Source organism: Leisingera sp. S132 (assembly GCF_025144465.1).
Lineage (GTDB): Bacteria > Pseudomonadota > Alphaproteobacteria > Rhodobacterales > Rhodobacteraceae > Leisingera.
Genome location: NZ_CP083553.1, coordinates 3376431 through 3431091, shown reverse-complemented (window position 1 = coordinate 3431091; position 54661 = coordinate 3376431). Strand labels below are relative to the sequence as shown.

54 protein-coding genes (2 of these 54 only partly in view) are annotated in these 54661 nt (G+C 64.2%); 26 read left to right on the top strand and 28 right to left on the bottom strand.

All coding sequences use genetic code 11. From position 1 onward, the window contains the following. Positions 1 to 2492 carry the 5' portion of a [protein-PII] uridylyltransferase gene (locus tag K3725_RS16955; RefSeq protein WP_260016441.1) on the bottom strand. Its footprint begins 346 nt before the window's first position, so only the first 2492 of its 2838 coding nucleotides appear in the window; the start codon lies at positions 2490 to 2492; the stop codon falls past the left edge of the window. Further along, positions 2452 to 3618: a penicillin-binding protein activator gene (locus K3725_RS16950; RefSeq protein WP_260016440.1), complete on the bottom strand. Its 1167-nt coding sequence runs from the start codon at positions 3616 to 3618 to the stop codon at positions 2452 to 2454. Before K3725_RS16950 ends, K3725_RS16955 begins: the two co-directional genes overlap by 41 nt. 87 nt (positions 3619 to 3705) lie before the next feature. On the opposite strand from K3725_RS16950, the gene rsmI reads away from it, so the two are divergent. From rsmI to gshB, 3 genes are all read left to right on the top strand, one after another. Continuing rightward, positions 3706 to 4563 (top strand): 16S rRNA (cytidine(1402)-2'-O)-methyltransferase, encoded by an 858-nt coding sequence (gene rsmI, locus K3725_RS16945; RefSeq protein WP_260016439.1) that lies wholly within the window; start codon positions 3706 to 3708, stop codon positions 4561 to 4563. A gap of 3 nt (positions 4564 to 4566) precedes the next feature. Beyond that, positions 4567 to 4941, top strand: a complete 375-nt coding sequence (locus K3725_RS16940) for a YraN family protein (RefSeq protein WP_260016438.1) — start codon at positions 4567 to 4569, stop codon at positions 4939 to 4941. Between the two features lie 71 nt (positions 4942 to 5012). Continuing rightward, positions 5013 to 5945, top strand: coding sequence for a glutathione synthase (gene gshB, locus K3725_RS16935; RefSeq protein ID WP_260016437.1), 933 nt, complete (start codon positions 5013 to 5015; stop codon positions 5943 to 5945). A 19-nt stretch (positions 5946 to 5964) separates the two neighbouring features. On the opposite strand, the gene K3725_RS16930 is transcribed toward gshB, so the two are convergent. From K3725_RS16930 to cobU, 4 genes are all read right to left on the bottom strand, one after another. Next, a complete protein-coding gene (locus tag K3725_RS16930) occupies positions 5965 to 7467 on the bottom strand; it encodes a YifB family Mg chelatase-like AAA ATPase (RefSeq protein ID WP_260016436.1) in 1503 nt (500 codons plus the stop codon). 115 nt (positions 7468 to 7582) lie between these two features. Next, positions 7583 to 8266: a glutathione S-transferase gene (locus K3725_RS16925; protein ID WP_260016435.1), complete on the bottom strand. Its 684-nt coding sequence runs from the start codon at positions 8264 to 8266 to the stop codon at positions 7583 to 7585. Positions 8267 to 8324: 58 nt separating this feature from the next. Beyond that, on the bottom strand, positions 8325 to 8906 hold the full coding sequence (locus tag K3725_RS16920) for a histidine phosphatase family protein (protein ID WP_260016434.1): 582 nt from the start codon (positions 8904 to 8906) through the stop codon (positions 8325 to 8327). Next, on the bottom strand, positions 8903 to 9421 hold the full coding sequence (cobU, locus tag K3725_RS16915; protein ID WP_260016433.1) for a bifunctional adenosylcobinamide kinase/adenosylcobinamide-phosphate guanylyltransferase: 519 nt from the start codon (positions 9419 to 9421) through the stop codon (positions 8903 to 8905). Before cobU ends, K3725_RS16920 begins: the two co-directional genes overlap by 4 nt. Before the next feature lie 276 nt (positions 9422 to 9697). Between cobU and K3725_RS16910 the strand changes: the two genes are divergently transcribed. The 7 genes from K3725_RS16910 to K3725_RS16880 all read left to right on the top strand — a co-directional run bounded on the left by K3725_RS16910 (position 9698) and on the right by K3725_RS16880 (position 16665). After that, a complete protein-coding gene (locus K3725_RS16910) occupies positions 9698 to 10576 on the top strand; it encodes an RNA polymerase factor sigma-32 (protein ID WP_260016432.1) in 879 nt (292 codons plus the stop codon). Next, positions 10573 to 11409 carry a ChaN family lipoprotein gene (locus K3725_RS16905; protein ID WP_260016431.1) on the top strand — a complete coding sequence of 279 codons (837 nt, stop codon included), beginning with the start codon at positions 10573 to 10575 and terminating at the stop codon, positions 11407 to 11409. Before K3725_RS16910 ends, K3725_RS16905 begins: the two co-directional genes overlap by 4 nt. 60 nt (positions 11410 to 11469) lie before the next feature. Beyond that, positions 11470 to 12666, top strand: coding sequence for a bifunctional phosphopantothenoylcysteine decarboxylase/phosphopantothenate--cysteine ligase CoaBC (gene coaBC / locus K3725_RS16900; protein WP_260016430.1), 1197 nt, complete (start codon positions 11470 to 11472; stop codon positions 12664 to 12666). Between the two features lie 37 nt (positions 12667 to 12703). Then, positions 12704 to 13159 carry a dUTP diphosphatase gene (gene dut / locus K3725_RS16895; protein ID WP_260016429.1) on the top strand — a complete coding sequence of 152 codons (456 nt, stop codon included), beginning with the start codon at positions 12704 to 12706 and terminating at the stop codon, positions 13157 to 13159. After that, a complete protein-coding gene (locus K3725_RS16890) occupies positions 13159 to 14208 on the top strand; it encodes a molybdopterin-synthase adenylyltransferase MoeB (RefSeq protein WP_260016428.1) in 1050 nt (349 codons plus the stop codon). Before dut ends, K3725_RS16890 begins: the two co-directional genes overlap by 1 nt. Positions 14209 to 14217: 9 nt before the next feature. After that, positions 14218 to 14568 carry a hypothetical protein gene (locus K3725_RS16885; protein ID WP_260016427.1) on the top strand — a complete coding sequence of 117 codons (351 nt, stop codon included), beginning with the start codon at positions 14218 to 14220 and terminating at the stop codon, positions 14566 to 14568. 81 nt (positions 14569 to 14649) lie between these two features. Beyond that, positions 14650 to 16665, top strand: coding sequence for a M3 family metallopeptidase (locus K3725_RS16880; RefSeq protein ID WP_260016426.1), 2016 nt, complete (start codon positions 14650 to 14652; stop codon positions 16663 to 16665). 83 nt (positions 16666 to 16748) lie between these two features. Here K3725_RS16880 and K3725_RS16875 read toward each other — a convergent pair whose 3' ends face one another. Together K3725_RS16875 and K3725_RS16870 are read right to left on the bottom strand one after the other, a co-directional pair. Beyond that, positions 16749 to 17678 carry a glyoxylate/hydroxypyruvate reductase A gene (locus K3725_RS16875; protein WP_260016425.1) on the bottom strand — a complete coding sequence of 310 codons (930 nt, stop codon included), beginning with the start codon at positions 17676 to 17678 and terminating at the stop codon, positions 16749 to 16751. Beyond that, positions 17675 to 18085, bottom strand: a complete 411-nt coding sequence (locus tag K3725_RS16870; protein ID WP_260016424.1) for a VOC family protein — start codon at positions 18083 to 18085, stop codon at positions 17675 to 17677. Before K3725_RS16870 ends, K3725_RS16875 begins: the two co-directional genes overlap by 4 nt. 112 nt (positions 18086 to 18197) lie before the next feature. Between K3725_RS16870 and K3725_RS16865 the strand changes: the two genes are divergently transcribed. After that, a complete protein-coding gene (locus tag K3725_RS16865) occupies positions 18198 to 19040 on the top strand; it encodes a LysR family transcriptional regulator (protein ID WP_260016423.1) in 843 nt (280 codons plus the stop codon). A gap of 50 nt (positions 19041 to 19090) precedes the next feature. Here the strand turns inward: K3725_RS16865 and rodA are convergent, their stop codons facing one another. The 6 genes from rodA to K3725_RS16835 form a co-directional block, all read right to left on the bottom strand. Next, complete coding sequence (gene rodA / locus K3725_RS16860) at positions 19091 to 20242, bottom strand: rod shape-determining protein RodA (RefSeq protein WP_260016422.1); 1152 nt, start codon at positions 20240 to 20242, stop codon at positions 19091 to 19093. Further along, a complete protein-coding gene (gene mrdA, locus K3725_RS16855) occupies positions 20239 to 22185 on the bottom strand; it encodes a penicillin-binding protein 2 (protein ID WP_260016421.1) in 1947 nt (648 codons plus the stop codon). Before mrdA ends, rodA begins: the two co-directional genes overlap by 4 nt. Next, entirely contained in the window at positions 22185 to 22721 is a 537-nt protein-coding gene (locus tag K3725_RS16850) for a rod shape-determining protein MreD (protein ID WP_260016420.1), read from the bottom strand. Before K3725_RS16850 ends, mrdA begins: the two co-directional genes overlap by 1 nt. Further along, on the bottom strand, positions 22714 to 23655 hold the full coding sequence (gene mreC / locus K3725_RS16845; RefSeq protein ID WP_260016419.1) for a rod shape-determining protein MreC: 942 nt from the start codon (positions 23653 to 23655) through the stop codon (positions 22714 to 22716). Before mreC ends, K3725_RS16850 begins: the two co-directional genes overlap by 8 nt. Before the next feature lie 63 nt (positions 23656 to 23718). After that, the gene (locus K3725_RS16840) at positions 23719 to 24765 is read right to left on the bottom strand and encodes a rod shape-determining protein (RefSeq protein WP_019297721.1); all 1047 of its coding nucleotides are present in this window, start codon (positions 24763 to 24765) and stop codon (positions 23719 to 23721) included. Between the two features lie 231 nt (positions 24766 to 24996). After that, positions 24997 to 25773 carry a hypothetical protein gene (locus K3725_RS16835; RefSeq protein WP_260016418.1) on the bottom strand — a complete coding sequence of 259 codons (777 nt, stop codon included), beginning with the start codon at positions 25771 to 25773 and terminating at the stop codon, positions 24997 to 24999. 132 nt (positions 25774 to 25905) lie between these two features. On the opposite strand from K3725_RS16835, the gene K3725_RS16830 reads away from it, so the two are divergent. Then, positions 25906 to 26700 carry a 23S rRNA (adenine(2030)-N(6))-methyltransferase RlmJ gene (locus K3725_RS16830; protein WP_260016417.1) on the top strand — a complete coding sequence of 265 codons (795 nt, stop codon included), beginning with the start codon at positions 25906 to 25908 and terminating at the stop codon, positions 26698 to 26700. Here K3725_RS16830 and K3725_RS16825 read toward each other — a convergent pair. Further along, entirely contained in the window at positions 26637 to 27269 is a 633-nt protein-coding gene (locus K3725_RS16825; protein WP_260016416.1) for a TetR/AcrR family transcriptional regulator, read from the bottom strand. The genes K3725_RS16830 and K3725_RS16825 overlap by 64 nt on opposite strands. Positions 27270 to 27360: 91 nt before the next feature. Between K3725_RS16825 and K3725_RS16820 the strand changes: the two genes are divergently transcribed. The 3 genes from K3725_RS16820 (at position 27361) to K3725_RS16810 (ending at position 30207) form a co-directional block, all read left to right on the top strand. Next, a complete protein-coding gene (locus K3725_RS16820) occupies positions 27361 to 27684 on the top strand; it encodes a darcynin family protein (RefSeq protein WP_260016415.1) in 324 nt (107 codons plus the stop codon). Then, complete coding sequence (locus tag K3725_RS16815; protein WP_260016414.1) at positions 27674 to 28396, top strand: SDR family NAD(P)-dependent oxidoreductase; 723 nt, start codon at positions 27674 to 27676, stop codon at positions 28394 to 28396. Before K3725_RS16820 ends, K3725_RS16815 begins: the two co-directional genes overlap by 11 nt. Before the next feature lie 65 nt (positions 28397 to 28461). Continuing rightward, positions 28462 to 30207, top strand: a complete 1746-nt coding sequence (locus K3725_RS16810) for an adenylate/guanylate cyclase domain-containing protein (protein WP_260016413.1) — start codon at positions 28462 to 28464, stop codon at positions 30205 to 30207. 54 nt (positions 30208 to 30261) lie between these two features. Here the strand turns inward: K3725_RS16810 and K3725_RS16805 are convergent, their stop codons facing one another. Next, positions 30262 to 31848 carry a 2-isopropylmalate synthase gene (locus tag K3725_RS16805; protein WP_260016412.1) on the bottom strand — a complete coding sequence of 529 codons (1587 nt, stop codon included), beginning with the start codon at positions 31846 to 31848 and terminating at the stop codon, positions 30262 to 30264. Between the two features lie 504 nt (positions 31849 to 32352). On the opposite strand from K3725_RS16805, the gene K3725_RS16800 reads away from it, so the two are divergent. Next, a complete protein-coding gene (locus K3725_RS16800; RefSeq protein ID WP_260016411.1) occupies positions 32353 to 32787 on the top strand; it encodes a universal stress protein in 435 nt (144 codons plus the stop codon). Positions 32788 to 32808: 21 nt separating this feature from the next. Then, a complete protein-coding gene (locus K3725_RS16795; protein WP_260016410.1) occupies positions 32809 to 34353 on the top strand; it encodes a sodium:alanine symporter family protein in 1545 nt (514 codons plus the stop codon). Between the two features lie 76 nt (positions 34354 to 34429). On the opposite strand, the gene K3725_RS16790 is transcribed toward K3725_RS16795, so the two are convergent. Continuing rightward, positions 34430 to 35806, bottom strand: a complete 1377-nt coding sequence (locus K3725_RS16790) for a PLP-dependent aminotransferase family protein (protein WP_260016409.1) — start codon at positions 35804 to 35806, stop codon at positions 34430 to 34432. A 95-nt stretch (positions 35807 to 35901) separates the two neighbouring features. Here K3725_RS16790 and K3725_RS16785 point away from each other — a divergent pair, with 95 nt between their 5' ends. Continuing rightward, positions 35902 to 36567, top strand: coding sequence for a pyridoxamine 5'-phosphate oxidase family protein (locus K3725_RS16785; protein ID WP_260016408.1), 666 nt, complete (start codon positions 35902 to 35904; stop codon positions 36565 to 36567). Between the two features lie 46 nt (positions 36568 to 36613). Here K3725_RS16785 and K3725_RS16780 read toward each other — a convergent pair whose 3' ends face one another. Further along, entirely contained in the window at positions 36614 to 38050 is a 1437-nt protein-coding gene (locus tag K3725_RS16780) for an MORN repeat-containing protein (protein ID WP_260016407.1), read from the bottom strand. Between the two features lie 181 nt (positions 38051 to 38231). Between K3725_RS16780 and K3725_RS16775 the strand changes: the two genes are divergently transcribed. The 4 genes from K3725_RS16775 to gltX all read left to right on the top strand — a co-directional run bounded on the left by K3725_RS16775 (position 38232) and on the right by gltX (position 43358). Then, positions 38232 to 39890, top strand: a complete 1659-nt coding sequence (locus tag K3725_RS16775) for an NAD+ synthase (protein WP_260016406.1) — start codon at positions 38232 to 38234, stop codon at positions 39888 to 39890. A gap of 178 nt (positions 39891 to 40068) precedes the next feature. Beyond that, positions 40069 to 41400: an FAD-binding oxidoreductase gene (locus tag K3725_RS16770; protein ID WP_260016405.1), complete on the top strand. Its 1332-nt coding sequence runs from the start codon at positions 40069 to 40071 to the stop codon at positions 41398 to 41400. A gap of 75 nt (positions 41401 to 41475) precedes the next feature. After that, positions 41476 to 41904 (top strand): DUF1801 domain-containing protein, encoded by a 429-nt coding sequence (locus K3725_RS16765; RefSeq protein ID WP_260016404.1) that lies wholly within the window; start codon positions 41476 to 41478, stop codon positions 41902 to 41904. Positions 41905 to 42032: 128 nt separating this feature from the next. Next, the gene (gltX, locus tag K3725_RS16760; RefSeq protein ID WP_260016403.1) at positions 42033 to 43358 is read left to right on the top strand and encodes a glutamate--tRNA ligase; all 1326 of its coding nucleotides are present in this window, start codon (positions 42033 to 42035) and stop codon (positions 43356 to 43358) included. 199 nt (positions 43359 to 43557) lie between these two features. Here gltX and K3725_RS16755 read toward each other — a convergent pair whose 3' ends face one another. Together K3725_RS16755 and K3725_RS16750 are read right to left on the bottom strand one after the other, a co-directional pair. Then, positions 43558 to 44751 (bottom strand): DUF2254 domain-containing protein, encoded by a 1194-nt coding sequence (locus K3725_RS16755; protein WP_260016402.1) that lies wholly within the window; start codon positions 44749 to 44751, stop codon positions 43558 to 43560. Beyond that, positions 44748 to 45320 (bottom strand): gamma-glutamylcyclotransferase family protein, encoded by a 573-nt coding sequence (locus K3725_RS16750; protein WP_260016401.1) that lies wholly within the window; start codon positions 45318 to 45320, stop codon positions 44748 to 44750. Before K3725_RS16750 ends, K3725_RS16755 begins: the two co-directional genes overlap by 4 nt. Before the next feature lie 100 nt (positions 45321 to 45420). On the opposite strand from K3725_RS16750, the gene K3725_RS16745 reads away from it, so the two are divergent. After that, positions 45421 to 45870 carry an Rrf2 family transcriptional regulator gene (locus tag K3725_RS16745; protein ID WP_260016400.1) on the top strand — a complete coding sequence of 150 codons (450 nt, stop codon included), beginning with the start codon at positions 45421 to 45423 and terminating at the stop codon, positions 45868 to 45870. 22 nt (positions 45871 to 45892) lie between these two features. On the opposite strand, the gene K3725_RS16740 is transcribed toward K3725_RS16745, so the two are convergent. Next, the gene (locus K3725_RS16740) at positions 45893 to 48418 is read right to left on the bottom strand and encodes an ABC transporter permease (protein ID WP_260016399.1); all 2526 of its coding nucleotides are present in this window, start codon (positions 48416 to 48418) and stop codon (positions 45893 to 45895) included. Continuing rightward, positions 48415 to 49119, bottom strand: coding sequence for an ABC transporter ATP-binding protein (locus tag K3725_RS16735; RefSeq protein ID WP_260016398.1), 705 nt, complete (start codon positions 49117 to 49119; stop codon positions 48415 to 48417). Before K3725_RS16735 ends, K3725_RS16740 begins: the two co-directional genes overlap by 4 nt. A gap of 48 nt (positions 49120 to 49167) precedes the next feature. Here K3725_RS16735 and K3725_RS16730 point away from each other — a divergent pair, with 48 nt between their 5' ends. Continuing rightward, a complete protein-coding gene (locus K3725_RS16730) occupies positions 49168 to 49809 on the top strand; it encodes an arylesterase (RefSeq protein ID WP_260016397.1) in 642 nt (213 codons plus the stop codon). A 52-nt stretch (positions 49810 to 49861) separates the two neighbouring features. Here K3725_RS16730 and K3725_RS16725 read toward each other — a convergent pair whose 3' ends face one another. Both K3725_RS16725 and K3725_RS16720 read right to left on the bottom strand, forming a co-directional pair. Continuing rightward, positions 49862 to 50071 carry a cold-shock protein gene (locus tag K3725_RS16725; RefSeq protein WP_008557431.1) on the bottom strand — a complete coding sequence of 70 codons (210 nt, stop codon included), beginning with the start codon at positions 50069 to 50071 and terminating at the stop codon, positions 49862 to 49864. Between the two features lie 230 nt (positions 50072 to 50301). Beyond that, a complete protein-coding gene (locus K3725_RS16720) occupies positions 50302 to 50862 on the bottom strand; it encodes a L,D-transpeptidase (RefSeq protein ID WP_260016396.1) in 561 nt (186 codons plus the stop codon). A gap of 190 nt (positions 50863 to 51052) precedes the next feature. Here K3725_RS16720 and K3725_RS16715 point away from each other — a divergent pair, with 190 nt between their 5' ends. Beyond that, complete coding sequence (locus tag K3725_RS16715) at positions 51053 to 52285, top strand: hypothetical protein (RefSeq protein ID WP_260016395.1); 1233 nt, start codon at positions 51053 to 51055, stop codon at positions 52283 to 52285. Positions 52286 to 52365: 80 nt separating this feature from the next. After that, positions 52366 to 52791 carry a thioredoxin domain-containing protein gene (locus K3725_RS16710; protein WP_260016394.1) on the top strand — a complete coding sequence of 142 codons (426 nt, stop codon included), beginning with the start codon at positions 52366 to 52368 and terminating at the stop codon, positions 52789 to 52791. A 72-nt stretch (positions 52792 to 52863) separates the two neighbouring features. Here the strand turns inward: K3725_RS16710 and K3725_RS16705 are convergent, their stop codons facing one another. The 4 genes from K3725_RS16705 to K3725_RS16690 form a co-directional block, all read right to left on the bottom strand. Then, positions 52864 to 53109, bottom strand: a complete 246-nt coding sequence (locus K3725_RS16705) for a hypothetical protein (RefSeq protein WP_260016393.1) — start codon at positions 53107 to 53109, stop codon at positions 52864 to 52866. 152 nt (positions 53110 to 53261) lie between these two features. Then, positions 53262 to 53480: a hypothetical protein gene (locus tag K3725_RS16700; RefSeq protein ID WP_260016392.1), complete on the bottom strand. Its 219-nt coding sequence runs from the start codon at positions 53478 to 53480 to the stop codon at positions 53262 to 53264. Between the two features lie 137 nt (positions 53481 to 53617). Continuing rightward, positions 53618 to 53992 (bottom strand): DUF4157 domain-containing protein, encoded by a 375-nt coding sequence (locus K3725_RS16695; protein ID WP_260016391.1) that lies wholly within the window; start codon positions 53990 to 53992, stop codon positions 53618 to 53620. 321 nt (positions 53993 to 54313) lie between these two features. Further along, positions 54314 to 54661: the 3' portion of a hypothetical protein gene (locus K3725_RS16690; RefSeq protein ID WP_260016390.1), read on the bottom strand. 279 nt of this gene lie beyond the right edge of the window; 348 of the gene's 627 nt are visible here — the last part of the coding sequence; its start codon lies off the right edge, out of view; its stop codon occupies positions 54314 to 54316.

Sequence of the window (54661 nt, the reverse complement as noted above, 5' to 3'; positions counted from 1 at the left end):
ATCACCTCGCCCTTCAGGGTCTTTTCGATCATTTGCTTCAGCCGGTGCAGGCGGATCGGATCGAAGGGGTGGCCTTCGCTGTCCTGGATCCAGAAGGCATCGGTCACGTAGCCGTCCTTGGTTGTGTAGGAGCGCGCATCAACCACATTTGCCCCGACAAGGGCCAGGGCGCCGGCGATACGGGCAAAGATGCCCGGGTGGTCCTCCATCACGAAACAGGCGCGGGTGGCGTCGCGGTCCTCATCCGGATAGAGCCGGATCATGACCTCCCCTGCATCGCCCTTGGCGGTGAAGTCGCGCAGCATTTCGGCGAAATCCACATGTGCCGTCACATGCAGACCGTGCCAGTAGGGCGGATAGTGGCGGGCGGTCTCGGTTTTGAGGTCGGCCTTGGACCAGTCCGGCAATGCCTCGCGCAGGGCTTTCTTGGCGGAGACGCCGCGGTGCTCGCGGTTCAAGGCCTCCATGCCGCCCTCAAGCGCTGCGCGGGTCTGGCCGTAGAGCGCACGCAGCAGCGCGGCTTTCCAGTTGTTCCAGGTGTCCGGGCCGACGCCGCGGATATCGCAGACGGTCAGCAAGAGGAGCAGGTCGAGCCGTTTCACGGTCTGCACCGCCTTGGCGAAATCGCGCACCGTGCGCGGGTCGGCGATGTCGCGCTTCTGTGCCATGTCAGACATCAGGAGGTGATAGCGCACCAGCCATTCCACGGTTTCGCACTCCGAGGGCTTCAGGCCCAGCCGCGGCGCCACCTTGCGGGCGATCTGCGCACCCAGGATCGAATGGTCCTGCTCGCGGCCCTTGCCGATGTCGTGCAGCAGCATCGCCACCATCATCACCTTGCGGTTGAGGCCCTTGCGCAGAATTTCCGATGAAAGCGGCAGCTCGTCTTCCAGTTCGCCGCGTTCAATGGCGGCAAAGTTGGCGATCACCTGAATGGTGTGCTCATCCACCGTGTAGGAGTGATACATGTTGAACTGCATCATCGCCACGATGGGTTCGAATTCCGGCAGGAAGGCCGACAGCACGCCCAGTTCGTTCATCCGCCGGAGCGCACGCTCGGAGTTGCCGTGTTTCAGCAGCAGGTCGAGGAAAAGCTTCCGCGCCTCCTTGTCGTTGCGCATGTCCTCGTCGATCAGATGCAGGTTGGCCGTCACAAGCCGCATCGCGTCCGGGTGAATCAGCATGCCGGTGCGCAGGGCTTCCTCGAACAGCCGCAGCAGATTGAGCCGGTCCTCCAGGAAGGCCTTGGGGTCGATCACATCCAGCCGGTTGTGCACCACTTTGTAGCCGGGCTTGATCCGCGGCCGGCGGCGGAAGATCCGTTCCAGAAGCGGCGCAGTCTTCTGCTGGCTGGCCTCCAGCTTGGTCAGGAAGATGCGGGTCAGGTCGCCGACGCGGGTGGCGTGGCGGAAATACTCCTGCATGAACACTTCAACGCCACGGCGTCCGGCCTTGTCCTCATAGCCCATGCGGCTGGCGACCTCGACCTGAAGGTCAAAGGTCAGCTGCTCGGTGGCACGCCCGGTTGCCAGGTGCAGATGCGCCCGGACCGCCCACAGGAAATTGGCGGCCCTGGCAAACAGATCCATCTCCTCGGCGCGGAACAGGCCCAGCGGCACCAGGTCTTCGGCGTCCTGCACCTGGTAGAGGTACTTGGCGATCCAGAACAGCGACTGCAGGTCGCGCAGGCCGCCCTTGCCCTCCTTCACGTTCGGCTCGACCATATAGCGCTGGCCTTGTTTCAGGTGGCGGGCATCGCGCTCGGCCAGCTTTGCCTCGACGAATTCCTGTGCATCCTGGGAGAACAGCTCCTTCTTCAGGCGCTTGTCCAGCTCTTGGGCCAAGGGGGCGTGGCCGGCCAGAAACCGGTGTTCCAGCATTGCGGTCCGGATGGTGTAATCCTCGCCGCCCAGCCGGATGCAATCCTTGATGGTGCGGCTGGCATGGCCGACCTTCAGCCGCAGGTCCCACAGGATGTAGAGCATGGATTCGATCACGCTCTCGGCCCAGGCCGTGATTTTGTACGGGGTCAGGAACAGCAGATCGACGTCTGAGGCCGGTGCCATTTCACCGCGCCCGTAACCGCCAACGGCCATGACAGCGATCCTTTCTCCCCGGGTCGGGGTTGCCAGCGGGTGCAGCAGCTCGCTGGCCACGTACAGGGCGGTGGTCACCAGCCCGTCGGTCAGAAAGGTGTAGGACCGGGTCAGCTCCCGCGCGGCAAAGGGTTTGCCCGTGAAGGCTTCGGCAATGGCTGCCCGGCCGGACTTGTTCGCGGCTTTGAGGATCTTCACGGTTTCCGCGCGCAGGGCCGCAGGTGCAGTGTCTTCTGCCAGTGCTTTGATCTGCGTGCGGATGCCACCCGCGTCAAAAATCTCCGCCGGGCCGCAGATCAGCGGGCCCAGCGGTTCAGGATGGCCATTAACTGAGGGGGACGCCGGGGCGGCGGGCTCAGAAGCCTGCGCCGCCGAAGCTGCTTGGGGCTGGGTCAATGATCACGACCTTCTGTTCCTGAATGGTGGCAACGGCCAGCCCGCGCTCATTGGTGCCGTCGGGCCGCAGACGGAAAATGCCGCCAGCCCCCTGGAAACCCGCGCCCTGGGTCAGGGCGCCTGCGGTCAGCGCGTCGGACTTGCCGGCCGCAACCAGCGCGCCGATGGCGGCAATGCCGTCATAGGCGAGGCTGCCGATGGAATGCGGCGCCGCGCCGTAGCTGGCCTGGTAGCGGGCGCTGAACTGCTGGACCTTGCCTTGGTCAGGCAGTGCAAACCAGCCGCCTTGAACGCCGGGCAGGGCCAGAGTCTGGGGCGGGATGTCCCAGCGGGTCAGGCCGATGTACTGTTTATTTGCCGGGTCAACGCCTGCTTCGGGCAGCAGCTGCGCCAGCAGCGGCAGCGCGCCGGCGGTGGTCGAGGTCAGGAAAACCGCATCCGCGCCGCTTGCCTGGGACCGGATGCTGGGAATGGCGTTGATCACACCCTGCTGCGACAGCTCGTAACCGACGCTGCCGGCGATGTTCACGCCGCTCTGGCCGGCGGCGCGCTGGATCGCGCTGCGCCCGGCGCTGCCTGCGGCGTCATTGCCGCCGACAACCAGAATGTTGCGTTTGCCGTTGCGGGCGGCAAAGCTGGTCAGCCGGCGGGCGGTATTGTCAAAGGTTGGTCCAAGGATAAAGACATTGCCGCCTGCAATCGCCGGGTTGTTCGAAAACGCCAGCACGTTCACGCCGCGCTGGCGTGCCGCGATTCCGGCCGCATTGGCAGCCTCGGCGTAGACCGGGCCGAGGATCACGCGGGCCCCGTCTTTCAGCGCTTGCTGCGCGGCGCCAGAGGCCACTTCGGGACTGCCTGCGGTGTCATAGACCCGCAGGTCGATCTGCACGCCGTCCAGATCGGCGATGGCCATGCGGGCGGCGTTTTCCAGGCTCTTTGCCAGCACGCTGTCACCCTGCTGGGCAGAGCCGCGCGGCACCAGCAGCGCCACCGGAACCGGCTTGGAGGTGTTGATGGTCGGGCCGGTGCCAACGGCAATCGGGTCACAGGCGGTAAGGGCAATGGCGGAAATGGTTGCGGCGGCAGTCAGAGCTGCCTTGCGGGCGCGTTTGAAAACAGCAAACATAATGGCTTGAAACTCCGTTCTCCCGGCGCTGCGGCGCCGTGTGGGTTTAAGGGCGGATCATAAACGACCAAAAAGGCGGGTCCAGCGTTGAATCACCAGAATGTCATATTGTCCCCCGGGCTTTACTTTGTTGCCACGCCGATCGGCACCGCCCGCGACATTACTCTGCGGGCGCTGGATGTGCTGGCCTCGGCCGATGTTCTTGCGGCCGAGGATACACGCTCACTGCGCAAGCTGATGGAGATTCACGGGGTGCCGCTGGGCGGACGGCGGATCATCGCCTACCATGACCACAGCGGAACCGGTGCGCGGGCCAAACTGCTGGAGGCGATAGGCGAGGGCAAATCGGTTGCCTATGCGTCTGAGGCCGGGATGCCGCTGATTGCCGACCCGGGCTATCACCTGAGCCGTGAAGCGGCAGAGGCGGGACATGCAGTGACCTGTGCGCCCGGGGCCTCTGCTGCGGCCACGGCGCTGACGCTGGCGGGGCTGCCGACGGACGCGTTTTTCTTTGCGGGTTTCCTGCCCAATGCCTCTGGCGCCCGGCGCAAGCGGCTGGAAGAGCTGCGGGAAATTCCCGGCACGCTGATTTTCTATGAATCCCCGAAGCGGGTGGCGGCTTCGGTCTCCGATATGGCGGCGGTGCTCGGCGACCGTCCTGCCGCGCTGTGCCGCGAGCTGACCAAGAAGTTCGAAGAGGTGCGCCGCGCACCGCTTTCGGACCTCGCTGCCGGCCTGGAGGAGAACCCGGTCAAGGGAGAGATCGTGCTGCTGGTCGACCGCGCCCATGAGGCGGAGATCAGCGAGGGCGACCTGGAAAGCGACCTGCAGGCCGCATTGCAGGGCAATTCGGTCAAGGATGCCGCCGGGATTGTCGCCGAAATGCACGGGCTGCCCCGGCGCAAGGTTTATCAGCTGGCGCTGCAACTGGCGAAGGGTGCGTGAGCCATGAGCCGAACCCGCCAGCACCGCGGCACCCGCGCGCATCTGGCGGGAGAGGCGGCGGAGGAGATCGTTGCCCGCCACTATGAAAACCGCGGCTACACTGTGGCTGAGCGCCGCTGGCGGGGCCCGGGAGGCGAGATCGATCTGATCCTGCGCGGTCCCGAAGAACTGGTGTTTGTCGAGGTGAAGCACAGCGCCACCAGCGCCGGTGCGGCGCTGAGGATCACGCCTCGGCAGGCAGAGCGGATTTATGCCAGTGCAGGGCAGTACCTGGACAACGAGCCGCAAGGCCAGCTGACGCCGGTCCGGTTTGACGCGGCGCTGGTCGATGGCACCGGCGCGGTCGAGATCATCGAAAACGCCATCGGCTTTGACTGAACCGCAGCTGCCCCATTGAACCCCGGCGCGCGGTGGGCCATGTATTCAGCCAGCTTACGAGGGATACTGCCATGAAAATCGCCTTCCAGATGGACCCGGTCATGGGCGTGAACATCAACGCCGACAGCAGCTTCCGCCTGGCCGAAGAAGCCCAGGCACGCGGTCATGAGTTGTTCTACTATGGCCCTGATCAGCTGGCCTATCAGGAGGGCCGGATTACCGCCCGCGGCCACGATATGACCGTGCAGCGGGTGGAAGGCACCCCGGCAGTGCTGGGGCCGGAACGCGAGGTTGATCTGGCGGATTTCGACGTGGTCTGGCTGCGCCAGGATCCGCCGTTTGACATGCACTACATCACCTCGACTCACCTGCTGGACATGCTGAAGGGCAAGGCGCTGGTGGTGAACGACCCGTTTTGGGTACGCAACTACCCGGAGAAACTGCTGGTGCTGAATTTCCCGGAGCTGACCCCGCCCACAACCATCGCCCGCGACCTGCAGACCATCAAGGCGTTCAAGGAAAAGCACGGCGATGTGATCCTGAAGCCGCTCTACGGCAACGGCGGCGCAGGTGTGTTCCGGCTGGACGCAAACGACCGCAACCTCACCTCCCTGCATGAGCTGTTCACCGGCTTCAGCCGCGAGCCTCTGATCGTGCAGAAATTCCTGCCCGATGTCAGCAATGGCGACAAGCGGGTGATCCTGGTTGACGGCGAGCCGGTGGGGGCGATCAACCGGGTGCCTGCGGCGGGTGAGACCCGGTCGAACATGCATGTGGGCGGCCGGCCCGAGAAGATCGGCCTGAGCGAGCGCGACTTGGAGATCTGCGCCGCAATCGGACCGCTCTTGCGCGAGAAAGGCCAGATCTTTGTCGGCATTGATGTGATCGGCGACTACCTGACCGAGATCAACGTGACCTCGCCCACCGGCATTCAGGAGCTGGAGCGGTTCGATGGCGTGAATATCGCAGAGAAGGTCTGGCAGGCGATCGAAGCGAAGGTCTGACGTGTGCTCCGGCTCCGGGTCAACCCGGCAGCCGGAAACTCAGCGCTTCGGCGAAATGCTTGCGCTGCACCTTTTTCTCGCAGGCCAGATCCGCAATGGTGCGGGCGACCCGCAGCACCCGGTGATAGCCGCGTGCGCTGAGGCCGAAGCGCTCAGCCGCGCGCACCAGCAGGTCGCGGCTTTCGGCGTCGGGGGCGGCGATTTCCTCAAGCAGCGCGCCTTCGGCATCGGCGTTCTGCCGCAGGCCGGGACGGCCGCTGAACCGGGCGGTTTGCATTTCCCGTGCAACCGCCACCCGCTGGGAAACTTCGGCAGAGCCTTCGGCACTGGGCGGCAGCTCCAGGTCGGCCACATCCACCGGCGGCACGTCCAGATGCAGGTCGAACCGGTCCAGCAGCGGGCCGGAAATCCTGCCCAGGTAGTTTGCGCCGCATATGGGCGCCTGGGAACAGGCGCGGTTGGCATCCGCCAGATGGCCGCATTTGCAGGGGTTGGCGGCAGCCACCAGCATGAAGCGGCTGGGATATTTGACATGGGCATTGGCGCGCGCCACCATCACCTCTCCGGTTTCCAGCGGCTGGCGCAGGGTTTCCAGCACCGGGCGGCCGAACTCAGGCAGCTCATCCAGGAATAGAACGCCATTGTGGGCCAGGCTGATCTCGCCCGGCTGCGCCCGCCGCCCGCCGCCTGCAATTGCGGCCATGGAGGCCGTGTGGTGCGGTTCGCGGAAGGGGCGGGCGCGGCTGATGCCGCCCTCGTCGATCAGGCCGCAGAGGGAATGGATCATCGAGGTTTCCAGCGCCTCTGCCGGTGTGAGCCGCGGCAGGATCGAGGGCAGCCGCGCCGCCAGCATCGACTTGCCCGACCCTGGCGGGCCGACCATCAGCATATGGTGGCGGCCAGCGGCGGCGATTTCCAGCGCCCGCTTGGCGATCTCCTGTCCTTTCACATCGCGCAAGTCCTTGCCGCCCAGACCGGTAATGGCCTCACCCGGCGTGGCAGGTTCGATGCGCCGCTGGCCAGTGAAATGCTGCACCACCTCTGTCAGGGTTGCGGCGCCGATCACTTGTGCGGCGTCGACCCAGGCGGCCTCCGGCCCTGAGGGCTTCGGGCACAGCAGCATCCTGCCTTCCTCAGCGGCCGTGACCGCCGCGGGCAGGGCCCCGGTCACCGGCATCAGCTGGCCGTCCAGCGACAGCTCGCCAAGGGCAATGGTTTCCTCAGCCTTTTCTGCCGGAACGATGCCGATGGCGGCCAGAAGCGCCAGCGCAATCGGCAGGTCGAAATGGCTGCCTTCCTTGGGCAGGCCGGCGGGCGACAGATTAATTGTGATCCGGCGCGACGGCAGGGCGATGGACATTGCCGCAAAGGCAGCCCTGACCCGTTCACGGGCTTCCTGAACCGCCTTGTCCGGCAATCCGACCACCGAGAAGGCCGGCAACCCGGGCGCGACGGCACATTGCACCTCGACCTGGCGGGCCTCGACGCCTTGAAAAGCAACTGTGTAGGACCGTGCTGTCATCTCTCCCAGCCTCCCGAAAGGTCAGGGAGAGATGCTTGGCAATCGTGGTTTCCGATTGGTTAACGGGAGTGGCGGTGTGCCGCGAATTCACGCAGATTTCGCGGAGGCCTGAGTTTCAGTCCAGCGACCAGGGCCGCTTCGGCAGGTCCATCGCATAGGGTTCCGGGTCGTAGCTGACCTCATGGGCCAGCGTCTGCCAGTGCAGGACGGCCGGGTCGGACAGCAGGAGCTTGCAATAGGCGCGGGTTTCTGCGGAAACCGGCAGGCCATATCCGGCGATACGGGCCGCAACCGGGGTGTAGAACACATCTGCCAGCGAATAATCCCCGAACAGATAGCCGCTGCTTTGGCCGGAAACCTTGCGGGCATGGGCAAACAGCGCCTCAATCCGCTCCAGGTCGGCTTTTACCCCGTGCGACACCTCAAAGCCTTCATAGATATGGGCCAGCTGCATCGGGCATTCGCCGCGCAAGGCCGAGAAGCCGCCAACCATTTCCGCGGCCAGCCAGCGCGCCGTTGCGCGCTGCGCCGGATCCGCAGGCCAAAGGCCGGCGTCCGGGTGGCGTTCGGCCAGGGTTTCGGCAATGGCCAGGCTTTCGCCCACCACCAAACCCTCCGGCGTGCGCAGCGCGGGCACCAGCCGGGCTGGGGCCAGATGCGCCATTTCCTGCGCCATGGTTCCGGAGTAAAGCCCCACCATATGCACCGTATGGGGCAGGGAGAACTTTTCGAGCATGAGCCAGCCGCGCAATGACCAGCTGGAATACATGCGGTCGCCAATATAGATTTCGTAAGCCATGACAGGACGCTAGCGCGGGTTCGCGCATTTCAAAATGGAATGTTTGTGATGGCGCCCGTCACGGCAGGTGATTGATCTTCCCGGCCTTCCAGCCATCCGGCCCAAAGGAGACTTCGCTGACCGACAGATTGTCGATCCGGTGGGCAAAGGCCTCTTCTGCCGTCAGCATTTCAGCCCGCTGTATCTGGGTCAGGATCTGGCCGAAGTGGCCGACCACGATCAGGTCCCGGCCCCGGTGTGCGTCGATCAGCCCGTCAATCGCTGCGTTTACCCGGCTGCAAACCTGGTGCCAGCTTTCACCGTCCGGCGGTGTCATGTCGCCTGGCGTTTCCCAATAGGCGCGGATGCGCTCCGGGTCCTCTGCGTCCACTTCGGCCCAGCTGCGCAGCTCCCAGGCACCGAAATGAATTTCCCGCAACGCCTCGGCGTGGGGCAGGCGCTCCCGGCTGCCCTGGATCGCACAGGCGGTTTCCACTGCCCTGGACAGGTCCGAGGATATCACCAGCGCTCCGGCGGGCAGATAGTCCGACAAGCGGGAAAGGGCTGCTGTGTCCGACAAATCCGCAGGCAGATCGGACCAGCCGACCATGCATTTCGCGTGGGTCGGCCCATGCCGCACCAGGAACAGCCGGGTGATCACAGCGTGCCCTTCAGAACCAGCGGCAGGCCGGCCGTCACCTGAACCACCGTATCCGCCCGCGCGGCCAGCGCGATGTTCAGGCGCCCTTGGGCTTCGCGGAAACGGCGGGCCAGCTTGTTTTCCGGTACAATGCCCAGCCCGGTTTCATTGGAGACAATCACCAGATCTGCCTGGCAGCGGTCCACGGCGGATAGCAATTCCTCGGTGGCGGCGTCCAGATCGTGTTCCGCCAGCAGATGGTTGGTCAGCCACATCGTTGCGCAGTCCATCAGGCAGATCTGGGAGGAAACAAGGGGCGCCAGAATCTTCGAAGCTGTTTCCGGCTCTTCAACAGTGACCCATCCTGGCCCTCTTTGTTTAAGATGCCGGGACACTTTTTCGCGCATTTCGTCGTCGAAAATTTGTGCGGTTGCCCAGTAAACCTTGCCTTTTCCGGCGGTTGCACACAGCTGTTCAGCGAATGCCGACTTCCCCGAGGCGGCGCCGCCTAGAATAAAAGTTACATTTAACGGCATTTTTTGCTAACCTGTGAGTCCGAAGCCGTTCCTGTGGGTAACTGCAGGGCCCGGTGAAGACAAGAGACCGCAGCGTCCCGGGGTTCCACTTATTAAGGCCGGGATAGGCTGCGCAGGGGCCAAGATACAATTTAACTTTTCCATTTTGGCCTTTGGATGAGCCGTGAGTCTTATCCACTGCGCTGTTGCTGTCGGCCTACGAATGCCGGGCCTCTATTTGTTCTAAGCACGCCTGCAGGCGGCAGTTTGTTAATTAGTTTCCGGGGGGAAATCACAATGGCACTTGATCAAACAGCCGAAAACCCATTGCCGAGACAGGCAATGAAGGCGGAACTTCTGGATGCAGAGACTGAGCGGCGCCTGGCCTATGCCTGGCGGGATGACCGCGACGTGCAATCGCTGCACCGGCTTATCAACGCCTATATGCGCCTGGCCATTTCCATGGCGGCCAAGTTCAAGCGGTACGGGGCGCCGATGAACGACCTGATCCAGGAGGCTGGCCTGGGACTCATGAAGGCGGCAGATAAATTCGATCCGGACCGCGGGGTGCGTTTTTCGACCTATGCGGTCTGGTGGATTAAGGCATCGATCCAGGATTACGTGATGCGCAACTGGTCGATGGTGCGTACCGGCTCCACCTCGTCGCAGAAGTCACTGTTCTTCAATATGCGCCGGGTTCAGGCGCAGTTCGAGCGAGAAGCGCGGGCGTCGGGCGTGAAGCTGGACCGGCACCAGCTGCATCAGAAAATCGCCACAGAAATCGGGGTGCCGCTGCGGGACGTTGAAATGATGGAGGGGCGCCTGTCCGGTGCTGATTTCTCGCTCAATGCGATTCAATCCGCGGATGAAGAGGGCCGCGAATGGATTGACGCGCTGGAAGATGACGCCTCGCAGGCTGAGGAACTGGTGCAGGAGCGCCATGACCGGCGTCAGCTGCGCAAATGGCTGGTGGGGGCGCTGCAGGCGCTGAACGACCGGGAGAGGTTCATCATCACCGAGCGCAAGCTGCGCGAGCGTCCGCGTACGCTGGAAAGCCTGGGCCTTGAGCTTGGCCTGTCCAAGGAGCGGGTGCGCCAGCTGGAGGCAGGTGCCTTCCAGAAGATGCGCAAATGCCTTGAAGGGCAATCGCGCGAGGTGCACAAACTGCTTTCATGAGAAAGCGATTGAATGGCCTGAAAATGATTGCAAGCGCCGCCGCTCTGGCGGCGCTTTGCGTGTCCGGAGCCGGTGCGGACGGTCTGACCGGCGCCGTGGAGGCGCTGCGGGGGGCGGATGTGGTGATCCTGGGCGAGGTGCACGACAACCCGGTGCATCACCAGCGGCAGGCGCAGCTCCTTGTGGCGTTAAAGCCTGGGGCCGTGGTCTGGGAGATGATCACCGCTGAACAGGCGGAGGGGCTGGACCCCGACAGTCTGGATGATGCAGCGCAGACGGCCAGGAGGCTGGACTGGGCAGTCAGCGGCTGGCCGGAGTTTGCCCTTTATGCTCCTGTTTTTGCAGCGGCCAAGGGCGCTCGGCAATATGGAGCGCTCGTCCCGCGCGAGGCGGTGGCAGGAGCCTTGGAGCAGGGAGTTGCGGCTTACTTCGGAGCCGGGATGTCCGCGCGTTTCGGTCTGAATCTTCCGTTGCCGGAAGCAGAGCAGCTGGCAAGGGAAGCGGACCAGCAGGTCAATCACTGCAACGCCATGCCAGAAGAGATGCTGCCGGTTCTTGTGGACTTCCAGCGCCTGCGCGATGCTGCGCTGGCGGCCGCTGCGGACAAGGCCTTGGCAGAGACTGGCGGCCCGGTTGCCGTCATCACCGGCAACGGCCACGCCCGCACGGACCGGGGGCTGGCTGTCTATCTGGCAAAGGCCCGGCCTGAGGCTGACATCCGCAGTCTGGGCCAGTCCGAGGACGGGCAGATCAGTGGCGCCTTTGATCTGGTGCTGGATGCCCCTGCGGTCGAACGTCCCGATCCCTGCCTTGCGTTCCGCAAGGACGGCTGACAGCTTCACACTTTTGCCGCGCCGCAGTAAGGTCGCGGGAAACCGGGCGAGGATGCGCAAATGCTGGCTGGCAAACATATTCTACTGATCATCGGCGGCGGTATTGCAGCCTATAAGTCGCTGGAGCTCATCCGCCGCCTGCAGGACCAGGGCGCGCGGGTGACGCCGGTGCTGACCAAGGCTGGCGCAGAGTTCGTGACGCCCCTGTCGGTCTCGGCCCTGGCCGGAACGGCCGTGCATCAGGAGCTGTTCGATCTGACGGCCGAGGCCGAGATGGGCCATATCCAGCTGTCGCGCAGCGCTGATCTGCTGGTGGTGGCGCCGGCCACTGCCGATCTGATGGCGAAAATGGCGCAAGGGTTTGCAAATGACCTCGCCTCGACCCTGCTGCTGGCAACCGACACGCCGGTGCTGCTGGCGCCCGCGATGAACGTCCGCATGTGGCAGCACCCGGCCACGCAGCGCAACCTTGAGACCCTGAAAGCGGATGGCGTGTCCTTCGTCGGCCCCAGCGAGGGCAGCATGGCTTGCGGTGAATTCGGACTCGGCCGGATGGCGGAACCGGACGAGATGGTGGCCGCCATCTCCGCCAGGTTTGCGGACGGCCCCTTGAAAGGCAAGCGCATCCTGGTGACCTCCGGACCGACGCATGAGCCGATCGACCCGGTGCGCTACATTGCCAACCGCTCCTCCGGGGCGCAGGGGGCTGCGGTGGCCGGTGCTCTGCGCGACTTGGGGGCGGAAGTGGTTTTCATCACGGGCCCGGCAGCGGTGCGCCCGCCTGAGGGCGTGCAGGTTGTGCCGGTGGAAAGCGCCCGCGAGATGGAGACGGCGGTGCAGGCGGCGCTGCCTGCGGATGCCGGTGTCTTTGCAGCGGCAGTGGCGGATTGGCGGGTGGCCAGCGCCTCTGACCGGAAGCTGAAGAAATCAAAGGACGGGCTGCCGGTGCTGGAGTTTGCGGAAAACCCGGACATTCTGAAAACCGTCTCGCAGATGAAAGAGGGCCGCCCCGGGCTGGTAGTGGGCTTTGCGGCGGAAACCAACGACGTGGTGGAAAACGCCACCGCCAAGCGCAAGCGCAAGGGCTGCGACTGGATTGTGGCCAATGACGTCTCCCCCGCGACCGGCATCATGGGCGGCAGCGAAAACGCAGTGATCCTGATCTCGGATGACGGGGCTGAGGAATGGCCGCGGATGGGCAAGGATGAGGTTGCCCGCAAACTGGCGGACCGGATCGCGGCGGCGCTGGCCGGGTGAATTTGAGTATTTTTGGAAAGATGAAGGGGGAGCGGGCATGGTCACGATCCGTGTGATCCACGATGAGGGTGCAGACAGGGATGTGCCGCTGCCGTCTTATGAAACTGCGGGGGCCGCGGGCGCCGATGTCCGTGCCAATCTACCGGACCGCACCTGCCTGGTGCTGCAGCCAGGGGAGCGCAAGCTGGTGCCGACCGGGCTGCGCATTGAGATCCCGGCCGGGTATGAAGTGCAGATCCGCCCCCGCTCCGGGCTGGCGCTGAAGCATGGGATTACTCTACCCAACACACCGGGCACCATCGACAGCGATTACCGCGGGCCTTTGGGCGTGATCCTGATGAATGCGGGCCAAAAACCCTTTGAGGTTCATCACGGCGAGCGTATTGCCCAGATGGTGGTGGCCCCTGTACTTCAGGCGCGGTTTGAAGTTGCAGATGCGCTTTCCGGAACTGAACGGGGCGACGGCGGGTTCGGCTCCACCGGGCGCGGCTGATGCTGCGCATTCTCATTCTCGCCGCGCTGATCTGGTGGGGCGGGCGGTTCCTCGGACTGCCCCGCAATCTGCGCATAACGCTTCTGGCGGTGCTGTTCATCGCCGTGCTGGCAGTGCAGCTGACTTTGCCGGAAGGACATCCCCTGCGCGAAGGCACCGGCGGCTCGGCAGCACCTTGGCTGGTGCTGGGCGGCTTTGCCCTTGTGGCTGGTTTCTACGCGCGTATCGTGACGGCTTTGAAAACCCGCGCCCAGCCTCAGGACACGCAGATGAGCCAGCCTGCCAGCACCTTCACCGAAAGCGAGCTTGACCGCTATGCCCGCCACATCGTCCTGCGGGAACTGGGCGGGCCGGGGCAGAAGAAACTGAAAAAAGCCAAGGTGCTGGTGATCGGAGCCGGCGGGCTGGGGGCGCCTGCGCTGCAATATCTGGCTGCCGCCGGCGTTGGCACCATCGGGGTGATTGACGACGATGTGGTCGACAACGCCAACCTGCAGCGCCAGGTGATCCACCGGGACGAGGACATCGGCAAGCCCAAGGTGTTCTCGGCCCAGGCCGCAATGCAGGCGCAGAACCCCTATGCGGAAGTGCGTCCCTACAACCGCCGCCTGACAGAGGATGTCGCGGCAGAGCTTTTTGCGGAATATGACCTGATCCTCGACGGCACCGACAATTTCGAAACCCGCTATCTCGCGAACCGCACCGCGGTGGCGCTGGGCAAGCCGCTGATCTCTGGCGCGCTGTCGCAGTGGGAGGGGCAGCTGTGTGTGTTTGACCCGGCCAAAGACGGCCCTTGCTATCAGTGCATCTTTCCTGAGGCCCCCGCAGCCGGTCTTGCGCCCAGCTGTTCCGAGGCCGGGGTGGTCGGCCCGCTGCCCGGTGTGGTCGGGTCGATGATGGCGGTGGAGGCGGTTAAGCAGATCACCGGCGCAGGCGCGGTACTGCGGGGCGAGATGCTGATCTATGACGGGCTCTATGGTGAAACCCGCAAGATCCGCCTGTCCCGCCGGGCGGATTGCCCGGTTTGCGGCGGCAAGGCGGAAAGCTGACCCCCACCAGTGAACGAAGCCTACTACATCGCGCTCCTGTGCAGTGCTCTGTTCGGCGGCCAGCCGGAACAGGTGCATGATTTCACCTATCCCGGCGGCGCCGCTTCGATCCGCACCGATTGCGAGAACGAAAACCGGGTCATCGAGTTCGGGCTGGACAAGCGCAGCAGCCTCGACAGCATCCAGCAGGCGCTGTTTGCGGCAGAGGTCACCGGCAAGGAGCCGGTGGTGGTGCTGATCGACACCGACGGCAAGATGGGCCGGTTCGAATGGCGCATCGCGCGGGCGGCCAATGTCGCGGATGTGCCCATTCGCATCATTCCGGCAGAACTGACAGAAGGCGGCGGGGCAGGCGGCTGAGGTGCCGGTGCCGCGCAGGGAAAGGTCAATTGCAGCTCCCTGTCTTTGCCGCTAGCGTCACCCGCAAAGGAGACCATTCACATGTCCAACCCGCTTCTGTCCCGCTGGGACACGCCGTTTGAAATTGCCCCGTTCAACAGCATTTCCGACGAGGACTTTGCCCCCGCGCTGGAGCAGGCGCTGGCGGCGCATAAGGCGCAGACCGACGCCATCGCAAACAGTTCCGAGCCGCCTGGATTCGCCAATGTCATCGAGGCGCTGGAGACACCCTGCCGCGAGCTGGAGCAGGTTCTGGGCGTGTTTTTCACCGTAGCTGGCGCTGACAGCAACCCCAAGCGGGAAGAGCTGCAGCGGGCGTTCTCTCCGAAACTTGCCGCGCATTTTTCGGCCATCACTGCCAACAAGGCGCTTTATGCGCGCATCAAAGCGGTGTGGGACCAGCGCGCGGAACTGGACCTGACGGCGGAGCAGCAGCGCGTGCTGATGCTGACCCACCGCGGTTTTGTCCGCGGCGGCGCGGGGCTGGAAGGCGAAGCCGACACGCGGATGCAGGAGATCAAGGGGCGGCTGGCCACCCTGGGCACCCAGTTCACCCAGAACCTGCTGGCGGATGAGCGCGAGTGGTTCATGGAGCTCAGCGAGGAGGATCTGGAAGGCCTGCCGGATTTCGTGGTCAAGGCGGCCCGCGCGGCTGGCGAGGAAAAGGGCGCAAGCGGCCCGGTGGTCACCCTGTCCCGTTCGCTGATCACGCCGTTCCTGCAATTCTCGCCGCGCCGGGACCTGCGCGAGAAAGCCTTCAACGCGTGGGCCGCCCGCGGCGCCAATGGCGGCGGGACCGACAACCGCGCCATCGCGGCGGAGATCCTGCAGCTGCGTGAAGAACGCGCGCAGCTGTTGGGGTATGAGAATTTCGCAGCCTATAAGCTGGAAACCGAAATGGCCAAGTCACCGGAGGCGGTCCGCGGGCTGCTGATGGAAGTCTGGGAGGCGGCCAAGTCGCGCGCCGATGAGGACGCGCAGATCCTGACTGAAATGATGCAGGCGGATGGCGTCAACGGCGATCTGGAACCCTGGGACTGGCGCTACTACGCGGAGAAACGCCGCAAGGCAGAGCATGACCTGGATGAGGCCGCGCTTAAGCCCTACCTGCAGCTGGACCGGCTGATTGAGGCGAGTTTTGCTTGCGCGAACCGCTTGTTCGGGCTGGAGTTCGCGCCCCTGGAGGTGCCGCTTTACCACCCCGACTGCCGTGCCTGGGAGGTGACCCGGGACGGGAGCCATGTGGCGGTCTTCATTGGCGACTATTTCGCGCGCGGCTCCAAGCGCTCCGGCGCCTGGTGCTCAGCCATGCGCCAGCAGGCCAAGTTCCCGAACGTGCAGGCGCCGGTGGTGATCAACGTCTGCAACTTCGCCAAGGGCGAGCCGGCGCTTTTGTCTTGGGACGACGCCCGCACCCTGTTCCATGAGTTCGGCCACGCGCTGCATCAGATGCTGTCGGATGTGACTTACGAGAGCATCTCGGGCACCTCGGTGGCGCGCGACTTCGTGGAGCTGCCCAGCCAGCTTTACGAACATTGGCTGGAAGTGCCGGAGGTGCTGCAGGAGTTTGCCACGCACGCGGAAACCGGCGAGCCGATGCCTCAGGAAATGCTGGAGAAAGTGCTGGGGGCTGCCAATTTCGACATGGGCTTTCAGACGGTGGAATATGTCGCCTCGGCTCTGGTGGATCTCGCTTTCCACGATGGCGCAGCACCGGCAGACCCAATGGCGAAACAAGCGGAAGTGCTTGCGGAAATCGGTATGCCGCAGGCCATCATCATGCGCCACGCCACGCCGCATTTTGCTCATGTGTTTTCCGGCGACGGCTATTCCTCGGGATATTACAGCTACATGTGGTCGGAGGTTATGGACGCCGACGCCTTTGCCGCCTTCGAGGAGGCGGGCGGAGCCTTTGATGCGGAGCGTGCCAAGGCGCTGGAGGAGCATATCCTGTCTACCGGCGGGTCCGTTGATCCGGCGGAGCTATATACCGCGTTCCGCGGGCGGCTGCCGGGGGTCGAGGCGCTGCTGAAAGGCCGCGGCCTGGCTGCGGAATAAGGAAAGCGCCCTGACGGGCGCTGCCTCCGGCGGGAGTATTTCGGGAAAGATGAAAGAGCGGGCGCCTGTCCGCTCTTTTGCGTTCAGTAGCCGAGGCTGCGGTCAACCAGATGCAGCAGCACCTCACCCGCCTCACCGCGGCGGATGTTTTCGGCGATGACCTCCGCCGCGGTGATTTCACGGGTTTCCGAGGCGATATGCGGGGTCACCGTCACATTGGGATGCACCCAATAGGGGTGTTCCGGCGGCAGCGGCTCGATGCGGAACACATCCAGCGTTGCGTGGCCGACCCGGCCGCTGTTCAGTGCCGCCAGCAGTGCGGTGTCATCAATCAGCGGCCCGCGCCCGGGGTTGATGATCCTGGCCCCCTTTGGCAGCAGCGCCAGGGTATCCGCGTTCAGGGTGTTTTCGGTGGCGGGCGTGTCGGGCAGCAGCAAGATGACGATCTCCGCCTGCGCCAGTGCCGCCTTCAGCCCGTCTGCGCCGGAGTGGCAAATCACGCCAGCAACCTGTTTCTGTGTCCGGCTCCAGCCGGAAACCTGAAACCCAAGCGCGGCCAGGGCCTTTGCCGCAGCGGTGCCGAGGGCGCCAAGGCCCAGCACGGTCACGCGGCGGTCCTGGGCCAGCGGCGGGGCCTTGGGTTCCCATTTGCCGTTTTGCCCTTGGATATGCGCATCCATCCCCAGATGATAGCGCAGCGTGTGGCCCGCCACCCATTCGGTCATGCCCTGCTCCAGACCGCTGTCCACCATCCGCGTGAGCGGCAGTTCGGCAGGCACAACAGGCACGATTTTCTCGACACCTGCCCACAGGCTCAGCACCGCCTTCAGCCGGGTGAAAGGGGTGAAATCGCTGACCGGCCCGCTGGGGGCGTAGACAATGTAATCCACCTCCTCCGGCGCAAATTCATTGCGCAGATCGGCATCCACGCCAAGCCGTGCAAGCTCTGCTTTCAAAAGCGGCTCATAGGCGGGCCAGGCGTCGGGGCGGCCTGCAAACAGGACATTGGTCATGCGGCAAATACTCCGGACATGTCGGCAAACCCTTTGATTTCGATCGGGTTGCCTGCGGGATCGTAAAAAAACATGGTGCTTTGCTCCCCCGGTTCTCCGGCAAATCGGGTGGTGGGGGCAAGGATAAATTCCATCCCGGCAGCTGTCAGCCTGTCTGCAAGCGCCTGCCATTCGGCCAAAGGCAGGATCACCCCAAGATGCGGCATCGGCACCAGATGCGTGCCGACTTTGCCGGTGGTGGAGGTGGCCAGGACCGGGCCAAGGTGCAGAGAAATCTGGTGGCCGAAAAAGTTGAAGTCGACCCAGTTGTCCGTGCTGCGCCCCTCGGTGCAACCGAGGACGCCGCCGTAAAAGGCGCGGGCAAGCTGCAGGTCGTCGACGTGATAGGCGAGGTGAAAAATGCTCATACGGGGTGTCTCACTTTTTAGAGCCGGGTGCTGGAATGGGTTCGGGCTGGTTTTACCGTGGCTGCTGGAAACGGCCTAGCTACTCTTTCTGGTTTCAGACATAAGGAAAACTATGGATTTGAAGTTTGTCTCTTGCTTGCTGTCGGTTGTTGAGCTGGGATCTCTGGCGGCAGCGGCGCGGGCCGAAGGGATCACCGCCTCGGCGGTGGCGCAGCGGGTGGCGGCGTTGGAAGCTGAGTTGAAGGCGCCGCTGCTGCGCCGGGCCGGGCGGGTGATGCAGCCGACGCCGCAATGCCGTGCCGTGCTGCCGCAGCTGCGCCGGATGGTGGCAATGCAAGAGTCTTTGGCCGCTGCGCTGCATCTGCGGGATCTGGCGGGACCGCTGCGGCTGGGGGCGGTGTCAACGGCGCTGGGCGATTACGCGCCGCAGCTGGCGGCGGCATTGCGGGACCAGGCTCCGGAGGTCGGGCTGCATCTGGTGCCGGGCGCGTCGAGCACGCTGTACAGCGCCTTTGAGGAGGAGCGCCTGGACGCTGCAATTCTGGTACGGCCGCCGTTTGAGCTGCCGAAAACGATGCAGTTCAAAGTGTTGGCGCGGCAGCCTGTCTGTCTGATGCGGCCAGAGCAGGCAGTGCCGGAGGCTGCCCTGCCGTTTATCGTCTACAGCCGCGGCAGCTGGGGCGGCGCAGCCTGCTGGCAGGTGCTGAGCGCGCTGGTGCCGGAGCCGGAAATCCTTGCCGAGGCTGATGCGCCTGAGATGATTGCACAGATGGTTCAGGACGGGCTGGGGCAGGCGGTTCTGCCGGATTGGGCCGGGCGTCAGGCGCGGTTTCCGGGGCTTGAGGTTTCTGTCCTTGCAGCGCCTGCGCGGGATATTGGCGTGCTGACCTGGACCCGGGATGCGGAGCGTCCGGTGATCGAGTTCCTGCTGGGGCAGCTGACCGGGCGGGGCTGAGCACCTGGCAGTTCCAGGTCAGTGCAGGGTCACAAGATCGCCCTGAATTCTTAGCGTGATGCTTGCCTTGGACGGTGGATATGGGCGCTTTGCACGATACCGAAGGCACCGAGCAGAACCAGCATGGCGGAGCCGCCGTACGAGACCATCGGCAGCGGCACGCCGACCACCGGGGCCAGTCCCATCACCATCGACATGTTCACGGCAAAGAACAGGAAGAAGGTGATGGCGATGCCCATGATCACCAGCGAAGAGAACCGGTCCTTGGCGGCAATCGCCGAGGCGATGCAGAACACGATGATCAGCATGTAGATTGACAGCAGGGTAACGCCGCCGATAAAGCCGAATTCCTCCGCCAGGGTGGTGAAGATGAAGTCGGTGTGCTTTTCCGGCAGGAAGTTCAGCCGCGACTGGGTGCCTTGCATGAAGCCGCGCCCGGACCAGCCGCCGGATCCCAGCGCGATCTTGGACTGGGTGATGTGATAGCCTGCGCCCAGGGGGTCCTGCGAGGGGTCCAGGAAAGTGTCGATGCGGCGGAACTGGTAGTCCTTCAGCAGCTGCCAGTCGGTGCCGCGGCTTTGGAACACCGCGCTGACCAGCCCGGCGCCAGCGGCAATCACCGCCACGAAATAGGCCCAGTGCACGCCCGCGAGAAACATTACCCCGCCGCCTGCTGCCATCAGCAGGATCGAGGTGCCCAGGTCCGGCTGTTTCAGAACCAGCGCCGTCGGAATAAGGATCAGCGCCACCGGCAGCAGCACCCACAAGGGGCGCGAGGTCTTCTCGGCAGGCAGCCAGTCGTAATAGGCGGCCAGCAGCATCACCAGCGCGATCTTGGTCACTTCCGACGGCTGCAGCCGCATGAAGCCGATGTCGATCCAGCGCTGTGCGCCCATGCCGACGGTGCCGAACAGTTCCACCGCAACCAGCAGCGCCAGCGACCCCAGGTAGGCTACCGCCGAGATATTGCGCCAGAACCAGATCGGGATCATCGCCACCACGAACATCACGCCAAGGCCAAGGGCAAAGCGCTTGACCTGCGGTTCCACCCAGGGGCTGAACGAGCCGCCCGCCACCGAATAGAGCATCAGAAAGCCGACGCTGGACACGGTGATCAAGAGCAGCGTCAGCCCCCAGTTCAGATGCAGGATCTTGCGCAGGCCGGTGGGGGTCGATTTGGCGTGGTACTCAAGATAGCTCATGCCCGGCTGCTCCTGCTGCCCAGCGGGCGCTTGACGCGTTCGCGCTCCAGCCTCTCCTGCTGCGCCTTGATGCGGCTGCGGTCGGCCTTGGGATAGGCCTCCAGCGGCGGGGTGCCGTTGTACAGCGCCTGAAGCATCACGTCGCGGGCCACCGGCGCTGCCGCCTTGGAACCGCCGCCGCCGTGTTCAACAACCACAGCAACCGCATATTTCGGCTTGTCGTAGGGAGCAAAGCAGACAAACAGCGCATGGTCGCGCCTTTCCCACGGCAGGTCTTCGTTGCGGATCACACCGGCTGCGCGTTCTGCGGCGGTGATGTTGCGGACCTGGCTGGTGCCGGTCTTGCCGGCCATCTCCATCTCCTTGGGGAGAATACGGGAGCGGTAGGCGGTGCCGCGACGGTCGTTGCTGACGGAATACATGCCGCGGCGCACCATGCGCAGGCTGTTTTCACTGACTGGCAGCGGCTCGCCCGCGCCGCTGGGCTGCTCGACACCGTCCAGAGACTTCAGCAGCCGCGGCGTCACGCTGCGCCCGGTGGCAATCCGCGCGGTCATGACGGCCAGCTGCAAGGGAGAGGCCAGCATGTAGCCCTGCCCGATGGAGGCGTTTGCAGTGTCGCCAATCAGCCAGTCCTTGCCATAGGAACTGGATTTCCACTCCTTGGTCGGGGTGATCCCCTGGGCCACCGCAGACATCGGCAGGTCGTGTTTGATGCCCAGGCCGAACAGATTGGCCATTTCGGAAATCTTGTTGATGCCGGTCTTGATGGCCACGTCATAATAATAGACATCGCAGGACCGCTTTAGCGAGGTGTTCAGGTCGACACGCCCGTGGCCCGCCCGTTTCCAGCAGTGGAAGCGGCGGCCGGCGACCTTCAGGTGGCCGGGGCACCAGACGGTTTCCTCAGGTCCGACGACGCCGTTTTCCAGTGCGGCCAGCGCCGTGATCATCTTAAAGGTGGAGCCGGGCGGGTAGGTGCCCTGCACCGTCTTGTTGGACAGGGGGCGGTAATTGTCCTCAGTCAGCATCCGGTAGTCGGCGACCGAAATGCCGCGCACGAACAGGTTGGGGTCGAAACTGGGTGAGGAGCATATCGCGCGGATATCGCCATCCTCGCAGTCGATCACCACCGCAGCGGCGCTTTCCCGGCCCAGCCGCGCCTGCACGTAATTCTGCAGCTCCGCGTCGATGGTCAGCTGCATGTCGGCGCCTGAAATCCCCTCACGCCGGTCCAGCTCGCGCATCACCCGGCCAGTGGCGTTAACCTCCACGCGCTTGGCGCCGGCCTTGCCGCGCAGCACATCCTCGCGCTTGGCCTCGAAGCCGACCTTGCCGATCTGGAAACGCGGGATCATCAGGACCGGCTCCGGGTCCTCCATCTTGCTCAGGTCATAGTCGGAGACCGGCCCGACATAGCCGATGACATGAGCAAAATCCCCAAGCTGCGGATAAACCCGTGTCAGGCCCACCTCGGGGGTGACACCGGGCAGGGCAGGGGCATTCACCGCCACCTTGGAGATATCCTCCCAGCCGATTCGATCTGCCAGGGTGATCGGCAGGAACGGCGGCGATCGGCGCATCTCGGTGCGGGCGCGCTCAAGGTCCTCCGGGTCCAGCCGCACCAGACTGGAGAGCTTGGCAATCACCGCCTCCACGTCGCCGGCATCTTCCGGCACCACGGTGATCCGGTAGGAGGGCGAGTTCTGCGCGATAATCAGCCCGTTGCGGTCAAAGATCTGTCCGCGGGCGGGCGGCAGCAGGCGGATATTGATCCGGTTTTCCTCGGCCAGCAGGCGGAACTCATCGGCCTGGTCCACCTGCAGATAGCGCATCCGGGCGGCCAGCCCGCCGGCAAAGGCCAGCTGCAGCCCGCCCAGGAACAGCGCCCGCCGGGTCATCTTGCCATGTGCGGCATCCAGATCCTTGGGATTGCGTTTCATCAGCGGCTCACCAGAGTTTCGGCTTCAGACGGGGACAGTTTGCGCACCCCCAGAATAGACTGGCTGGCCCAAACTGCCAGCGGATAGGCGGCAATGGTCATCACAACCTGGATTACCGTCAGGCTGAGCTGTGCCTGGGCAACCCCGAACAGGGTCAGGATCAGCCGGTTCAGCGTGGCAATCCCGGTCAGCACCAGGGCGACCGCCAGCCACTCGCTGGCAAAGGTGCTTTCGCGGTGAGGTGCCGCGCGGCCCTTGAGGAAGCCGCACCCCAGAACCGTCAGCAGCGCCAGCAGCCCTGGCGGGCGGTGGAACAGCAAATCCGCCAGAAGCATCACCAGGCCGATGGACAGCGCAGGCACAAAATCGGGACGGCGCAGGCTCCAGGCCATGGCCAGTGCCATCAGCAGATCCGGCGGCGCCCAGAACCGCGGCTCGGTCTCCAGCGGCAGCAAGTGGAAGAACATGATGAGCAGCGCCACGGCGGGAAAGGCAGCGCGCATGGTCCAGATCCGGGCGGGCGACGTGTTAGCCATTGCCGGCCTCAGCCGTGCCTTCGGTGCTGTCCTCCCCCAGGGTTTCGGGCCGGGGCTGCGGCTGCGGATCGCCGGGGATGGCTCCGACCAGCCCGCCGGGATCCTGGATCACTTGCGTGCCGTGATGGCGCAGCACCCGCAGGAATTCCAGCCGGCCGTAGTCCGCAGACAGCCGCACACGCATCCGCCCCGACCGGTCCTTGGCCACCTGGCCGATCAGCAAGCCCGCGGGAAAGACGGAACCGTCGCCGGAGGAGATCACCCGGTCACCAGGGCGCACCAGGTCGGGGTTTTCCAGAAAGCTGAGCACCGGCGCGGCGCTGTTATCGCCGGTAACCAGCGCGGTCTGGCCGGAGGGCTGGATGGTGGCGGGCACGGCGCTGGCGGCATCGGTCAGCAGGATCACCCGCGCGGTGTTGCGCCCGGTGCCGGAGATCCGTCCCACTAGGCCGATGCCGTCCATCGCGGCCCAGCCGTCATGCACCCCGTCGCGGCTGCCGACGTTCAGCACCACCGACTGGCGGAAGGGCGAGCCGCTGTCGGCCATCACCACGCCGGTGATATAGGTGAGCTGCGGGTCCAGCCGCACGTTGTTGAGGTCCAGAAGCCGGGCGTTTTCCTGCTCCAGCTGCAAAGCCGCCTCTTTCCAGGCCCGCATCTGGCGCAGCTCGCTGCGCAGTTCGCGGTTCTGCTCGGCCAGCCGCTGGTAGCTTTGGAAATCGCGGATCAGGTTGATTGTGGCAGTGACCGGCACCATTGCCCAATCCATGCTGGGCACCACCCTGTCCACCACCTGCGCGCGGAAGCGTTCCACCCGCGGGCTGTCGATCCGCCACACGACAAAGATCGCCGCAAGGCAAAGGCACAAAACCGCTGTCAGCAGGCGCCGCAGCGGGGTTGCGTAATCGTCGCGCTGTGACTTGTCCTTTGCCACGTCTCTCCTTCCAGCCGCCACTCCAGCCTGTCAGCTGGCGCCGTTCTGGCGGGCGGGGGGCTGTTAGCTGTCGTAGTCGATGGCGTGGGCCAGCTGCTTTTCAAACTCCAGCGCCTTGCCGGTGCCGAGCGCCACGCAATTGAGGCTCTCGTCCGCGATGGAGACGGCCAGGCCGGTCTGCTCGCGCAGGGCCAGGTCCAGATCGCCCAGCAGAGCACCGCCGCCAGTCAGCATCACGCCACGGTCAACGATGTCCGCGGCCAGATCCGGCGGGGTGGTTTCCAGCGCGGTCATCACCGCCTCGCAAATCTGCTGCACCGGCTCGGCCAGTGCCTCGGCCACTTGGGCCTGGGAAATTTCAATCTCTTTCGGCACGCCGTTCAGCAGGTCGCGGCCGCGGATCTGCATCGACTGGCCGCGGCCGTCGTCGGGCATCCGGGCGGTGCCGATGGAGGTCTTGATGCGCTCGGCGGTGGATTCGCCAACCAGAAGGTTCTGCTGGCGGCGCAGGTAGCTGATGATCGCCTCGTCCATCCGGTCGCCGCCGACGCGGACAGAGCGCGCATAGACGATGTCGCCCAGCGACAGAACCGCCACCTCTGTGGTGCCGCCGCCGATGTCGACAACCATGTTGCCGGTCGGGTCGGTGATCGGCATGCCGGCGCCAATGGCGGCGGCAATCGGCTCTGCGATCAGGCCGGCGCGGCGGGCCCCTGCGGACAGAACCGACTGGCGGATCGCACGTTTTTCAACCGGAGTGGCGCCATGCGGCACGCAGACGATGATCTTGGGCTTGGAGAAGGTCGAGCGCTTGTGCACCTTGCGGATGAAGTGCTTGATCATCTCTTCCGCAGTGTCAAAGTCGGCAATCACGCCTTCGCGCATAGGCCGGATCGCCTCGATCGAGCCGGGGGTGCGGCCCAGCATCAGCTTGGCGTCTTCGCCCACGGCCAGCACCTTCTTGACGCCATCCTTGACGTGATAGGCAACCACGGAAGGCTCGGACAGGATGACGCCGCGGCCCTTGACATAGACCAGAGTGTTGGCTGTGCCGAGGTCGATGGCCATGTCCGAGGAGAACAGACCGCCCAAGTTTCCGAAAAGCGCCATATAGAAGGGATCCTGTGAGTGCTGCCAATATTCCTTGGGCGACTCCCCGCGGAAGCCGCCTTCCCAAACCTTATAAGCGGCCCGGCAGAGCCGCGAAAGGGCGTATTATGGTGAAACAGCGCCTTTCCGCCCAGTATCCTGTGGCGTCAGTCTGCCGTGTTCACGCGCTGTTCCGGCGGCGGCCGGGAGACATGCCCGGACGGGCTGCTGCAGGTGCTGGGCCGGGAGAGGTCAGGCCGGAAAGATCCGCTGCATTTCCGCCGTGAAATGCGCCCAGGTCAGGCTGGCGCTGTTGCCGGCATAGCCCTCGTAATAGGATTTTCCGCTGGAGACGGGAAGCCCGGCCCAGATCTTGGCCAGATTGAGCATGAAGGTCTTGCGCGGCATGTCCTTGGCCAGGAAGGCGCTGTAGCCGGCTTCCTCCACCAGCTGATGCGCCAGCTGGTCCTGCAGCTCTGGCGTGAAGCGGGCTTGCGGTTTCACGCCCTGATGCCTGACCAGGCGCCGCAGCGTAGCGGGGATGAACTGATAGCGCCCGATGGCATGGGGCTGGCCCGGGGTGGCGTCAATCCATGCGTTGATCTCGGCAATCGTCATGCTCGTCGGCTTCTTCGGCGGCTTGCGGGTGGCCCCGTATTGCACCGCGTCATATTGCGCCTTGCCGGCTTCGGCGCTGGCAATCAGGTCCAGCAGGCGTTTGACGCTGGGCGGTGCCTTGAGGATGGGGGCAAACAGCCCGCCGCCGCTGCGGCCGCGGAACAGGCTGGCCGCACCGGGATTGAGCGATACCGCCCCGCGGCCCTGATCGGCGCCCGGCAGGGTGTCGGGCAGCAGGCTTGCAATTGCCTGCGGGGCCGGAACTTCGGATGGGGCCGGGCCTGGCATCGGAGCAGAGGCTTTTTGCAGGAAGAATTGGTTGCCGACCAGCGAATAGCCTTGTGCGCTGACGGCGGCTGCTGTGCACAGCAGCAAGGCCAGAAATGTCAGGGCTAGGGCAAAGGCGCTCATTCTGAGGGGCATGTGAACCTGCATTCTGCGGTGTCTTGTCGGGGTGCAGCCTGCCGCAGCCAGGTTGAGATTCCGTTTACCGGGCGTACGCTGCCCCTTCCTCCGCTTGAGATTTGCCGCTACAGGAGGAAAATGCTCTCTTACCAGCACATCTACCACGCCGGAAACCTGGCCGACGTCCAGAAGCACGCGCTGCTTGCCTGGATGCTGGCCTATCTTACCCGCAAGGACAAACCGGTCAGCTATATCGAGACCCACGCGGGCCGTGGTCTCTATCAGCTGGACGCGCCCGAAGCGGTCAAGACCGGCGAGGCAGAACAGGGCATCACCAAGGTTCTGGCAGAGCAGGGTCTGGCAGCGGATCATCCGCTGCACCGCGCCCTGTCGGAGACCCGCAAGGCGCACGGCGCGGCCGCCTATCCCGGATCGCCGCTGATCGCAGCCTCGCTGCTGCGCGCCGGCGATTCGCTGCAATTCGCCGAGCTGCACCCGCAGGAAAACGCTGAATTGCGCGCCGCGCTGAAGCCCTGGAAGGCCAAGGTGCACCAGCAGGACGGGTTTGAGCTCGCCATGTCGCTGGCACCGCCAACCCCGCGCCGCGGCCTGTTGCTGATCGACCCCAGTTACGAGATCAAATCCGACTATGCCCGCATCCCCGGCATCATCGGCCAGCTGCACAAGAAGTGGAACGTCGGCGTCATCGCGCTGTGGTATCCGATCCTGCGGGACGGCAGCCATAAGATGATGCTGAAGGCGCTGGAGGCGCAGGGGTTGCCTGATGCGCTGCGCCACGAGGTTTCCTTTCCGCCGGTGCGCGAAGGCCACCGGATGGTCGGCAGCGGCATGTTCGTGGTCAACGCGCCCTATGGCGCGGCAGAGGAAGCCGCGCGGATTTCGGCGCTGTTTGACGCGGTTTCGCGCAAGTAACCCCGGATCGCGCGTTCCACCCGTTGGACCAGCGCGGCACCGCCTGCTTCGCCGGCAAAAGCGGCAGAGTTGATCATGCCCTTGGCAATGGCGACCACGTCGCGGGCCTCCTGCGGTCCGGCGGCGGGGGAAAACCGGCGGATGGTGTCCAGTACGATCTGAGCCATCTCCTGCGCCAATGCTGCGGTTTCCGGTGCCAGCTGCAAGTGCTGTTCGGCATACTCTGCCTCCATCGCCAGCCGGGGGCGTTCGAACTGATGCCGCATCCCGGCTTCCAGCAATGCCCGCAATGCCGCCTCCGGCGGCGCATCGCGGCAACGCTCTGCGGCGTCCCGCATCCACCCCAGAAGTTCAGCCCGCTTGCTGCGCAGAACCGCGGCCAGCACTGCCTCTTTGTTGGGGAAATACTGATACAGCGAGCCGATGCTGACGCCCGCCCGTTCGGCAATCGCATTTGTGGTCAATCCCTCCCGCCCCGCAGTTTCCAGAATGCGAGCCGCCGCCTCCACGATCGCCTCCTGGGTGGCGCGGGAGCGGGCCTGGCGGGCTTGTTTTCTTGGGCTGTGCATTGCGGGTGGCTTCCTGCCGGGAACGCGAGTTGAGAATGTGAGCAATTCTTCACATTCTTGGCGGCAAAGACAACATCCCGGAGGTTTCCCGATGAAAATGACCATCTTCCTGCTGCTGCGGGCCTCCCCCGGCTGGCTGCGCCTCAGCCGCGCGGAACGCGGACGCATCGCCGCTGCCGGGCTGGAGCCCTTCACCCGAAACGGGCTGTCGCTGCGCCATTTCGATGCCGAGGCGTTTCATGCGGATGTCAGCGATGTGGCGATGATCGAAGCAGAGACGCCGGAGGCCTACTATTTTGCCATCGAGCAACTGCGGGATACCGCCCTGATCGCCGAGGGCTACTTCACGGTCACCGGGATCATCCCGTCTTTTGAAAACGGCTTCCGCACCTACGAGGCCGCCCATGCGGTTTGACGGCAGACGCATTCTGGTTACCGGTGCATCCTGCGGGATCGGACGGGCGCTGGCATTGCAGCTGGCGGCAGAAGGCGCAGAGGTTCTGGCGCTGGCCCGCACCAGCAAAGCGCTGGATGATCTGCCAGAGGGCATTGAGCGGCTGGCCTGCGACCTGGGAGACCGCCGCGCGCGCACTGCGCTGATTGCCGGGCTGCAGGGGCGGCGGCTGGACGGGGTGATCAACAACGCGGGCATTCAAATCGCCTCTGATTTTGTCAAAGGCACGGCGGACGCGCAGGATATCGAGCAGGAGCTGGTGGTGAACCTGACAGCGCCCATGCATCTTGCCGCCGGGCTGCTTCCGGTTCTGGCGCGCACACCAGGCAGCTTCCTGGTCAATGTGACCTCCGGCCTTGCCCTGGCGCCGAAACGGCAGGCGCCGGTCTACTGCGCCTCCAAGGCAGGCCTGCGCAATTTCACCCGCGCCATGCGCTATCAGGCTGAGGACGCAGGGCTGCGGGTCCAAGTCACGGACTGCGTAATGGCGCTGGCGGCGACGCAGATGACCGCGGGCCGCGGCCGCGGCAAGATCAGCCCCAACACTGCCGCGGCCGCCTTGCTGAACGGGGTGGCTGCAGGCAATAGCGAAATCTGGGTGGGGCAGATGAAGCTGCTGCGGCTGATCCACCGCCTCTCACCAGCGCTGGCGGCCCGCATCCTGCGCGGCTGAGGTATTGCAAACAGTTTGGAAATTCAGCGGTTTCCCGCTACGCTTTTCAGCAGGGAGGGCGCCATATGGAACGCAGGCTGGCCGCCGTGCTGGCGGCGGATATGGTTGGTTACAGCCGACTGATGGACGTGGATGAGCAGGGCACGCTGGCCCGCCTTCGCACCCACCGGATCGAATTGATCGACCCTGCGATCTCCAAGAACCGATGCTCCATTATCAAGACTACCGGCGATGGGATGCTGGTGGAGTTTCCCAGCGTCTGCGACGCGGTGGCCTGTGCCGCAGAGGTGCAGGACAGGATGCGCCGCCGTAACGCGGATGTGACGCCTGATAAACGCATCCAGTTCCGGATCGGTGTGAACCTCGGCGATATCATCTTTGACGACGGCGACATCTACGGCAGCGGCGTCAATGTGGCGGCAAGGCTGGAGCAGTTTGCCGGCACCGGGGACGTCTGCATCTCTGCCGCCGTTTACGATCAGGTCCGCCGCATGGGCGAGCTGCAGTTTGAGGATCTGGGGCCGCAGCAGCTCAAGAACATTGCGGAACCGGTGCAGGTCTACCGGCTGCTTCTGGAAGGGGAGGCCGCCGGCGCCGCGCCGGATCAGGACGGCAGCGCCATCGAACCTGCTGCCGTTGTCAAACCCTCCATCGCGGTGCTGCCCTTTGCCAATATGAGCGGCGACCCGGAGCAGGAGTTCTTTGCCGACGGGCTGACAGAGGACATCCTGACCGAACTCAGCCGCCGCCACGAGCTGTTCGTGATTTCCCGCAATTCGACCTTTGTCTACAAGGGGCAGGCGGTGAACATCCGCGAAGTGGCGGAGAAACTGGGCGCCCGCTACATCGTCGAGGGCAGCGTGCGAAAAGGCGGAAACCGGCTGCGGATCACAGTGCAGCTGATCGACAGCTGCAATGATTCCCATATCTGGGCGGAGAAATACGACCGCACGCTCGACGACATATTCGATATTCAGGATGAGGTGACATCGGCGATTGTCGCCACCCTGCCGGGGCGGATCGAAGCCGCCCAGCAGGATGAGGTCTCGCGCAAGAAACCTGCCAGCCTCGCGGCCTATGAATGCGTGCTGGCGGCCAAGGTCCTGCATCACCGCAGCACGGCAGAGGACAATGCCAAGGCGATGGAGCTTATCGACCGCGCGGTAGAGCTGGATCCGGAGTTTGCCCATGCCCACGCATGGCGCGGCTGCATCCGCGGCCAGGCCTGGGGCTATGGCTGGTGCGATGATGTGGAGGGGATGCTGCAGCTGGCGCTGGAGTCGATCCAGAAAGCCGCCTCGATGGACGACAATGATGCGGACGTGCACCGGCTGATGGCGGCGGTGTCCATCCTGCAGGACAACTTGGACCAGGCGCAGTACCACCAGGAACGCGCCCTGTCGCTGAACCCGAACTACGATCTGGTTGTGGTGCAGATGGGCGAGCTGCTGACCTGGCAGGGACGGCCGGAGGAGGGCGCGGACTGGATCGAGAAGGCGATGCGCCTCAACCCGCATTTCCCGGTCCGCTTCTGGAGCCACCTCGGAAAGGCGCATTTCACCGCGCGGCTTTATGAGCAGGCGCTGACCGACTTCAAACGCCTGCCTGCTTTGGATGTGGTGCAGAATGGTTTGGTGGCGGCCTGCCATAGCTGGCTGGGCAATACGCAGGAGGCGCAGGACTTCGTTGAGAAAATCCGGATGATGCAGCCAGAGGCCACGGCAGAAGGATTGCTGGCCGGGCTGCACTACGGCCGCAGTGAGGACAAGGTGCACTTCACTGAAGGGCTGCGCAAAACCGGGCTGGAATAGGCCGTAATAAAAAGGGCGCCGCAGCGGGCGCCCTTTTCTTTCGATGAAACCTTCTCAGGCCAGATCCTTGTAGGAAATCTCCTTGGTATCGGCGCCTTCGCCCACCCGGCCGCGGCGCACGATCAGGCGATTCAGCGCGTTCACATAGGCCTTGGCCGATGCCACAACCGTATCGGTGTTGGCGCTTTCGCCGGTGGCGATGTTGCCATCCTCTTCCAGCCGTACCGAAACCGTCGCCTGCGCATCGGTGCCCTCGGTCACTGCATGCACCTGGTAGAGCTGCAGCCGGGCAGTGTTCGGATAAATCTTGCGGATTGCCTTGAAGGTTGCATCCACCGGCCCGTCGCCCTCGGCGGTTTCGGTGACATCCTTGCCGTCGATCTCCATCTCAACGGTGGATTCCGCTGGACCGCCGGTGCCGCAGACCACTTTCATAGACACGATTTTGAGGTGGTCGTTCTCGGCATCCACACCGGTGCGCATCAGCGCAATCAGGTCGTCGTCGAAGACTTCCTTCTTGCGGTCGGCCAGCTCCTTGAAGCGGACAAAGACGTCCTTCAGCTGGTTATCGCCCACCTCATAGCCGAGGTGCTCCAGCTTGTCGCGCAGCGCCGCGCGGCCGGAATGCTTGCCCAATGGCAGCGAAGTGCCGGAGAGGCCGATGTCCTCGGGCCGCATGATCTCGAAGTTCTCGCGGTTCTTCAGCATGCCGTCCTGGTGGATGCCGCTTTCATGGGCAAAGGCGTTCTTGCCGACAATCGCCTTGTTCGGCTGCACCACGAAGCCGGACACGGTCGAGACCCGGCGCGAGACATGCATGATCTTGGTGGTGTCGATCCCGGTCGACCAGGGCATGATGTCGTTGCGGGTTTTCAGCGCCATCACCACTTCTTCCAGCGCGGTGTTGCCCGCCCGCTCGCCAAGGCCGTTGATGGTGCATTCGATCTGGCGCGCACCGCCTGCCACGGCTGCCAGCGCGTTGGCGGTCGCCATGCCCAGGTCGTTGTGGCAATGGGTGGCAAAGATCACATCATCTGCGCCCGGCACGGTCTCGATCAGGCGCTTGATCAGGTCGGCGCTTTCTGCAGGCGCGGTGTATCCGACGGTGTCGGGGATGTTGATGGTGGTGGCACCGGCCTTGATGGCGATCTCGATCACCCGGCAGAGATAGTCCCACTCGGTCCGGGTCGCATCCATCGGCGACCACTGCACGTTATCGACCAGGTTGCGGGCGTGGGTCACGGTCTCGTGGATCTTGTCGGCCATCTCGTCCATCGTCAGGTTCGGGATGGCGCGGTGCAGCGGCGAAGTGCCGATAAAGGTGTGGATACGCGGCTGCGCGGCCTTGCGCACCGCTTCGGCGCAGCGGTCGATATCCTTGAAATTGGCGCGCGCCAGGCCGCAGATCATCGCGTTTTTCGAGCGCTCGGCAATCTCGGACACGGCGGCAAAGTCGCCTTCGGAGGCAATCGGGAAGCCGGCCTCGATGATGTCCACGCCCATCTCGTCCAGAAGCTCGGCAATCTCCAGCTTCTCGTCATGGGTCATGGTGGCGCCGGGGCTCTGCTCGCCGTCGCGCAGGGTGGTGTCGAAAATCAATACACGGGATTTGTCGCCGGAAATCGGGGATGCATTTGTCATGATGGTATCTCTTGTCTCTGTCCTAGGCCCTTCCAGGGCATTCATAGCCTTCGATGGCGCGCGTGCGGCAATCCTCTGAGCGGGCGCGCCGGAAGGGCACGCTCAGAGGCGGGCTAGGATCAGTAGGGCGCGCAGAGCGGCACCGCGGGACGCGGCGGCGGCAAGGGTGATATCTGCGCAAATGGTCATGGCAGGGATTTATACAGAGGCGCAGGCGAATGGAAAGAGGGATTCTGCCCGGCGCGGTTTCACCAGTTGCCGTTGCGGCACGGCACCGATTTATCAGCGCTGCATGCCGCCGTATGCGGTAAGTGCAAGACAATATTGAAAAAGCGGTATAATATAAGTAAGGACCTGCCGCAGTTTCAATGCGGCAGTTTGTCCGCACTGAGCCTTTTTTGTGAGGCGGGAACGGCAATGGGTCTTGCGCTGGCGGTTTTTCCGGCGTTGACACCCCGGATCCGGCGCTCCCTTAGGGGAATGCGCCATCGATAGGAGGAAAAAGTGTCGAATAAAATTGTCCTTGGATATGACGACAGCGAGGCCGCCAAATCGGCGCTTGCCTTTGCCGTCAGCCTTGCCAAAGCGCAAGGGGCAGAGCTGGTGATCGCGCATGTGCTGGAATGGTCGCCCTATTCTTTCCTCACCCCGGAGGAGATCGAGCAGCGCCACAAGCGCCGTGAGGAAGAACTGAAAAGAGCAGAAAGCGCCTTGCTGGCCCCCGTCTGCAAAAGTCTGGAAGATGACGGTGTCACCGTTACAACCGAGCTGAAATACGGCCATATCGCCGAAACCCTGATTGATGTGATCAAGAAACATGGTGCAAGCCACCTGATCATTGGCCGCACTGGCCATTCCGGGTTGTCTTCGCGGCTGTTCGGCTCTGTCGCGGGCAGCCTGGCCCAAGCGGCACCGGTTCCGGTCACCATCGTTCCCTAAAGAAAAAAGCAGAGGACAGTCATGAGGAAATCAATCAAGGCGGCAGCCCTGTCTGCGCCGCTGCTGCTGGCGGCAACCGCCCCGGCGATGGCACAATCCGTCGACGAACGCGTCAATGAGCTGTTTGCCAGCTCCACCGGCTGGTTCGTCAACCTGATCTTCAGCCCGTTCCCCGGCACCAGCTTCCCCTGGATCGTGGCCTGGCTGGTCGTCGCGGCCACCGTATTCACAGTCTACTTCGGCCTGATCCAGTTCCGTGCCTTCCCGCACTCGATTTCGCTGGTCAAAGGTGATTACTCCGACCCCAACGACGCGGGTGAGGTCAGCCACTTCCAGGCGCTGGCAACCGCGCTGTCGGGCACCGTCGGCCTTGGCAATATCGCCGGCGTCGCGGTGGCAGTCGGCATCGGCGGCCCCGGTGCAACCTTCTGGATGATCCTGGCCGGCCTGATGGGTATGGCGTCGAAGTTCACCGAATGCACCCTGGGCGTGAAGTACCGCAATGAGTTTGAGGACGGCCATGTCTCCGGCGGCCCGATGTACTACATGACCAAGGGCTTTGCTGAACGGGGCCTGCCAATGGGCAAGTTCCTGGCGGTGCTGTTTTCGGTGTTCTGTATCCTCGGCGCCTTTGGCGGCGGCAACATGTTCCAGGCGAACCAGGCGCACGCGCAGATCTCTGGCGTCGTGGGCGATTACCCGGGCTGGATCACCGGTGTTGTCTTCGCCACGGTGGTGTTTGCCGTGATTGTCGGCGGCCTCAAGTCCATTGCCCGCGTCACCGAAAAGGTCGTTCCGTTCATGGGTGTTATGTATGTGGCGGCTGCGCTGGTCATTCTGGCGATGAACGCGGACAAGATCGGTTGGGCCTTCGGGGAGATTTTCAACGGTGCCTTCACCGGTGCGGGTGTTGCCGGCGGCATGGTTGGTGCGCTGATCCAAGGCTTCAAGCGGGCAGCCTTCTCGAACGAAGCCGGCGTTGGCTCTGCGGCGATTGCACACTCTGCAGTGAGAACCAAAGAACCGATCACCGAAGGTTTCGTGTCGCTGCTCGAGCCCTTCATCGACACCGTGGTAATCTGTACCATGACCGCGCTGGTGATCATCATCACCGGCCAGCTGATCCAGGACCCGAACACTGGCCTGTACCTGCTGGATGAAGGCGCAAGCACCATCCAGACCGTGGATGGCAACAAGGGCGTGGCGCTGACTTCGGCAGCCTTCTCCTCGGCCTTCGGCTGGTTCCAGTACGTGCTGGCGCTGGCGGTGATCCTGTTCGCCTTCTCCACCATGATCAGCTGGTCCTACTACGGTCTCAAGGCCTGGACCTTCCTGTTCGGCGAAGGTCAGACTACCGAGCTGGTGTTCAAGGTGATCTTCTGCATCTTCGTTGTGATCGGCGCAGCTGCAAACCTCGGCCCGGTGATCGACTTCTCCGACGCGGCAATCTTTGCCATGGCGGTGGTCAACATCATCGCGCTCTACTTCCTGATGCCGGTCGTCAAGGCAGAGCTGAACAGCTATATGGCGCGCCTGAAGTCGGGTGAGATCAAGAAGTACGGCTGACACAGGCCCCGCCTGATCAAAGCTGAATGAGACAGGCCTTCCCGGGCATCCGGGAAGGCTTTTTCTTTGGCTGGCCCTAGCTGGTGTTCTCCACAATCCGGCGCAGCCCGGCGATCAGGTTTGGCAGGTCCTCAGCCTGCGACTGGCAAAAACCGATCAGCAGTCCCTGTGCCGCGCCGTCCGGGTCGTGCGCCGACAGCGGCCGGATGCCAAACCCTGCCGCAGCGGCGCGGCGGCAAATCTCCGTGTCGTTCTGCCTGTCCTTCAGGTGAAATGCGATCTGCATCCCGGCATTGTGGCGCTGAAAATATCCCAGCGCCTCCGGCCAGTCTGCCAGCGCCTCAGCCGCCGCGGCATAGCGTTCTGCATAGAGCCTGCGGGCGCGGCGGATGTGGCGGTCGTACTGGCCCGTCGCCATGAATTCCGCCAGCGGCCTCTGCGCGGTGATGGCGGCGCCTGCGCTTGGGTGGATGAACTGCGCCCGGAACCGCGGCACCAGGCCCGGCGGCAGGATCGCATAGCCCAGACGCAGCGCGTGGGAAAACGTCTTGGAAAAGGTGCCGACGTAGATGCACCGCCCCTCGCGGTCCAAAGCGGCCATAGCCGGCACCGGCTGGCCGCCATAACGGAACTCGCTGTCGAAATCGTCCTCGATGATCCAGCCGCCCCGGTCCTTGGCAGCCTGCAGAAAGGCTTGGCGCCGCGGCACCGGCAGGGTGCCGCCCAGCGGGAATTGATGCGAAGGCGTCAGCAGCGTGACCTTGGCCATATGCTGCGGCACTATGGCCCCGCGCGCACCAGCCCGCAGCCAGTGGACCGGCCAGCCGCGGGCCTGCGCAAACCGCCGGGTCGGGGTGAAGCCGGGGGCCTCCAGCGCGATATCCTCCCCCTCCACCAGAAACTCCATCGCCAGTTCCAGCGCTTCCCGCGCGCCGCTGGTCACCAGCACCTGCTCCGCGCTGCAGGCGATGCCGCGCCAGCGTGCGGCATAGGCCGCGATTTCCCGGCGCAGCTCCGGGTCGCCAAAGCTGTCCTCCTGGTGGCTCAGGCTCAGCGGGTCCATCCTTGCCACACGTGAAACACAGCGCGCCCAGGGCCGGGCCGGAAAAACCCCAGGATCCGGCGCGCCGGGCAGCAGCAGGCTTGGCGCGGGCGGCGGAACCGCTGCAACCGGCGTCGCGGGAACCTCAGGAGGGCGGATCGGCGCCACGTCGCAAACAAAGATCCCGGCGCCCTGCCGCGGTTCCGCAAACCCTTCCGCCACCAGCTGGTCATAGGCAGTCACCACGGTGGAGCGCGCCACTCCCAGATCCTGCGCCAGCGCCCGCGATGATGGCAGCCGGGTGCCCAGTTCCAGGCTGCCGTCGCTGATCCGGCGGCGCAGCGCCACAACGATCTGCTGATACAGCGGCTCCGCGCTGCCTTCGGAAACCATGCTGGACAGGTCGATCAAACTGGACTGTTCATTTTGTCGAAAACTGGAAGTTAATCTGAGGCCAGTTTGCGCGTAGCTGTCGCGGGAAACAACAAGAAACATGAGGTCAGCCCATGCGCCAGCCCGAACCAGAAGCCGCCCTGAAAACGGAGCGCAGCCGCCTGCGCCGCGCCCATGAACGCGGGCTCTATGACCGTGAAAACGTGTATCGGGTGCTCGACGCCATGCCGCTGGCCCACATCGGCTATCAGATCAATGGTGCCACCTCGGTGCTGCCCACCCTGCAATGGCGCGAGGGCGATCACGTCTATTGGCACGGCTCCGCCGCCAGCCGCGCCATCCGTGCGATGGCCGGGGCAGAGGTCTGCCTGAGTGTCACCTGCATGGACGGCTACGTTCTGGCGCGCTCGGCGTTTCACCACTCGGTCAACTTCCGCTCGGCAATGCTGTTCGGCGTGGCAGAGCAGGTAACGGACGAGGACGCCAAGGCTGCCAGTCTCAAAACGATGGTGGATCAGATCTTCCCCGGCCGCTGGGAAACCTTGCGCCCGATGACCGCACAGGAGCTGAAGGCAACTGCGCTGCTAAGGATGCCGATTGAGGAAGGGGCGGCCAAGATCCGCTCCGGCCCGCCTAAGGATGACGAACAGGATTATCTCCTGCCGATCTGGGCGGGTGTGGTGCCGATGGCGATGGAGCTGCAGCCGCCGCAGCCCGATCCTGCCAATCTGGAGGGTGTCGCGATGCCCGACCACCTGAGCCGCATCCGCATCGGTTGAAACAAAAAAGGCGCGCCACCCTGGCGCGCCTCTCATCCCACCAGGTTTACTCGGTCTGCCCCGTTTCAGCCTGTTCTGCGGCCCCTGCACCGCCGCTGACCAGCGCACCGTTTTCCCAGGTGCCGTCTTCCTGTACGCCAGTCGCATATTTCATCGTGCCAGCCCCCTGCCGCTTGCCGTTGACAAAGCTGCCCTCGTAAACATCGCCGTTGGCATAAGTCGCAACGCCTTGGCCCAGGATCTTGCCCTCCTGCCATTCGCCTTCATAAATGAAGCCATTGGGCATCACGATCTTGCCCTGGCCGTGGCGCTGGTTGCTAACAAACTCGCCAGTGTAGAAGGAGCCGTCGGCGTAGGTCACCGTTGCTTGCCCATGGCGCTGCGAGTCTTGCCAGCCGCCTTCATACCGGTAGCCGTCGGCATAGGTCATCACACCGTGGCCATGGTTCTGGGCGCTCTTGAAACCGCCGGTATAGGTCAGCCCATTGGGATAGACGGTGGTGCCTTGGCCCTCGATTACCCCGGCCACCCAATCGCCTTCATAGGTGGCGCCGTCCGGATAGGTGATCTTGCCCTTGCCTTCGGCCAGATCATCGCGGAACTCGCCCTCATAGATTGAGCCATCGGGGTAGGTCATCGTCCCTTTTCCGTCGATCTGGCCCTTTGCCCAGTCGCCGGTGTAGGTATAGCCGTCTTTCTCGGTGATCGTGCCTGTTCCGTGGCGCTGGTCGTCGGCGAATTCGCCGACATAGACGTCACCATTGGCATAGGTCATTTTCCCATGGCCATGGCGGCGGGTGTTCTGCAGCTCGCCTTCGTAGATATCGCCATTGGGGTGCACTTGGCGTCCGGTGCCTTGCATCTGGCTGGCTGCCCATTCGCCCTCGTAGATCAGCCCCTCCGGAGTTTCGAGCCGGCCCTGGCCCTGCAACTGGCCGTCCGCGACCAAACCCTCGTAAACGGTGCCGTCCGCGTAGGTGATCCGGGCCTGGCCTTCCTGGCGGCCCTCAACCCAGCCGCCGTTGTAGGTATAGCCATCGGGAGAGGTCATCACGCCCTGGCCGTGCCGCTTGCCATCGGCAAAGCTGCCCTGGTAGCGCACGCCGCTGGTATAGACTGAGGTTCCGTCGCCGTGGATCTGGCCGTCCTGCCAGCTGCCCTCGTAGGTGCTGCCGTCAGCCCGGGTCAGCTTACCCAGCCCGTGCGGCTTGCCTTGCGCAAACTCGCCTTCATAGACCGAACCGTCGGGGAACCGCGCCACGCCCTGGCCGCGCACTTCGCCTTCGACCCATTCGCCGCTGTATTCATAGCCGTTCGGCAGCTTGTAGGTGCCGGTGCCATGCTGCAGCCCGCCCTTGAAGGTGCCTTCATAGACGCCGCCGATCTCGTCCTGGGTGGTGATGACCTCGCCGTCCTGCGCCAGCGCAGGGGCGGCCAGTGCCAGGAGGGTGGAAAGCGCGAATGCGGTGCCGAAACGGGTCATTGAAAGCCTCTGCCTGCCCAGAAATTGCGGTGCTGCTGCCATATTGGGTTGCTCGCCCGGAAACTAAGCTACCGCAACACGGGCCGCAATGTCTTTTCCCTGGCCTGCCCCCTTGCCCTTTTCCTTGGCGGTCAATCTGGTAAATGGCTGGGAGAGGTATTTCACAAAGGGCCCAAGCAGCATGGCAGACCGTTTCCGCGTGACACTGGCGCAGCTGAACCCCGCCGTCGGCGACCTGGCAGGCAACGCCGCCAAGGCCCGCGCCGCCTGGGAGGAGGGCCGCAAGGCCGGCGCCGACCTGGTGGCGCTGCCGGAAATGTTCATCACCGGCTACAACACCCAGGACCTGGTGATGAAGCCGGCCTTCCACACCGCCGCCATCGCCGAGGTAGAGAAACTGGCGGCAGACTGTGCGGACGGCCCGGCGCTGGCAATTGGCAGCCCCTGGGTCGAGGGGACCAAACTTTACAATGCCTACCTGATCCTCAAGGGCGGCAAGATTGCCTCGCGCAGCCTCAAGCACCACCTGCCGAACGAGACTGTTTTCGACGAGGTGCGGATCTTTGATGCCGGCCCGCTGGGCGGCCCTTACGCGGTTGGCAATACCCGCATCGGTTCCCCCATCTGCGAGGACGGCTGGCACGAGGATGTCGCGGAAACCCTGGCTGAGACCGGCGCAGAGTTCCTGCTGATCCCCAACGGCTCGCCTTATTTCCGCAACAAGATGGAGGTGCGCTTCAACCACATGGTCGCGCGCTCTGTCGAAACCCATCTGCCAGTGATCTATCTGAACATGGTGGGCGGCCAGGACGATCAGGTTTTTGACGGCGGCTCCTTCGTGCTGAACCCGGGCGGTGCGCTGGCGCTGCAGATGCCGGTGTTTGACGAAGCTTATGCCCATCTCGATCTGGAGCGCACGGAGGACGGCTGGCGCGCGGTTGAAGGCGAAAAGGCGCATTTGCCTGACGCATGGGAGCAGGACTACCGGGTGATGGTGGAATCCTTGCGCGACTACATGGGCAAGACCGGCTTCAAGAAGGTTCTGCTGGGTCTGTCCGGCGGTGTGGACTCGGCCATTGTTGCCGCCATCGCGGTTGATGCGCTGGGCGCCGATAACGTCCGCTGCGTGATGCTGCCCTCCGAGTACACCAGCCGTGAATCGCTTGACGATGCCGAAGCCGTCGCCAAGGCGCTGGGCGTGCATTACGACTATGTGCCGATCTCCGAGGGCCGGGCTGCCATCACCAGCACGCTGGCACCGCTGTTCGAAGGCATGGAGCCGGGCCTGACGGAGGAAAACATCCAGTCCCGCCTGCGGGGCCTGCTGCTGATGGCGATGTCCAACAAGTTCGGGGAAATGCTGCTGACCACTGGCAACAAGTCCGAGGTCGCGGTCGGCTATGCCACCATCTACGGCGACATGAACGGCGGCTACAATCCGATCAAGGATCTGTACAAGACCCGGGTGTTCGAAACCTGCCGCTGGCGCAACGCCAACCACCGCCCCTGGATGATGGGGCCGGAGGGCGAAGTGATCCGCCCCAACGTGATCGACAAACCGCCCAGTGCCGAGCTGCGAGAGGATCAGAAGGACAGCGACAGCCTGCCGGACTACCCGGTGCTGGATGCAATCCTCGACATTCTAGTGGATCAGGACGGCTCAATCGCAGATTGTGTCGCGGCCGGCTTTGACCGGGACACGGCCAAACGGGTGGAGCATCTGGTTTATATCAGCGAATACAAACGCTTCCAGTCCGCTCCCGGCGCCCGGCTGACCCGGCGCGCGTTCTGGCTGGACCGCCGCTACCCGGTCGTGAACCGCTGGCGCGACCCTTCCTGAGGGGCGCGTTAACCTGTTGAAGCGGCAGGTTTTTCCGCGCCCTTGCAGCTGCAGGTCAGGGTTTTCGGTGCCGGTAACGCCCTGATATGCGGCGGAAAAATCACAATGGCCGAATGCGGCGCAACCTGTGTCGCATGCACGCTGGACCGGCGGTTTTTCACCGGGCATAGATGCCCGCATGCCCGGACCCAAGCTGCCCCATTTTCAATCCGATCTTGCCTTGCCCAAGGCCGTCGACGCCGTGGTGATCGGCGGCGGCATCATTGGTGCCAGCACCGCGCTGGAGCTGGCCGAACGCGGCCACTCGGTGCTGCTCTGCGAAAAGGGCCAGATCGCAGGGGAGCAAAGCTCGCGCAACTGGGGGTGGGTGCGCATTGCCTGCCGCGACCCGCGGGAAATCCCGCTGATGGCAGAATCCCTGCGTCTGTGGGAGGGGCTCGCACAGCGTACCGGCCATGAAACCGGCTTCACCCGTTCCGGTATTCTTTACACGGCTGAGGCCGCCAAGCGCGAAGCACAGCTCGAACGCTGGCTGCGCAACCTCGATGGCTGGGACCAGGGCGCGCGCATGGTCCGCGGCGAACAGCTGGCCCAGCTGATGCCGGGACACCGGACCAGGGCGCAGGCCGCGCTGCACACGCCCCAGGACGGGCGGGCAGAGCCGCAGCTGGCAACCCACGCAATCGCTTCGGCCGCCCGTGCTGCCGGCGCGAAAGTGATGACCGATTGCGCCGTGCGCAGTGTTGAAACCTCAGCGGGCCGCATCAGCGGCGTGATGACAGAACGCGGCCGGGTGGCCTGCTCTGCCGTTGTCACTGCGGGCGGCGCCTGGTCGCGGCTGTTCCTGGGCAACGCGGGGGTGAACCTGCCGCAGCTCAAGGTGCTGAACTCGGTCCTGCGCACCTCGCCGGTGCCGGGCGGGCCGGACACCTCCGTGCGCAGCGGCAATCTCGGCCTGCGCAAGCGAGCCGACGGCGGCTACACGGTTTCGGACGCGATGGAGAACGTGGTGGACATCGTTCCCGACAGCTTCCGGCTGGGGTGGAAATACCTGCCCAGCCTGCGCCAGGAGTGGAGGGCGCTGCAGTTCCGCGTCTCCGGCCGCTGGGCCGAGGAAGCCGCCCAAGCGCACAGATGGAACCCGCAGGACATCACCCCCTTTGAACAGTGCCGCGTCCTGGATCCGGCGCCTTCGCAAAAGGCGATCCGCAGCGGCTGGGCCGCCGCGCAAAAGGCTTTCCCGGTGCTGCGGGATGCTGATGTGGTGCAAAGCTGGGCTGGCATGATGGATGTGACTCCGGATGCGATTCCGGTGATTTCGCAGGTCGACAGCCTGCCGGGGCTGTTCATCACCACCGGATTCTCCGGCCACGGCTTCGGCATCGGCCCCGCCGCGGGGCGGCTGACCGCTGATCTGGTGACCGGCAGCGCCCCCGTCGTAGATCCGCACGTCTTCCGCCTGTCGCGATTCACCGACGGCAGCGGCTTCGGCCCCCAAACAGGCTGCTGATCAACCGGCCAGCAGGCGGTCCCGGGCTGTCAGCGCACCAGTGCTGCACTATTATTACGGCAGGAGGGCTGACGGATGAGCGGAAACAAGACCGCGCCTACAGGCGCAAGCGTCGAAGACTTCCTGCAAGCGGTGGAGCCGGAGCGCAAATCTGTCGAGGCGCAGGAGCTGGACCGGCTGTTCCGCGGGGTGACCGGATTCCAGCCGCGGATGTGGGGGCCGTCGATGATCGGCTACGGGCGGTACCACTACCGCTACGCAACGGGCCGTGAAGGCGAATTCCTGGCCACCGGTTTTGCCCCGCGCCGGGCGCGCCATTCGATCTACATCATGCCGGGCTACCAGGACTACAGCGCCATCCTGGCCCGCCTGGGCAAGCATCGTCTCGGCAAAAGCTGCCTCTATGTAAACAAGCTTGCCGACATAGACCTGGACGTGCTGGCTGAACTGATCCGCGCCGGGCTGAAGGACCTGGATGCGATCTGGCCGGTGCAGCCTGAATGACACGGCCGGTCTTTCCTATTGCCTGAAAATACCCCCGCCGGAGGCACATGCCAAAGGCACGCTAACCCTCGTGAAACTGGACAAACCGCGGCCCATGTGACAAGGGGCAGGGCAACAGGAGACTCGTGATGACCACCACCCGTTTTGCCCCGTCGCCGACCGGCTATATCCATGTCGGCAACCTGCGCACCGCGCTGATGAATTACCTGATCGCCCGCAAGGCCGGCGGCACCTTCATCCTGCGCATCGACGACACCGACCCGGAACGGTCGAAGGAAGAATATGTCGATGCAATCAAGCAGGACCTGGAATGGCTGGGCCTGACCTGGGATAAGGTGGAGCGCCAGTCCGAGCGCCTCGACCGCTATGTCGCCGCGGCGGAAAAGCTGCGCGAGATCGGCCGTTTCTATGAGGCGTTCGAGACCCCGACCGAGCTGGACCTAAAGCGCAAGAAGCAGCTGAACATGGGCAAGCCGCCGGTCTATGACCGCGCCGCTCTGAACCTGTCCGATGACGAGAAAGCAGCGCTCCGCGCCGAGCGCGGCGACGGCGTCTGGCGCTTCAAGCTGGACCATCAGCGCATCGAATGGACCGATGGGATCCTGGGCGGTATCTCCATCGACGCGGCCTCGGTTTCCGACCCGGTGCTGATCCGCGGCGACGGCCAGTTCCTCTACACACTGGCTTCGGTGGTGGACGACACCGAGATGGGCGTGACCCATGTGGTGCGCGGCTCCGACCACGTCACCAACACCGCCACCCAGATCCAGATCATCGAGGCGCTGGGCGGCTCCGTTCCGTCCTTCGCCCACCACTCGCTGCTGACCGGACCGCAGGGCGAAGCGCTGTCCAAGCGCCTGGGCACCCTGGCGCTGCGCGACCTGCGCGAGGCCGGCGTGCAGCCGATGGCACTGCTGAGCCTGATGGCGCGCCTGGGTTCCTCCGACCCGGTGGAGCTGCGCACAGAGCTGGCAGAGCTGATCGACGGCTTCGACATCAACCGCTTTGGCGCTGCGCCAACCAAGTTCGATGTCGAGGATCTCTATCCGCTGACCGCCCGCCACCTTCAGTCGCTGCCGCTGGAAGCCGTGCAAAGCCACGTGGACGCGCTGGGCGTCCCGGCGGAGAAACAGGCCGCTTTCTGGGACATGGCCAAGGAAAACATCACCACGCTCAAGGATCTTGCGGGCTGGTGGGAGCTGTGCCGCGACGGCGCCGAGCCGCTGGTCGCGGATGAGGACAAGGACTTCATCGCTGAGGCGATGGCGCTGCTGCCCGAAGGCCCCTACGGCAGCGAAAGCTGGGGCAAGTGGACCGCCGCAGTCAAAGAGGCGACCGGCCGCAAGGGCAAGGGCCTGTTCATGCCGCTGCGCAAGGCTGTGACCGGCATGGAGCGCGGCCCCGACATGTCCGCCCTGCTGGCGCTGATGGAGAAAGTCCGCGCCCGCGGCTGACGCCGGAACGGTCCTGTTAAGAATTGGCGGTGCCCCCGGGTGCCGCCTTTTTTGCTTGCCGGGAAGCTCCCGCCCGCAGTGGCCGCATCAAAGATGCCGCCACTGCGGTTGGGCCGGGCGCCGTGCATTCGCACGGCGCGGCAGCGCATCCTGACGGGATGCACTGCGATGCCCGCCTGCTGGGCAGAGTGCAGATGGTTTACCCCCAGCGGCCGTCCCGCACTTCCCGGCACATCTCCTTGGCCGCCTCTGCCATGTCCGGGTTCGGGTGGCCGCCAAGCGCATCCAGCGACTTCTCCATCCAGCGCATCACCGAAGGCGAGTCGCTGCCGCAGCGGGCGATCGGAGGAAAGGCGCAGCGCAGCAGGTGGCTGGCGGTGACTGGCGGGATGCTCACATTCGGATAGGTTGCTTCACGCGTTTCGCTGGTCTCATCCGCCGGCATGTTCTCCCACAGCAAACGCTCCAGCCGCCCCATCACTTCCACTGCGGTGCCGGGATCGTTGACGCCGGGCGACAGGGCGCGCTGTGCAGTCTCCGCCAGCAGGGTGAGGCCAAAGGACGGGTCCTGATCGAAGCTGCGCACATCGCCGATGTCGATCGCGGCAGAGGCCGCCTTGCAGAACGCATTGTCCCCCGCCGTGGCCCAGGCCACCGGCTGGCCGCGCAGGATGTATTCCCCCGGTGCCCGCGCAAGGGTGATCTGCGTGCCGGCCTCCTCTGCCAGCTCATTCAGCCGCGACAGCCCGGCATAACGGACAAAGCCGCTCTTGGCTGACGGTATATCCACCGCACTGTCCGGTTTGCCCTCCTCGCGCGCGCAAAGCCCGCCGAGGCAGGGTTTGTCCATCCGGGCCTGCAGGCTGGCGCGGGTGCGGTCCTCGATGAGGCGCAGGGTGTGATCCATGCTGCCGAGGCTCGACAGATGGTCGATCCAGCGCAGGATGGCCCACACGATCAGCACCACCACGATGACGGTCAGGCCAAACACCACCAGCGCACCTTCCGGGGTGAAATAGCGGGCGCGGAACAGGATGACCGCGCTCAGTGAATAGATGAAACCGCTGACGAAAGTCGCCAGCACCTGATGGGTGACGGTGTCCTCAAGCAGCAGACGGTAGACCCGTGGCGTCGCCATCGACGCGGCGGTGCGGTAAGCGCTGACCATAACGTTCAGCGAAAACGTGGTGACTGCCAGCATTCCCGACGCCAGGATCGTCAGCACCGGCAGCACCGCCTCGCGCCCGAAATCCTCGCTCAGATTGTCCGGCAGCAGCGGCTTCGCCAGCGGTGCCAGCAGCAGCGCCAGCACGGACATCAGGGAAATCAGCACAACCCTGAACCAGAGCTGCCGCGCAATCCGGCCCAGGTGCAATAATAGCTTTTCGATCATGCCTTGCAGACTATGCGGCGGGCGCCGGTGCTGTCGATCAGATCGTCAAAGATTTTGCGCTCGGCTGCGCTGATTGCTTGATGGCGCGGATAGCGCGGCGCCGCGCGGTCGTCCAGAATGGGGGAGTCCCAGCCGTCGGTGGTTTCCACGAAGCCTTGCAGGCCATCTGTGCCAAACACCTGCAGATAGCCCTGCAGCACCACATCCAGATAGCTCAGCAGCACCGGGTGCCGTGCGCTGACCCCGTTCTGCTTGCCGGCCGGCACCGCGTAGACGGAAATTTCAGGGCTGCACGCCAGCCCATGCTGCACGCGGTCCGAGGCCGGAAGCCGCTCATAGGCAAACTCCCGTTCATCAAGCGCCGCCCAGTCGGCTCCCGGCACCTTTGCAATCAATCCGTCGATTTCGCTGTTCTCGCAGGGCACCGCCGACAGGAACGCCACATCGCGCAGGGAGGTGTGCACCCAGGCCCGCCGCCAGCCCTTCAGGCGGGCAGGCCGGGCGCTGCCGTAGCTGTGGGTCGCCGTATTCACCAGGCTGCCGTAGCCAAAGAAGTAAGGAGCTGTCATCCGCGCGCCCTTCTGCCGCATTTCCGCCAATTGATGTATGTCAAACCGCTTTTTGGAGGCTTGTGCAATAAGCTATGCAATCTAGCTTCGGGAGCAACCCATGCGCATTACCAAAAGGACCAACATTGCCGTGCGGCTGCTGATGTACTGCGCCGCGCATGAAGACCGCCTGGTGACCAAGGCCGAGATCGCAGAGTGCTGTAATATTTCGGAAAATCACCTGGCTCAGGTGATCAACCAGCTGAGCCAGCTGGGCTATCTTTCGACCCAGCGGGGCCGTAACGGCGGCATGAACCTCGGCAAACCTGCGGCAGAGATCCGAATCGGCGACGTGTTCCGCGATGTCGAGGGCAATCTGCCGATGGTGGAGTGCTTTGCCGACGCCGACAACACCTGCCCGCTGGCCTCGGCCTGCCGGCTCAAGGTGGCATTGGCGGATGCAGCCCAGGCATTCTACACCTCTTTGGATGACATCTCGCTGGAGTCGCTGGTCTGTGGCAACCATGATCTGATGCGCCTCCTGCAGCCGGTGTCCTGCGGCGTCCGCTAGGGCGGGACGCCGCAAGACCTGCTTATTCCCGGGCGCGCAGAATGCGGGCCGGTTTGGCGGCGAGCGGCCGCAAGGCAAAGGCCAGCCCGGCCAGCAGCGTCGTCAGTACCCCGCCGGAAATCACCATCAGCGCATTGGGCCAGATCACCGCATAGCTGGTCTCGAACACATAGGCGTTGATGGCCCAGGCTCCGGCAATACCCGCCGCCAAGGCAACCAGCCCCGCCGCCGCGCCCAGCAGGGCAGAGCGCAGCGCAAAGCTTGCCAGGATCTGCTTGCGCGGCGCGCCCAGTGTTTTCAGAAGCGCTGCCTCATAGCGCCGCGCAGGCTCCCCCGCCGCCGCGGTGCCCAGCAATACCAGGAACCCGGTCAGCAGCGTCGCCGCGGCACCATAGGCGGTGGCCGCCGCCAGCTGGCGCAGGATGTCCGATACCCGGTCGATGGCATCGCGCATCCGGATGGCGGTGATATTCGGCATTTCCCGCGCCAGATCGCGCAGGATCGCCGCCTCCGCCTGTTCTTCGGCATAGACGGTGGCGATGAAGCTGTGCGGCGCACCGGCCAGCGCAGCCTCGTTCAGCACCATCACGAACCCCATTCCGGCGGTGGAGAAATCCACGTTGCGGAAGCTGGTGATGGTGCCGGTGATATCGCGGCCCAGGATGTTCAGCGTCAGCGTGTCGCCCAGTTTAAGCCCCAGTTCCTCGGCCTCCTCGGCGGCAAAGCTGATCTGCGGATCACCGGAGTAATCCTCTGGCCACCATTTGCCTGCCGTAACCTCTGTCGCCTCTGGCTGGGCGGCGGCATAGGTGATGCCGCGGTCGCCGCGCACCACCCAATGATCACCCGCGACCTCGGTGGCGGGCTGTCCGTTGATCCGGGTCAGCACCCCGCGCAGCATCGGCGCGTTCTCTACCCGGGTGACGGAGGGATCGTTCTCCACCCGCTCCAGGAATGCAGGCATCTGGCTGCGCTGGATGTCGACAAAGAAATAGCTCGGCGCCACGTCCGGCAGGTTGCCCGCAATGGCGCGGCGCATGTTGCCGTCGATCTGGCCGATGGCGGCCAGCACCGTCAGGCCCAGACCCAGAGCCAGAACCGCAGGCACCGCACCGTCGCGCGCGCTGCCGATGGACGACAGCGCCCACCGCAGGGCAGGGCGCCCGCGCGACGCCCCGGTGCCGCGGCGCGCCAGAAACCCGATCGCCAGCGCCGCCAGCAGCAGCACCACCAGCGCCCCCATCAGCCCGCCCGCGGTCCACAGCGTCAGCTGCGCCGAGCCGCTGAACCAGGCCGCCAGCCCGACCAGCGCCGCCAGCGCCACCCCGGTTGCCAGCAGGTAGCGCGGCGCGGGCAGCCGGGTGCGGCTGGCAAAAGCATCCCGGAAAAGGGAGGCCGCGCGGATGCGTTCTGCCCGCGCCAGCGGCCAAAGGGCAAAGATGAAGGCCGTGAGCACGCCATAGACAGCGGCCTCTGCCAGCGCGGACGGGTAAAGCGAAAACACAGCCGGGAACGGCAGTTGCGCTGCAATCAGCGGCCCTAGCAGGACCGGGCCAAGCCCGCCCAGCGCCAGGCCGATGCCCACGCCCACCAATGTCAGCGCGCCGATCTGCAGGAAGTAGGTCAGGAAAATCGTCTGCCGCTCCGCTCCCAGCGTGCGCAGGGTGGCAATCGTCGCGGTCTTGGTCGCCAGATAGGCGCGCACGGCGGCGGACACGCCAACCCCGCCCACTGCCAGACCGGACAGGCCGACCAGCACCAGAAACCCGCCCAGCCGCTCGACAAAGGTGGTGATCCCCGGCGCGCCGTTCCTGGCATCGCGCCAGCGCATGCCGGTGGTTTCAAAGAGGCCCTCGGCCTCTGCCTGCAAGGCGGTCAAATTGCTGCCCGCGGGCAGCTCCACCCGGTATTTGGTGTCAAATATGGTGCCGGGTTCCAGCAGGCCGGAGTCACCCAGGTCCGCTGTCCGCACCATCGTGCGCGGCCCCAGCTCAAATCCGGACGCGGCCGCATCCGGCTCCAGCGCGATCATCGCCATCAGCCGGAAGTCCTGGGTGCCAAGCCGGAAGATATCCCCGGGCTGCAGCCCCAGCCGGTCTGCCAGCACCCGGTCCATCACCCCGCCGGGCAACCCGTCCGCACCCGCCAAGGCAATTTCCAGCGGCATGTCAGGCGCAAGCTTCATTTCCCCCTTCAAGGGATAGAGCCCGTCCACCGCCTTCACCTGCGTCAATCCGCGCTCCTCGCCCACGGTGGCCATGGAGCGGAACTCGGCAACCTCGGAATGGCGCAGCGCGGTCCGGTCCAGCCAGGCGCGCTCTTCTTCAGTGGCAAAGCGGTAGGTGAAATTCAGCTCCGCATCGCCGCCCAGTATGGTGGCGCCTTCACGCTCCAGCCCGGTCTCGATCGAGGCGCGGATAGAGCCGATGGCAGCAATCACCCCGACCCCCAGCGCCAGGCAGGCCAGGAAAATGCGGAACCCCTTCAGCCCGCCGCGCAGCTCCCGCAAGGCAAAGCGCCAGGCGAGGCGGAAGGCGGCGGCATTCATTCCGCGGCCTCGCGCGCCGCGGCGTCATCCACCCGTCCGTCGCGCAGCCGTACCACCCGGTCGCAGCGCGCGGCCAATTCCGGCGCATGGGTCACCATCACCAGCGTCGCGCCATAACGGTCGCGCAGCCCGAACAGCAGATCCATCACCGCAGCCCCGTTGGCCTCATCCAGGTTGCCGGTGGGCTCATCGGCCAGCAGGATTGCGGGCCGCGGCGCCAGCGCCCGCGCCAGCGCCACCCGCTGCTGCTCGCCGCCAGACATCTGCGCCGGGAAATGGCCTGCCCGGTGGCCGAGGCCCACGGCCTCCAGTTCGGCCTGGGCGCGGGGAAAGGCATCCTTGACGCCCGCCAGCTCCAGCGGCGTTGCCACGTTTTCCAGCGCGGTCATGGTCGGGATCAGGTGAAAGCTCTGGAACACAACGCCCATGTTGTTGCGGCGGAACCGCGCCAGCGCATCCTCATCCATCGCGGTCAGATCCTGGCCCAGGGCCGTCACCGTGCCGCCGGTCGCCTGCTCCAGCCCGCCCATCAGCATCAGGAGCGACGACTTGCCCGACCCGGACGGCCCCACCAGTCCCAGCGTTTCCCCCTGCCGCACGTCCAGCGAGATTCCGTGCAAAATCTCCACCGGGCCGGTATTGCTATTCAGGGTCAAACTCGCATCTAAGAGATGCAGAACGGGGCTGTTTTGATCGGTCATCGGGCCTGCCTGTTGGATGCACCTAACGGATATGGAGTGTTTGCCGCGATGCGCAAGACATTGGCACTGCTGAGTTTGCTGCTTTTTACCAGTGCTGCCTGGGCGGAGCCGCTGCGGATCACCGCGCTCGGTGACAGCCTGGTACAGGGCTACGGGCTGCCGCAGGGCCAAGGCCTGGTGCCGCAGCTGGAACGCTGGCTGAACAATAACGGCGCTGAGGTCTCGTTGCAAAACGCAGGCGTTTCCGGCGACACCACCGCCGGCGGGGCAGAGCGCGCCGAATGGACCCTGTCGGACAATCCCGACGGGCTGATCGTTCTCTTGGGCGGCAACGACATGCTGCGCGGGCTGGCCCCGCAGGAGGCATATGCAAATCTGGAACGCATCCTGCAGACGGCTCAGGCCAAGGGGATTGAGGTTCTGCTGATCGGCATGAAGGCCCCGCGCAATTACGGGCCGGAGTACAAGCAGGATTTCGATGCAATCTACCCGCAGCTTGCGGAGGAATACGGCGCGGTGCTGCACCCGGATGCCTTTGCCGGCATCGCAGCGGCGGCCGGAAACGATCCTGCGGCAGCGCAAGATTTCATGCAGGACGACGGCATCCACCCCAACGCCAAGGGGGTGGCGCTGAATGCGGCCGCAATCGGCCCGGCTGCCCTGCAGCTGGTTGCGGCCATAGACCGCTGAAAACAGCCCCGGCCGTCAGGGCTGTTTGAAACTTTCGGTGCAGATCAGAGGATCAGGAGACCAGCGCGATATCCACTGCGGATTCACGGCCGTCGCGGCCTGCGCGCAGCTCATAGGTCACTTTCTGATTGTCTGCCAGGCCGGTCAGGCCGGAACGCTCAACAGCGGAAATATGGACAAAAATGTCCTTGCCGCCATCTTCGGGTGCAATAAAGCCGTAGCCTTTGGTGGTGTTGAACCATTTGACGGTGCCAGTGGCCATCGTCGTCTTCTCCTAAGTCGTCTCAGTTCTCTGCCCGCTTATGCGGCAGTCCGGCAAGGTTTGCAGATGATCATGACCGTACCGGGTAAGGAACAGTGATGGCATTCGCGTAACATCGCCGTGACAGAATTGGGTACGAATCCCCCTTAGCGCAAGAAAAATGCGCGGTGACGCGGGGTTCCGGGCCAGATTCCGGCGGCAGAGCGCCCAATGAACCGTCAGTTGTGCGCCTATAGCACAGTCACCACTGTGCCCAGCGGCACCCGCGCATACAGGTCCACCACATGTTCATTCAGCATCCGGATGCAGCCGTTTGACACCGAATGACCGATGGTCTGCGGCTGGTTGGTGCCGTGGATGCGGAAGTATGTGTCGATCCCGTTCTGGAACAGATACAGCGCCCGCGCACCCAGCGGATTGTCCGGCCCGCCCGGCTGGATATAGTCATTGTCGATAAATTTGGCATAGGCTCTGGGGTCGCGCTCGATCATCTCATCGGTGGGGCGCCAGGTCGGCCATTCCTTCTTGCGCTCGATCAATGCCTTGCCGGTGAATTCCAGCCCTGCTTTGCCGACACCGACCCCGTAGCGCATCGCCTTGCGCTTGTCGGTGACGAAATAGAGGTAGTAGGACCGCGGCAGAACCAGGATCTGGCCGGGGGCAAAATCCTTGCGGATGCGCACCTCCTGCGGGGTGGGGTCAAATGGCGCAGGATCCTTCTTGCGGGCCAGCGCAGGCAGCGGCAGGGCGGCGGCGGCAGTTGCGGCCAGGAAATTGCGTCGGGAAAACATGAAACCCTCACTGGTCTATGGGACTGTCCTGCCCAGTCTGAAAGCCGCGGGAACAGGCGTCAAGAGGGCCAACGACGCCGCAGCCTTGCCGTATCACAAAACCGTGATAGCTTTGTGAGCAAGGGCAGGCATTCCCGCCAGGCGTGCTGAAAAGCCCTGCAGAGGGACCGGTTTTTCAGGAGTTTTTGTTATGGGGTATTCTTTCCTGCTGCGCGCCCTTGGGGCTGCGCTTGCTCTGGCAGCTGCACCGTTTGCCGCCCTGGCCCAGGGCGGCGCAGGCTTCATCGGCACCGACCTGCACTATTCCGAACGGATGTTCGACCGGCAGGAGGATGTGACAAACAAGATTGCCACTGCCCTGCGGGCCCGCCAAAGCGGCGTGCTGGATCCTTACCGCCTGTACATCGGCGGCCGTTTCCTGGGCACGGTGATCCACGAGGAAACCAGCACCCCGGGCAAGTTTCCCATCCTGTCGCGGCTGCCGCCGACGCATACCAAAGGGTTTTCCGATACTTACGACGTGATCAACGACATCTCGCTGAATGCGACACTGACGCTGCCAATGATCACGGCCTTTGTGCAGGGCGAGTATACCGAAATCGAATATCCGGGCCAGGATGAAACCCAGCTGCGCAAATACTGGGTGGCGGTGGGAGATCTGAGCCGGTCGCCGTTCTATTTGGCGGCGGGGCGGAAAACCGTGAACTTCGGCAATTTCGCCACCTATGCGCCGTTTACCCACAGCCACAGCAACCACTATTTCTGGTCTCAGGTGGAGGACCCGCTGGTTGAGCTGGGCTATGTCACGACCCGCACCGAACTGGCGTTCTCCCTGATCCGCAACCACCGCGGCCTGCGGGTGATCAGCAGCCCCGGCAATGACGGCGGCTGGGATAATTTTGCCTTCAACGCAGCCCACAGCTTTGACGCCGGGCAGGACATGCGCGTGCGGCTGGGCGCAGGTTACCTGCGCGGTACCATCTATGACAGCATCATCGCGCACCATCCGCCCAGCCAGGGCATTGACCGCGGCTGGAACGGCGCCTGGAACCTGAACGCCACCCTCAGCGGGCGCGATTTCGACGTGATGGCAGAATTCACCCGGACCGAGGATATCTGGCCCGCAACCGGCCACCGCGTCAGCGCGCTGACGCTGCAGGGGCGCTACCGGTCACAGCTGTTCGGCAAGCCGGCCACCTGGTCAGTTGCCGCCAGCCGCGGCGTGCAGGGCGCGCAGGGCACCGAATGGGAAAGAATGGACCAAGTGATTTTCGGGCTCGAAGTCGAGGTCGCAGAGCATGTGAAGCTCGGGGTGGAATATCTGTACAATGACCGGTTCGTGCCGCTGATCCTGCCGACCATCACCGCGGATTCTGGGGTCCGGTCGGATACGCTCATCGTCGGAGCCAAACTGACTTTCTGACCGCGGCTGCCGGTCTTGCCCTTGCCGCCGCCCTGTGTGCGGCGGTATCTGCCGGGCAGGATACATCCGGAGGATCCTTTATGGGTGCCAAGACATTGACCTGCCTGACCTGCGCCCAGCTGAACCGGGTGCCGGAGGAAAAGCTCGGCAGCGCTCCGAAATGCGGCAGTTGCGGTGCGGCGCTGATGCCGTCCAAACCGGCTGATGTGGACCCGGCCACGCTGCAAAAGGCGGTGCAGAATGACGACGTGCTGCTGGTGGCGGACTTCTGGGCGCCCTGGTGCGGCCCCTGCCGGATGATGGCACCGGAATATGCCAAGGCCGCCCAGGCGCTCGCCGGCCGCGCGCGCCTGGTCAAGCTTAACACCCAGGATCACCAATCCACCGGCGCCCGCTACCGCATCCGCGGCATCCCGGCGCTGATCGCCTTTGAGCGCGGCAAGGAAAAGAAACGCCAGGCCGGAGCGATGCGCGCGGGCCAGATCATCAGCTGGCTGCGCGTCTGAAGCCGCGTCTGGGGCCGCAACCTGTCCCTCTGCCCGGGCCGCAGCCGGCCCTTGCCGGAACCACGCCGGAGATCAGAATTGATCGAGCTGCTCTCTCTGCTTGGCCCCGGGGCCGCTGCTTTTGCCGGTGCTGTCCTCCTCGCCGCCGGAACTGCCGCTGCGCCACAGCTGCAGGGCAAGCATCCCCAGCATCAGAAAAGCGGCGGCAAAAGGATACACAAGCACAATCAGCCACACCGGCCAGCCGCCTGCCGTACCGGCAGCCACGGCCAGGACAAGGCCGCCCAATACACCGAATAATGCGCTGAACCAGGCCATTCAGCCTTTCCCCCATGGTTCCCACCTGCAAAAGATAGGGCATGCACACAGGCAGGCAATACTGCAAATGATACCCTAGGGCGAATTGCGCGCGGGGCGTTATGTCAGGGGTAGTTCGTCAGGTTGTTTCTGCGAAGGCGGTGCCGCCCGATTCAGGCGGCGGCCAGCTGACCGCCGGGGGTGACCCCGCTGTCCGGCCCTGCCGCCCGGCTGAGCCAGTAGAGAAGGGCGGTTGCCAGAAGAGCCACGACAGCCCCTGCAGCCGGATAAATCAGCAGGCAGGCCCACCAGGGCAGCCCGGCAACTGCATAGCCCGCCACTGCGGCGCACAGGCCCCCAACCATACCCAGAATGATACCTGCCCAGGCCATGCCGTCCCCAATTCGTCCCCGCAGCCCGGCGCCAATGCCCGCCTGCTCCTGCGCCCATCATCCGGCCAAGAGTGTTATCAAAGCGTTAAAATTCCGGCAGTGCTTACAAACCAGCCTAAATATTTGGCGCGCAGGCCCTATTTCGAGGTCAGCGCCACCCCGTCCTTGGCCTTGGGCATCCGCCCCTTGCCCTGCTGCAGCACATGCGCCAGCTCATGCACCAGCAAGTCCGGGTTCTTGGCGTCGCCCGGTTTCATGAAGTAGATGTCGTTGCCATAGGTGAAGGCCTTGGCTTTCAGCTCTTTGCAGACATCCTTGGCGTTGCCGCCGACGTGCACCTGCACCTTGGCCAGCTTCGCCTTGGAGAAATGCGCCTCCAGCCCCTTGCGCACATCGCCGGGCAGCTTCCGGCCTTTGGTGCCCTCCGGTTCCGTCTTCAGCCGCTTGCGCTTGGCCTTCTTGCCGCCAAGGGCTTCGACTTTTGCCTTCACGTCTTCCGGTTTCAGGGGCATGAGAGATCCTTTTCAACGCTTCAATCAATACAAGGCGCGCCGGGCGCCTGACGGGATGATAGCGCAGAGCAGGGAAAAGGCGAAACGGTGCGGGCGGGACAATGTTCTGCCTTCTTGGGACGTGGCGCGCAGCGGCACGGCCCGCGCCTGACCTTCCCGTCATGCCGGAGGCATGCTTTCAGCATGACGAAGGCGCATTCGCGCCCTCCCAAGGTCAGGTCCGGGCCTTGTGTTGAGCGACAGTAGGACTCAAGGAATACAAACAAAGCAAAAATATGTCGGCAATACAGAAGCTATTCCATGTGTGGGTGCCGACTTGCCTCACCAAGCTACCGCTGCTTTTCCATCAATTTCCCGAAGAAATCGGAGTACATCGTCACCGAGTTGGTTGAAGTCCGACCGGCACGTCTCGAGATTGCTGCCGATATCGAAAAGTTCTTTTCCGCTATAGAAGTAATCTTTTCCATCCCATAGATTTAGTTGGGTTTGAGAGTAAAGGGATGAGGTGACGTACAATCCTGAGTATTCGGTCGTTTTACCGTTCTCGTTTTTTGTGAAGCGCCCGTTTTGGATTTGTCCGTGAACCACCTTGTTCCGCTTCTTGGCGAAATTGGATATTCGTCCAAACATCGACTTATTTCTTCGCTTGAGTTCTTCTGTTAGTGCGAG

Excerpts from the sequence above, each read along its gene's own strand:
- K3725_RS16880 (WP_260016426.1), top strand. The coding sequence starts at position 14,650 with ATGTCCAACCCGCTTCTGTCCCGCTGGGACACGCCGTTTGAAATTGCC.
- K3725_RS16715 (WP_260016395.1), top strand. The coding sequence starts at position 51,053 with ATGGGGTATTCTTTCCTGCTGCGCGCCCTTGGGGCTGCGCTTGCTCTG.
- K3725_RS16695 (WP_260016391.1), bottom strand. The coding sequence starts at position 53,992 with ATGCCCCTGAAACCGGAAGACGTGAAGGCAAAAGTCGAAGCCCTTGGC.
- K3725_RS16870 (WP_260016424.1), bottom strand. The coding sequence starts at position 18,085 with ATGAGCATTTTTCACCTCGCCTATCACGTCGACGACCTGCAGCTTGCC.
- K3725_RS16750 (WP_260016401.1), bottom strand. The coding sequence starts at position 45,320 with ATGACAGCTCCTTACTTCTTTGGCTACGGCAGCCTGGTGAATACGGCG.
- K3725_RS16705 (WP_260016393.1), bottom strand. The coding sequence starts at position 53,109 with ATGGCCTGGTTCAGCGCATTATTCGGTGTATTGGGCGGCCTTGTCCTG.
- K3725_RS16710 (WP_260016394.1), top strand. The coding sequence starts at position 52,366 with ATGGGTGCCAAGACATTGACCTGCCTGACCTGCGCCCAGCTGAACCGG.
- K3725_RS16740 (WP_260016399.1), bottom strand. The coding sequence starts at position 48,418 with ATGAATGCCGCCGCCTTCCGCCTCGCCTGGCGCTTTGCCTTGCGGGAG.
- K3725_RS16865 (WP_260016423.1), top strand. The coding sequence starts at position 18,198 with ATGGATTTGAAGTTTGTCTCTTGCTTGCTGTCGGTTGTTGAGCTGGGA.
- K3725_RS16785 (WP_260016408.1), top strand. The coding sequence starts at position 35,902 with ATGCGCCAGCCCGAACCAGAAGCCGCCCTGAAAACGGAGCGCAGCCGC.
- K3725_RS16775 (WP_260016406.1), top strand. The coding sequence starts at position 38,232 with ATGGCAGACCGTTTCCGCGTGACACTGGCGCAGCTGAACCCCGCCGTC.
- coaBC (WP_260016430.1), top strand. The coding sequence starts at position 11,470 with ATGCTGGCTGGCAAACATATTCTACTGATCATCGGCGGCGGTATTGCA.
- K3725_RS16905 (WP_260016431.1), top strand. The coding sequence starts at position 10,573 with ATGAGAAAGCGATTGAATGGCCTGAAAATGATTGCAAGCGCCGCCGCT.
- K3725_RS16700 (WP_260016392.1), bottom strand. The coding sequence starts at position 53,480 with ATGGCCTGGGCAGGTATCATTCTGGGTATGGTTGGGGGCCTGTGCGCC.
- K3725_RS16735 (WP_260016398.1), bottom strand. The coding sequence starts at position 49,119 with ATGACCGATCAAAACAGCCCCGTTCTGCATCTCTTAGATGCGAGTTTG.
- K3725_RS16835 (WP_260016418.1), bottom strand. The coding sequence starts at position 25,773 with ATGAGCGCCTTTGCCCTAGCCCTGACATTTCTGGCCTTGCTGCTGTGC.
- K3725_RS16720 (WP_260016396.1), bottom strand. The coding sequence starts at position 50,862 with ATGTTTTCCCGACGCAATTTCCTGGCCGCAACTGCCGCCGCCGCCCTG.
- K3725_RS16850 (WP_260016420.1), bottom strand. The coding sequence starts at position 22,721 with ATGGCTAACACGTCGCCCGCCCGGATCTGGACCATGCGCGCTGCCTTT.
- rodA (WP_260016422.1), bottom strand. The coding sequence starts at position 20,242 with ATGAGCTATCTTGAGTACCACGCCAAATCGACCCCCACCGGCCTGCGC.
- K3725_RS16770 (WP_260016405.1), top strand. The coding sequence starts at position 40,069 with ATGCCCGGACCCAAGCTGCCCCATTTTCAATCCGATCTTGCCTTGCCC.
- K3725_RS16820 (WP_260016415.1), top strand. The coding sequence starts at position 27,361 with ATGAAAATGACCATCTTCCTGCTGCTGCGGGCCTCCCCCGGCTGGCTG.
- K3725_RS16745 (WP_260016400.1), top strand. The coding sequence starts at position 45,421 with ATGCGCATTACCAAAAGGACCAACATTGCCGTGCGGCTGCTGATGTAC.
- K3725_RS16765 (WP_260016404.1), top strand. The coding sequence starts at position 41,476 with ATGAGCGGAAACAAGACCGCGCCTACAGGCGCAAGCGTCGAAGACTTC.
- K3725_RS16795 (WP_260016410.1), top strand. The coding sequence starts at position 32,809 with ATGAGGAAATCAATCAAGGCGGCAGCCCTGTCTGCGCCGCTGCTGCTG.
- K3725_RS16825 (WP_260016416.1), bottom strand. The coding sequence starts at position 27,269 with ATGCACAGCCCAAGAAAACAAGCCCGCCAGGCCCGCTCCCGCGCCACC.
- K3725_RS16840 (WP_019297721.1), bottom strand. The coding sequence starts at position 24,765 with ATGGCGCTTTTCGGAAACTTGGGCGGTCTGTTCTCCTCGGACATGGCC.
- K3725_RS16810 (WP_260016413.1), top strand. The coding sequence starts at position 28,462 with ATGGAACGCAGGCTGGCCGCCGTGCTGGCGGCGGATATGGTTGGTTAC.
- K3725_RS16910 (WP_260016432.1), top strand. The coding sequence starts at position 9,698 with ATGGCACTTGATCAAACAGCCGAAAACCCATTGCCGAGACAGGCAATG.
- K3725_RS16875 (WP_260016425.1), bottom strand. The coding sequence starts at position 17,678 with ATGACCAATGTCCTGTTTGCAGGCCGCCCCGACGCCTGGCCCGCCTAT.
- K3725_RS16890 (WP_260016428.1), top strand. The coding sequence starts at position 13,159 with ATGCTGCGCATTCTCATTCTCGCCGCGCTGATCTGGTGGGGCGGGCGG.
- K3725_RS16805 (WP_260016412.1), bottom strand. The coding sequence starts at position 31,848 with ATGACAAATGCATCCCCGATTTCCGGCGACAAATCCCGTGTATTGATT.
- K3725_RS16725 (WP_008557431.1), bottom strand. The coding sequence starts at position 50,071 with ATGGCCACTGGCACCGTCAAATGGTTCAACACCACCAAAGGCTACGGC.
- cobU (WP_260016433.1), bottom strand. The coding sequence starts at position 9,421 with ATGCCGTTAAATGTAACTTTTATTCTAGGCGGCGCCGCCTCGGGGAAG.
- mrdA (WP_260016421.1), bottom strand. The coding sequence starts at position 22,185 with ATGAAACGCAATCCCAAGGATCTGGATGCCGCACATGGCAAGATGACC.
- gshB (WP_260016437.1), top strand. The coding sequence starts at position 5,013 with ATGAAAATCGCCTTCCAGATGGACCCGGTCATGGGCGTGAACATCAAC.
- gltX (WP_260016403.1), top strand. The coding sequence starts at position 42,033 with ATGACCACCACCCGTTTTGCCCCGTCGCCGACCGGCTATATCCATGTC.
- K3725_RS16925 (WP_260016435.1), bottom strand. The coding sequence starts at position 8,266 with ATGGCTTACGAAATCTATATTGGCGACCGCATGTATTCCAGCTGGTCA.
- K3725_RS16950 (WP_260016440.1), bottom strand. The coding sequence starts at position 3,618 with ATGTTTGCTGTTTTCAAACGCGCCCGCAAGGCAGCTCTGACTGCCGCC.
- K3725_RS16780 (WP_260016407.1), bottom strand. The coding sequence starts at position 38,050 with ATGACCCGTTTCGGCACCGCATTCGCGCTTTCCACCCTCCTGGCACTG.
- K3725_RS16815 (WP_260016414.1), top strand. The coding sequence starts at position 27,674 with ATGCGGTTTGACGGCAGACGCATTCTGGTTACCGGTGCATCCTGCGGG.
- K3725_RS16830 (WP_260016417.1), top strand. The coding sequence starts at position 25,906 with ATGCTCTCTTACCAGCACATCTACCACGCCGGAAACCTGGCCGACGTC.
- K3725_RS16755 (WP_260016402.1), bottom strand. The coding sequence starts at position 44,751 with ATGATCGAAAAGCTATTATTGCACCTGGGCCGGATTGCGCGGCAGCTC.
- K3725_RS16930 (WP_260016436.1), bottom strand. The coding sequence starts at position 7,467 with ATGACAGCACGGTCCTACACAGTTGCTTTTCAAGGCGTCGAGGCCCGC.
- K3725_RS16940 (WP_260016438.1), top strand. The coding sequence starts at position 4,567 with ATGAGCCGAACCCGCCAGCACCGCGGCACCCGCGCGCATCTGGCGGGA.
- K3725_RS16730 (WP_260016397.1), top strand. The coding sequence starts at position 49,168 with ATGCGCAAGACATTGGCACTGCTGAGTTTGCTGCTTTTTACCAGTGCT.
- dut (WP_260016429.1), top strand. The coding sequence starts at position 12,704 with ATGGTCACGATCCGTGTGATCCACGATGAGGGTGCAGACAGGGATGTG.